Source organism: Shewanella sp. QJM3NY_23, assembly GCF_056173105.1.
Genome location: NZ_CM149657.1, coordinates 2,941,246 through 2,998,916 on the forward strand (window position 1 = coordinate 2,941,246; position 57,671 = coordinate 2,998,916).

Sequence of the window (57,671 nt, forward strand, 5' to 3'; positions counted from 1 at the left end):
CAAGGCACCAACCGATTTACCGCTGAGGTTCATAAACGTGGTTGGGATCAATAGGCGAACATCTTTACCGTATAGGGTCGCTCTCGCTGTAAGGCCGTAATATTTACTGTCTGCAACTAATGTTACGCCGCAAACGCGCGCCAGTTCATTTACATACCAAGCGCCCGCATTGTGGCGGGTTTGCTCGTACTTCTCACCTGGGTTTGCAAGCCCAACAATCAGCTTAATATTGCTCATTTAACCTATGTCCATCTCGCAAGGGCGCATAAAAACGCGGCATTTTAGCACTCTATCGCCCGAGCAACAAATTTGTTGTAGTGAAGACAGCGTAATTTAAGGAAGGTTAGCACTGCGCCATGCCCTAAGGCCCAAGCGATTAACCTCAGGCGCGAAATCAATCGCCATGTTAGGTACTGTGGCTAGTCGGTGAGCCGCTTTACCCACTAGATGATGAGTAAAGCCTGCTCGTTTGAGTTAAAGCTTAGAGGCCCATGGCGTATTTCAACACCTTATGCTTAATCGGTGAGTCTATATTGGCGATTTTAAGCGCACTGTTGCGCAGTAATTTTAGCGGTAAACTATGGTTGCTAAAGCCGGCATAAAAGAGATCCATAGTGCTCATCATCAACAGATTGTCGCCATAGCGGCGACGCTGATATTGCGCCAACACATCTTGAGTCCACCAGCTGCGCTGAGCATCGATTGCCTCTTTAACAGATGCAATTAATGCTGCCACATCTTTAAAGCCAATATTCACCCCTTGACCAGCTAAAGGATTAATCGTGTGGGCGGCGTCACCTAAAATCACCACATTATCCTGATAGTAGCGCTGCGCATGACGTCTGGTAAGCTTAAAACAGCCATGAGACACCACTTTAAATGCCCGATCGAGGCGCGCGGGGAAATGGGCGTTAATTTGATCGTACAGCGCCTCTGAGCTTAATCCACTTAACTGCGCAATGCGATTAGCATCGTCGTACCACACCAAAGACGCGTTGCGACCTGGTAGCGGCAACAAAGAGCGTGGGCCTTGGGGAGTAAACTGTTGCCAAGTGACATCTTGCTCTTCCTGCTGGGTCTCAATATTGATAAGCATCGCCGACTGGGCATAATCCCACCCTGTTAAGCCGATCCCCGCCCACTGACGGACTTGAGAGTTAGCCCCATCGGCGCCGACTAACAAGCGAGTATCTATGCTTGTGTTATTACTTAACTGCAGCCTAACTCCCTGCGCACTACGGCTAAGCTGGTCGACGTTAACCGGACAGATAAGCTGCAAATTGTCATACTGTTCAAATGCCTGCCACAAAGCTAATTGCACCACACGATTTTCGACAATGTGCCCAAGATGAGTCGCCCCAACTTGGTCGCTATGAAACTGCGTCTGGCACCCATCAAGCTCCCAGGTTTCCAGCCCTTTATAGGCCACTTGACGCATCGCGGCAATAGCCTCGAGCGCTCCTAACTGTTGCAGCAACTGCTCAGAAGCGACGCTGATGGCTGAAACACGTAAATCCAATGGTTGCTCAGGGCTGTACGCTTGAGGCGCAAAGGCTTCAACAACGGCAACCTTTAACCCTAGCTGGGCTAACCCTATTGCAGTCGCGGCTCCCACCATACCACCGCCCAGGATCACGACATCTTGCTCTAGATGTTGGCTTTGATTCTGACTCACCTTACGCTTTACTCCCTGATGGTTAACTCTCTAGTGCACGCTCATTGCGACACGTTTATTACGTTAGGTCCCTGACGGACGATTTCTGTGTCTAAATATGTCAATTAGGCCTATTCCGTATGCAAATATGACTGACACAGCAATCACTCACACTCAGTTACAAAGGCGGCCAAGCCCAAGCCCAGCTTGTTCTATAGTGGTTGAGGACGTTAGTCAGTATGGATACTCACTTATGCACCTACATTCACAATTTATTGCATTAGAGGTTCACTATGAAACGCTCAATGATTGCCAGTGTAATGATGACCAGCGTATTAATCGCCAATGTGGCGTTAGCCGATCAGACTCCCGCCATGGAAACCATGACTATAACCTATCGCGCGCCGCTCGATTATGCCCTATATCAATATACGACAGAATGGCGCAGTCAATACAGAGTTGAAATCTATGACAGCATACAAGATCAAGCCAAAAGCAGCAGCCTTGCAATGGCGCAAGCCTTCGAAAGCGCAGCCCTTGAATCGGCCTTCGACACAACGTCAATGTTAACGGCAAAAACCTTTAGCCCGGAGTAATTTCTAATATATAACGCGCAAAAGCTAGCCAGAGTGGTGCTCAAAGGGTAAAATGTCGCGCTATTTTTCCCAGTAATTGCAACCACGGCGCAAAACTGATGAGTAAGAAACTCCATATTAAAACTTGGGGCTGTCAGATGAATGAGTATGACTCATCAAAGATGGCCGACCTACTAGACGAATACCAAGGGTATACCTTAACGGATAATGCAGAAGAGGCAGACGTACTGCTGCTTAACACCTGCTCAATCCGTGAAAAAGCGCAAGAAAAGGTGTTTCACCAGCTTGGTCGCTGGAAAACCTTAAAAGATAAGAACCCAAGCCTTATCATTGGTGTTGGCGGCTGTGTCGCCTCGCAAGAAGGTAAGGCGATTAAAGACAGAGCCCAGTGTGTGGATCTGATCTTTGGGCCACAGACCTTGCACCGTTTGCCTGAAATGATTGACCAAATCCAGCAAGGCGGCAAAGCGGTTATCGATGTCAGTTTCCCTGAAATCGAAAAATTTGACCGTCTACCAGAGCCGCGTGCCGAAGGGCCGAGCGCCTTCGTGTCGATCATGGAAGGCTGTAGCAAGTACTGCTCTTTCTGCGTAGTGCCATACACTCGCGGTGAAGAGGTCAGCCGCCCGCTCGATGACGTCATTCTTGAGATTGCCCAATTGGCGGCTCAAGGGGTGCGTGAGGTCAATCTACTTGGCCAAAACGTGAATGCTTATCGTGGTGCCACCCACGACGATGACATCTGCACGTTTGCCGAACTGCTGCGTTATGTGGCAGCCATCGACGGTATCGACCGTATTCGTTTCACCACCAGCCACCCTATCGAGTTTACGCAAGACATCATAGATGTTTATGAAGATACCCCAGAATTGGTGAGCTTCCTGCACCTGCCTGTGCAGTCGGGTTCCGATCTGATTTTGACCCAAATGAAACGCGGTCATATGGCGATTGAATATAAATCTATCATTCGTCGTCTACGCAAAGCACGTCCCGATATTCAGATAAGCTCTGACTTTATTATTGGCTTTCCCGGTGAGTCGAAACAAGATTTCGCCGACACCATGAAACTGATAGAAGATGTGCAATTTGACCACAGCTTTAGCTTTATCTACAGCGCTCGTCCGGGCACGCCTGCGGCCGATTTGCCAGATGATGTATCAATGGAAGAGAAAAAAGAGCGCTTAGCCATATTGCAAGACAGGATCACCCAGCAAGCGATGCGTTACAGTCGTCAAATGCTCGGTACCGTGCAGCGTATCTTAGTCGAAGGGCCATCGGTTAAAAACCCTATGGAGCTACGTGGACGCACCGAAAATAACCGCGTGGTGAACTTCGAGGGCGATCCTAAGCACATTGGCAGCTTTGTCGATGTTGAAATTGTCGATGTTTACACTAACTCATTGCGCGGTATCTTTATCCGTGGTGAAGATGAGATGGACTTACGTCGCGACCTTCGCCCATCAGACATCTTGGCTAAGCATAAGAAAGATGATGAGCTAGGCGTCACCCAGTACATCCCTTAAACACTTGGGAAGTGACAACGTAAGTTGAATCAAAGCGACTGTGATCACAGTCGCTTTTTTATTGCTCGCTCGACTTGCCTGTACACATAGGCCACTAAACCTGTGGTTCCCTTTTGATGGAGTCGATCACTAAAATTAGCGTTAGCATTTCAACTTAATGCCTCGTAAACTGTCTGAGTTGACCCTATTTGTGGATACAGACAAACATCATTTGGAGTTATTTTTGTCAAATAAATTAACCACCCTCAATTTGTATCTCGAACCCGCTGACAGCCGCAGGCTTGCATCGCTATGCGGCCCTTTTGATGACAACATCAAACAGTTAGAACGCCGCATCGGTGTTGAGATCAATTACCGCAACAACCATTTTCAAATTGTTGGCCTGCCACGCAACTGCTTAACCGCCAACAACTTACTCAAAGAGCTGTATGTTGAAACCCAGCCTGTACGAGGCAGTACTCCTGACTTAGAGCCAGACGCTGTTCATATGGCCATTCAAGCTGCCATCGCGCTAGAGGCCGACGCCCCCCGCGATGACAAAGAGCTGTATATAAAAACCAAACGCGGTGTCATTAAGCCAAGAAACCCCAACCAAAGTGATTATGTGGCCAATATCGTCCGCCATGACATCAGCTTTGGCGTTGGCCCTGCTGGTACGGGTAAAACCTACCTTGCGGTCGCCGCCGCGGTCGATGCGCTCGAGCGCCAAGAGGTAAGACGCATCTTACTGACGCGCCCTGCGGTTGAAGCCGGTGAGAAACTGGGCTTTCTGCCAGGTGATTTAAGCCAAAAGGTCGATCCGTATCTGCGCCCGCTATACGATGCCCTCTTTGAGATGATGGGCTTTGAAAAAGTCGAACGATTAATTGAACGCAGCGTTATCGAAGTGGCGCCACTTGCCTATATGCGCGGACGAACCCTAAACGATGCCTTTATCATCTTAGACGAAAGCCAAAATACCACCGTCGAGCAGATGAAAATGTTTTTAACCCGCATCGGTTTTAATTCGCGCGCCGTGATCACCGGCGATATTACTCAGATCGATCTGCCCAAGCACCAAAAATCAGGCCTGCGTCACGCCATTGAAGTCCTTAGTGATGTCGATGAGGTGAGCTTTAACTTTTTCCAAGCCAAAGATGTGGTGCGCCACCCCGTTGTGGCCCGAATTGTCGAAGCTTATGAAGCCCATGAGCAAAAAATGGCTAGCGAAAAAGCCAAGCGCGCAAGCCAATACCAAACCCAGGAACAAGCCCAACATGATGTCTGATCACCCTACTCTTGCATTGAGTCTCGACCTGCAAATTGCAACCGACAGCCAAGCGCTTCCGACCCAGGCACAATTTGAAACCTGGGTGCGCTTAGCACTGGGCAACACTATGGCCGAAGCAGAAATGACGATTCGACTGGTTGACATAGAAGAGAGCCAACGCTTAAATCATAGCTATCGCGGTAAAGACAAGCCGACAAATGTGCTATCATTCCCGTTTGAAGCGCCTCCAGAAGTGGAATTACCACTACTTGGCGATTTAGTGATCTGCGTACCCGTTGTCGAAGCTGAAGCAAAACAACAAGATAAAGCCTTAGAAGCCCACTGGGCTCATATGGTTGTACATGGTTGTCTGCATCTGCTAGGGTATGATCACATCGATGATAGCGAAGCAGAAGAGATGGAGTCGTTAGAGACTCAACTGATTGAAAGCCTAGGCTTTCCTAATCCTTACAAGGAGCAATAATTGGCTGTAATAGCCAGGAAATTACTATGAGCGATGACATCCCACCGAGTACCAACGCCCACAAGAAGGGCTGGTTTGAAAAAGTAAGTCAGTTATTCCAGGGCGAACCACAGAGTCGCGACGAGTTAGTGGAAGTGATCCACGATGCAGAGCTAAGAGAAGTGATTAGCGAAGACACTCGCGAGATGATAAAAGGTGTTTTAGAAGTTTCCGATCTGCGCGTGCGTGACATCATGATCCCACGAGCACAAATTGTGGCGCTAAAGATTGATAGTACAGTTGAAGAACTGCTATCGACTGTCATTGGTTCTGCACACTCTCGCTTTCCTGTCGTCAACGAAGATAAAGATCATATCGAAGGCATTTTACTTGCCAAAGATCTGCTTAAGTACGGCTTTAAAAACAACGACGAACCTTTTTCTTTAGGCCAAGTGATCCGCCCGGCCGTGGTTGTACCAGAGAGCAAACGTGTCGATGTCTTATTAAAAGAGTTCCGCTCACAGCGCTACCACATGGCTATTGTCGTCGATGAATATGGTGGCGTATCAGGCTTAGTGACGATTGAAGATATTCTCGAAGAAATTGTCGGTGAAATTGAAGATGAATTTGACCACGATTCGGCCGAAGAAACGGAAATCCGTCAAGTGGGCAAACAGCTCTACATGGTAAAAGCCTTGACCCCCATTGAAGACTTTAATCAAAAATTCGGTACCCAATTTAGTGACGAAGAGTTTGATACGGTCGGTGGTTTAGTCTCCCATGCTTTTGGGCACCTGCCTGAGCGCAATGAAAAGGTGATGATCGACGATATCGAGTTTAAAGTCATTAGCGCCGATACCCGTAGACTGGTCCAGCTCAGGGTTAAACTGCCCGACAACCAAACTGACAACGATAACGACTAGTTTCGTATCCCCCTTGATGAGGCTTAAATGCTGCTACGACTTAGGGCTATAGCCCATCAACCTTGGCTAAAACTGGTGCTCGCCTATCTGGCGGGTGCCAGTACTGCCCTTGCGTTTGCTCCCTATGGCCTATGGCCCATCTATCTGGTTTCCATGGCCTTTGCCCTTGGACAAAGCCAACAATTAACCCCTAAACAGGCATTTTACTATTGGCTTAGCTTTGGCTTTGGCTGCTTCTCTATAGGCATTAGCTGGGTGCATGTGAGTATGGACACCTTCGGTGGCCTACCGCTGGCCGCCTCAATTGGATTAATGGCACTATTAGCCCTGTATTTGGCACTGTATCCTGCGCTGGCAGGCTATTTACTCGCCAAGCTGGCGCCGCAATCACATTACCTGCGCAACCTATTACTCTTCCCTGCCCTTTGGGTGCTCACCGAATGGTCTCGTGGCTGGGTATTGACGGGGTTTCCTTGGTTGTGGGCGGGATACAGCCAAACCAGCGGCCCGTTGAGTCCATTAGCCAGTGTTATTGGCGCAATCGGCCTCAGTTACCTAGTAGCGCTGTTGGCTGGCGCGCTTGCGTTGCTGTTTAGCGCTCATAAAACATCATTGGCAAAGCGTGGCGCGCCTTTCATCATCATCGTATTAGTGGCCTGCTCAGCGAGCTACATGGCCAAGGCACTGTCTCCCATCACGCCTACCGGCAAGCAGGTTAATGTCACCTTGGTGCAAGGCAATATTGCCCAAAGCATGAAATGGCAGCCCGAAGCGCTATGGCCCACCATGCTTAAATATATGGACTTGTCGCGACCAGAATTTGCCAATACCGACATTTTTATCTGGCCAGAGGCTGCAATTCCCGCTCCTGAAGATATGGTGAGTGATTTTCTCGACAATGCCAATCAGGTGGCCAATCTTAATAATAGTGCCATCATTACCGGCATTATTAGTCGTCAACAACAGCAGTTTTATAACTCGCTTATTGTCTTAGGTAATCATCAAGCACCGATACAAGCCAGCCCTGATTACCAAGCCAATGGGATCAATGAATTTAAAAAGCATCACCTATTACCCATTGGTGAATTTGTGCCTTTTGAGGCTTTACTGCGTCCGCTAGCGCCCTTTTTTAATTTACCCATGTCCTCATTTGCGCGCGGCGATTATCAGCAACCTAATCTCAATGCCCTAGGCCATCAAGTCGCGCCCGCTATTTGCTACGAAATTGCCTTTCCTGAGCAACTTCGCGCTAATGTGACCAGCGACACCGAACTACTGCTGACTGTGTCTAACGATGCGTGGTTTGGCCGCTCAAATGGCCCTTTGCAACATATGGAGATTGCCCAGATGCGGGCCATTGAACTGGGTCGGCCCTTAGTCAGGGGCACCAATAATGGCGTCACCGCAGTGGTTAATGTTGATGGCGAGATCACCGCCAGCTTACCGCAATTTGAAACCGGGGTATTACACGCAAGTATCCCACTTATGACAGGAACAACGCTGTTTAGCCGCTGGGGACAATGGCCAATATTGCTATTTAGTTGGGGCGTTTTGGGATATGTGATGGTACGCCGATGGTCGATGCGCTGAGCGATTAGCAATCACCCACAGCATCAGAATGAAAAGCGATTAAACATTAAGCTAAACAATAAGACCTAAGTTAAACACTTAGCCGTTTCGATAGTGATGGTAGCGCTAAGAACAAAGACTCATTAGCGCTACCGTGCGCCGTCAAAGAGATTGACGACACTCACAAGCTAACTCTAAGGCGTTAGCGCCTCACGAGTAAACTGCCCGCAATCACACTCAGGGCAGTCGGGGATCACTCCTGGAAACTCAATGCGCATCTCATGGCCACAGGCGGTGCACACTAACGTCCCTTGCCCGATAATTTCACCACTCTGATACAGGCCATTATGTTTAAAGTCTTGCGTGACCTCATGCCACTCCACTTGGCTACGGTCAGTAATTTCACTTAACCAATGCCATAACGTATTTTCTACCGCGATAACTGTAGGGCTATGGCTTAAGTCGGTAGCATTTTTCTCTTGCAAGTAATCAGCGATATCACGTTTTAAAAATTGTTCTACTAAAGCTAACTCTTCCGCTTTAGCTTGTTGTTTGAGAGCCAAAAAGTCCTTACTGTTAGTGACAACCTTATATAACTCCTTTACTGTCATAGAGTTATCGTCGGCAAAATCCAACTTAACCTGCGTGATCAGGGCCTGATAAAGCGATAGTAATTCGGCACTTCTTTGACTCATGTTCAATACTCCTTCATGCGAACCTTTTTAATGACTCACTTCTAGTTTATTCTATGCAGATCTCACTCGCGCACAACGTGCGCAAGATCAAATAATAGGCGACATGGCCGGGAATCATCAATGCAAGAGCAATATCTACCTTCAGAGATTGAAGCTAAGGTGCAGCAGCACTGGCAAGACACAAAAACATTTGAAGTAACCGAGGATGAAAGCAAGGAGAAGTTTTACTGCCTCTCGATGTTTCCATACCCTTCTGGCCGACTCCATATGGGCCATGTTCGCAACTACACCATAGGCGATGTAGTGGCACGTTACCAGCGTCTTCAGGGTAAAAATGTCCTACAACCTATCGGTTGGGATTCATTTGGCCTGCCAGCTGAAAATGCGGCAATCAATAACAAGACGGCGCCAGCCCCTTGGACTTACGAAAATATCGACTACATGAAAAACCAGCTGAAAATGCTGGGATTTGGCTACGACTGGAGCCGTGAAATCGCCACCTGTACCCCAGAGTACTACCGCTGGGAACAATGGTTCTTCACTAAGCTGTACGAAAAAGGCCTAGTCTATAAAAAAACCTCGGCGGTTAACTGGTGCCCCAACGATGAAACCGTACTCGCCAATGAGCAAGTACAGGACGGCTGCTGTTGGCGCTGTGACACCGAAGTGGTGCAAAAAGAGATCCCTCAGTGGTTTATTAAAATCACCGATTACGCCGAAGAGCTACTCAACGACATCGACCAACTCGATGAGTGGCCTGAGCAAGTTAAGACCATGCAGCGCAACTGGATTGGTCGCAGTGAAGGCATAGAGATGACCTTCCAAGTGGCTGATAGCGAGCAGAGTTTCGATATCTATACCACGCGTCCCGATACAGTTATGGGTGTGACTTATGTGGCGATTGCCGCCGGTCACCCACTCGCTGAGCAAGCCGCGGCCAACAACCCTACACTTAAAGACTTTATCGAAGAGTGTAAAAATGCCGACACCACCGAGGCCGCTATGGCTGCGATGGAGAAAAAAGGCGTCGATACTGGTCTTAAAGCGATTCATCCACTCACGGGTAAGTTAGTGCCTATTTGGGCAGCTAACTTTGTGTTGATGAACTACGGTACTGGCGCGGTGATGTCGGTTCCAGGTCATGACCAACGCGACTATGAATTTGCCACTAAATATGGCCTGCCAATCGAGGGCGTGATTAAGCCAGTCGATGGTGAGCTTGATATTAGTAAAGAAGCTTATACCGAAAAAGGCATTGTGTTTAACTCTGGCGACGCATTTCCAGAGCTAGATGGTCTGGACTTCCAAGCGGCATTCGATGCCATCGATGCCAAGCTATCGAGCGAAGGAAAAGGTAAGCGCCAAGTTAACTTCCGTTTGCGCGACTGGGGAGTTTCTCGTCAGCGTTACTGGGGTGCTCCTATTCCTATGGTCACACTCGCCGATGGCACTGTAATGCCAACGCCAGAAGATCAACTGCCGGTCATCTTGCCAGAAGATGTGGTGATGGATGGTATTCAAAGCCCAATCAAGGCGGACAAAGAGTGGGCCAAGACTCAAGTTAATGGCCAAGAAGCATTCAGAGAGACTGATACCTTTGACACCTTTATGGAGTCATCTTGGTACTATGCTCGTTACTGCAGCCCACACGCAGACCAGATGTTAGACCCTGCGAAAGCCAACTACTGGTTGCCTGTGGACCAATATATCGGTGGTATTGAGCACGCATGTATGCACCTGCTTTACTTCCGTTTTTTCCACAAGTTGCTGCGTGATATGGGCTTAGTCAACAGTGATGAGCCAGCCAAACGCCTACTGACTCAAGGAATGGTGTTGGCCGATGCTTTCTACTACAACGACGAGAAAGGCGCCCGCGTTTGGGTTTCACCAAATGATGCCACCGTCACTGAAACGGACGACAAAGGCCGTATCGTTAAAGCGGTAGACAGCCAAGGCCATGAATTGGTTTATACCGGCATGAGCAAGATGTCTAAATCTAAAAATAACGGTATTGACCCACAAGAGATGGTCGATAAATACGGCGCCGATACCGTACGCTTGTTTATGATGTTCGCTGCGCCACCAGAGCTAACTCTGGAATGGCAAGAGTCGAGTGTTGAAGGCGCGCATCGCTTTATCAAGCGTTTATGGAAACTGGCACACGACCATGTCTCTCAAGGGCCGACCACTAGCTTAGATCTCACTGCGCTCAATCCAGCACAGAAAGAGCTGCGCCGCGAGCTGCACAAGACCATTGCTAAAGTGGGTGATGATATTGAGCGTCGTCAGATGTTTAATACCGCCATCGCCTCGGTAATGGAGTTGATGAACCGTCTGCAAAAAGCCCCAGCAGAGAGCGAGCAAGACCGCGCCTTAATGCAACAAGCGCTTTGCGCTGTGGTACGCCTACTGTACCCAATCATTCCGCACACGTGTTTCAGCCTATGGCAAGCTTTAGGGCACGAACAAGCGATTGAAGAGGTGCTGTGGCCTGAAGTCGATCAAGCGGCGCTAGTGGAAGACAGTAAACTTATCATAGTGCAAGTTAACGGCAAGCTACGTGCTAAAATCACTGTCGCGGCCGATGCCGATAAAGACGCAGTTGAAGCTTTGGGTATGGCGCAAGAAGGCGTGATTAAACACACCGAAGGCAAAACCATACGTAAAGTGATTTATGTCCCTGGTAAGCTGCTCAATATCGTAGCAAGCTAACTGTCGCAAGCCCGGCACCTGAATAACCTTTGTGATTCAGGTGCTGCAATGCTCAGCCTATGTTGTTAGGCTGAGCATCATTACTTTAGGAAGAACAGACTCACTTATGTTTATTAAACGCCTGTGTTTCGCCCTGTTAACCCTGACCCTTTTGGCCACCAGCGGTTGCGGCTTTAAACTGCAGCGCAGTTACTCTATTCCCGATGCGCTAAAATCACTGCATCTTAGCAGTCAAGATCAATACAGCGAACTCACCCGCTTGGTACGTGAACGCTTACGTCTTAACAGCATCAATGTGGTTGACGCGAACGCGGCCTTACCCACGCTGAGCATCCTTAATGATTCACTCGACAGAACCACACTCTCCTTATATCCCACAGGGAATGTCGCCGAGTATGAGCTCAACTACCTAGTCTCATTTGCGGTGCAACTGCCTGAACGTGATGCACAGCGTTTTGAAGTGGCAATTCATCGCGACTACCTCGATGACCCGCGCACCGCACTGGCTAAAAGCCGTGAAATGGAGCTACTGGTTAAAGAGATGCGCATCCAAGCCGCAGACCAAATTATTCAAATTTTGGCTTCAATCGAGACTAATTGATGCGGATTTATCCAGATCAGTTAGCCAAACAGCTCACGCCATTAGCCCAATGCTATTTAGTCTTTGGCGATGATCCTTGGCTGTGCGAAACCAGTAAATCCTTAATCTACGCTCAAGCCAAACGCGACGGTTTCGAAGAGCGAATTCAACTCACCCAAGAAACAGGGTTTAATTGGCAAGACTTGCTCGAAGAGTGGAATACCATGAGCCTGTTCGCGAGCCGCCGTATTATTGAGTTGTCTTTACCCCAAGCCAAGCCTGGCAGTGATGGCAGTGCACAGTTGCAAGCGTTAATGCAACACGATAACCCCGATATCTTATTGCTGCTAACCGGACCCAAATTAGCCAGCGAACAGACTAAATCTAAGTGGTTTAAAAGTCTCGACGCCAAAGGCGTTTATATTCCGTGTACCACACCTGAAGGCGCGCAATTTCAGCGCTGGCTGCAAGGCAGAATCAGTCACTTCAAGTTACGGCTGACCCCAAATGCACAGCAGATGCTGTTTAACCTGTATGAAGGTAACTTGCTCGCCGCCGATCAAGCGTTGCAACTGCTGCAGTTGCTCAACCCTAACGATCTGATCGACAGCCAGCAACTTGAACAGTACTTTGAAGATCAATCTCGCTTTACCGTTTTCCAGTTAGCCGATGTGCTGCTTAATAATCAGCAAGATAAAGCGCAGCATATGTTGTCGCAACTGCAGGCCGAAGGCGTAGCCATGCCCATTTTATTGTGGAGCCAATTTAAAGAGCTGACCACGCTATTACAGCTAAAGCAAGCGCAAGAGCTGGGCGGCAATGTCAGTAGCTTATGGAGCAAACTGCGTATTTGGGATAAACGTAAAACGTTATACCAAGCGGCGCTGTCGCGTTTAAGCCTAACGCAAATCGAAGCCATGCTGGCGTTTGCATCCAAAACAGAGCTAAGACTCAAACAACAAGGCGTCGAAGATTGGACCGCTTTGAGCCACCTATGCCTGTTGTACGATCCCAGCGCTCACGAGCACTTGAGCCATATCGAATTAGCATAAAATGAATATCGGCTTGCTCGGCGGCACTTTTGACCCGATCCACTATGGTCACATCACACCGTTACTTGAGGTGCAGCAAGCACTTGGATTAGACCAAGTGTGGCTAATGCCAAATAATATTCCGCCGCACAAGCCTCAGCCTATGTGCAGCACTGCACACCGGCTGCAAATGGCGCGCTTAGTCTGCCAGCAATACCCACAAATGCAGGTATGTGATATTGAAATTAAACGTAGCAGCCCGTCATATTCAGTGGCCACGCTTAAACGTTTACGTACGGCGCACCCTAATGATCAACTGCTATTTATTATGGGCATGGACTCATTTATCAACCTCCCTAGCTGGCATCAATGGCAGCAATTACTCGAGCTGTGCCATTTGGTGGTATGCCAACGACCGGGCTGGCAACTAGCAAGCGACTCTCCCATGCAGCAGTTACTTGAACAGCGCCGCGGCGATAAAACCAGCCTAGCCATCGCCACAGAGCGGGGGCAATATGGCGGGCTTATTCTGCCAGTGGCCATTACAGAGCAACCTTACTCGTCGACGCAAATAAGAAAGCAACTGGCTAACAACACCTTGCCCGCTGACGCCATGCCCAAAGTCGTTAGCGACTATATCGCCGAGCACCAGCTGTACCGTTGATCGCGATACAGGCGTTGCTATTGGCGTTCTAATTTGCTAAAAATCCCCTGCTGATGCCGCCTATAGGCGATTACTTTGGCAAGATAACCTGTTATACTGCCCCGCTGTCAAAAATGAATGAGGAAAACCGCGTGCAAAGCGCCGAGCTAAAACAATTTGTCATCGACAAAGTCGAAGATTTAAAAGCAAGAGATATCACAGTATTAGATGTGAGTGAGCAATCAAATATCACCGATTTTATGGTGGTGTGCTCAGGAACATCTAAGACTCACGTAAAAGCAATTGCTGAAAACGTGGTACTAGAAGCTAAACGTGCCAACCTACACATCAATGGTGTTGAAGGTCGTGATAGCAGCGAATGGGTTCTCGTCGACCTAGGCGATGTTATTGTGCATGTGATGCAAGACAAGACTCGTGATTTTTACCAGCTTGAAAAGCTGTGGTCTGAAAAGCCAGAGTAATGAAGTTACAGTTAGTTGCCGTTGGCACCCGTATGCCCAGTTGGGTCACCACAGGATTTGAAGAGTATCAGCGCCGTTTTCCACGGGATATGCCTTTCGAATTAACTGAGATCCCAGCGGGTAAACGTGGAAAAAATGCCGATATAGCTCGAATTCTTCATAAAGAAGGCGAGCTGATGCTAGCGGCGATACCGAAAGGTAATCATATCGTTAGCCTCGATCTCCCCGGCAAAAACTGGACAACACCAGAACTGGCAACCCAGCTTAGCCGGTGGCAACATGATGGACGCGACGTAAGCTTACTGATTGGTGGTCCAGAAGGACTTGCCCCCGCCTGTAAGCAAGCGGCGACGCAAAGCTGGTGCCTTTCAGCACTGACATTACCTCACCCCTTGGTTAGGGTACTGGTGGCTGAGAGCCTTTATCGCGCTTGGAGCGTCAACAATAACCATCCCTATCATCGAGAATAACCCTTGCGCTCCTATGCCCGTAGGACACCACAGGATAGGCTAATGATTGCGAACACCAACTTACTGCTGGAGAGAGTATAATTGGCGCCACGTAAACGGATGGCGATGCATAACCATGCCGCCGAAGCCTCGCTGTTCAAGCGAAGAGCTATTTTTACTTTCGTATGTGTCGTGGTGTTATTGTGCATCCTGTTCACCAATCTCTATCAGTTACAGGTCCTCTCTTACACCGATTATGAAACCCGCTCCAATGACAATCGCATTCGAGTGGTTCCTGTTGCACCGAGTCGCGGCCTGATTTATGACCGCCATGGGCAACTGCTGGCAGAAAATCAACCCTTCTTCTCGCTTGAACTTATCCCCGAAAAAGTCACTGACGTAGCCTCGACCCTCGATGCGCTTAACGCGGTGATTGAGATCAGTAGCGATGAACGAGAAAATCTCCTCGAGGCCTTAAAATATCATCGCCGCTTCAAGCCTATTACGGTTAAAAACCGCCTAACAGAAGAGCAAGTCGCCGCCTTCAGTGTTAACCAACACCGATTTCCCGGTTTTTCTATCGACGCAGGCCTTAAACGTCATTACCCTTACAACGGTTTGATGACCCATGTACTTGGCTACGTCGGCCGGATTAATAACCGCGATCAAGCAGCCCTTCAAAGCGCTGGCTTATGGAAAAATTATGCCGCTACCAAAGACATTGGTAAGCAGGGAATCGAAAAGTTTTATGAAAATTTGTTGCACGGCACGCCAGGTCACCTAGAGGAAGAGGTCAATAACCGTGGTCGCACTATTAGGACTCTCAAGTCGGTCGCACCTGTACCAGGGCAAGATATCCACCTCACCTTAGATCTGCAGCTGCAAAAAAAGGCCATGGAGCTATTAGATGGCAGACGCGGCTCCATCGTGGCTATCGATCCCCGCGATGGCGGAATATTAGCCATGGTATCTAGTCCAACTTACGATCCGAACCAATTTGTACACGGCATTAGCTCTAAAGCCTATGGAGAGCTGCTTAACTCGCGCTCACGCCCCTTAATTAACCGCGCCACCCAAGGGCAATATGCGCCAGCATCAACGGTGAAACCCCATATGGCGCTATTAGGCTTAGAAGATAAAGTCGTCACCGCGAAAACCCGCGTCTGGGACCCAGGTTTTTGGCAGATCCCCAATGTCGATCATAAGTATCGCGATTGGAAACGCTGGGGCCATGGTTGGGTTGATGTCAATGATGCGCTAGTGCACTCCTGCGACACCTACTTCTATGATTTAGCATATAAAACTGGCATCGATAAGATGAGCCACTTTATGCAGCAATTTGGCTTTGGTGAACGTACCGGAGTGGATATTTTCGAGGAATCGGCCGGCATTATGCCCTCTCGCGAATGGAAACGGGCTAAGTATAATCAGCCTTGGTATATAGGTGACACCATTTCAGTGGGGATTGGCCAAGGGTATTGGACCACCACCCCGCTACAGCTTGCTAATTCAACGGCTATCTTAGCCAATAATGGCCAGCGATTTGTGCCTCACCTGCTTAAATCGGTGGAAAACGACACGACCAAGGTCGATACCTTGATCGATAAAATGCCCCCACTGGAACTGAAAGATCCCCGCAATTGGGAGATCATCAACACCGCCATGAAGGACACGGCGCATAAATCGCGCTTTGTCGACGCCGGTTACACCGCCGCGATGAAAACCGGTACGGCACAGGTATTTACCGTGGCAGAAGATGAAAAGTATGATGCCGACACCATTGATGAGCACCTGCGCGATAATGCGCTAATCATTGCTTATGCGCCCTATGAGTCACCCAAAATTGTATTAGCCGTGGTACTCGAAAATGCCGGCTGGGGTGGCGCTAACGCAGGCCCAGTAGCACGCGCCTTACTCGATGAATATATTCTCAGAGATGAGCCTGCCACCATCACCGCCGGAGCACCGCACCATGACCGCCCATAGCCACCGCCCTAACATCTGGCAACGTTTACACATAGACCTGCCCCTGCTGTTGGGGATTTTGGCACTGATGTGCTTTGGCCTATTTGTTATCTATTCTGCTGGCGGTGAAGATATTGCCCTAATGGAACGCCAGTTAGTGCGTATCGGCCTATCACTGGCCATCATGCTATTTGTGGCGCAGATCAACCCTGAAGTTCTCAGGCGCTGGGCATTTCCTATCTATATTGCCGGGATAGTACTGTTGCTGGGGGTGCATTTTTTTGGCGAGATCAACAAAGGGGCTCAGCGCTGGTTAAACTTAGGCTTTATGGAGTTTCAACCCTCAGAGCTGATTAAACTGGCCTTTCCCATCACTATGGCCTGGTATATCAGTAAGTTTCCGCTACCGCCAAAGAAACGCTACCTAGCGGGTGCTGGGGTGTTACTGCTGGTCCCAACCTTGTTGATTGCCAAACAACCTGATTTAGGCACTTCGATTTTGGTGGCCGCATCAGGGATATTTGTACTGTTTTTGTCGGGCATGAGCTGGGCGATTGTCGGCAGCTTTGTCGGCGGCGTACTCGCCATGTTACCCGTGCTGTGGTTTTTCTTAATGCACGACTACCAGCGCACACGAGTATTAACCTTACTCGATCCTGAAAAAGATCCCCTGGGCGCGGGCTACCATATTATTCAGTCGAAAATAGCTATCGGCTCAGGAGGTTTATGGGGCAAGGGCTGGCTAGAGGGGACGCAGTCACAACTAGAATTCTTACCCGAGCGCCATACCGATTTTATCTTCGCGGTCATTGGTGAAGAGTTTGGCTTAATAGGTAGCCTATTGTTATTGGCGCTCTATTTATATGTGATTGGCCGCGGCTTAGTGATAGCGGCGCGGGCACAAACCAGTTTTGCCCGTTTACTCGCAGGCAGTATTACTTTAACCTTCTTTGTGTATATTTTTGTCAACATAGGCATGGTGTCGGGTATTTTACCTGTGGTCGGTGTGCCATTACCCTTAATTAGTTACGGTGGTACCTCGATGCTGACGCTGATGACAGGCTTTGGTATCTTAATGAGCATCCATACCCATAGACGTTTTGTCGACCGATAACGGAGCACAGAGTGAAGCTAAGATTGCCCCTCATTGCCATTATGGCGGCCCTCACACTGGGCCTATCCTCACTAACGCCCCATGCCGCAACTGCGGTAGCAGCCGATGGTGATATTCGCGCCGCTAAGCAAGCCTTTATTCAAACACAACTCGATGCAGGTTTTACCCAGCAAGAAATTGAGCAGTTTCTTGCCAAGGCTAATTATAACCAAAAAGTCATTGATGCAATCACCACCCCATGGGAAGCCAAGCCCTGGCACCTTTATCAGCCTATTTTTCTCACCGAGCAACGCCTAACAAAGGGAGTAGAGTTTTGGCAGCGTTATGCCGACACCCTAACCAAGGCGGCCAATGAATTTCAGGTCGAGCCCGAGATCATTGTCGCCATTATCGGTATCGAAACCTTTTACGGGGGCTATTTGGGTAATTACCCTGTGGTTGATGCCCTTTACACTTTAGGCTTCCATTACCCACCTAGAGCGAGCTTCTTTAGTAAAGAGCTGGCTAATCTGCAAATGCTCGCCAAAGAAGAGCAGCTGGATATTACCAACCTAAAAGGCTCATATGCGGGCGCGATGGGCTTTGGTCAATTTATCCCCTCTAGTTATCGCCATTACGCGGTGGATTTTGATAATGACGGCCAGCGTGACTTAATTGGTAATCCTATCGATGCCATTGGCAGCGTTGCTAACTACTTTCATCAACATCGCTGGCGCAAAGGTGAGCCAGTGGCATTGCCATTGACCAGTCATGTGCTGCCAGAACATTTACAAGTGTGGCAAGGTGAAAAATTACATTATCGGGTGGCAGATATACTCTCGCCACAGATAGCCCTGGGCCAAAATACCGATTTAGATATCAGCCAACTGGCGATGATTGTTGAACTGGAGCAAGCTGAGCAAACCGATTATTGGTTAGGATTGCACAACTTTTATGTGATCACCCGTTATAATCGTAGTCCCTTGTATGCTATGGCTGTGTATCAATTCAGCCAACAACTTAAAGACGCCTATGCTAAATAGTTACCGCTTTTATCACAGTAGTCGCCACCTGTATCATGCCAGCCTCATGGCATTGATTTTACTACTTGCAGCGTGCTCATCAAGTAGCGATCGCCGCTATAAAATGAGTGACGATGCGGCGCCTAAACACACCCCAGATGTGACTAAGGTTGAAGACGCGCACCCTAGATTTGAGCCCTACAGCCGCGGCGGAAATCGTAAAAGCTACACGGTACGCGGTAAGACCTACAGCGTACTCGATACAGGTAAAGGCTACCAACAAGCGGGTGTGGCATCGTGGTATGGCGCCAAGTTTCATGGCCACCTCACCTCGAATGGTGAAACCTATGATATGTATTCAATGTCGGCGGCTCACAAAACCCTGCCTTTACCCAGTTACGCTAGAATCACTAACCTAGCCAACAGCAAGAGCGTTATTGTGCGTGTGAACGACCGTGGCCCGTTTCATGATGACCGCTTGATTGATTTGTCTTACGCCGCCGCCCATCGACTCGATATGCTTAAAACCGGTACAGCTAAAGTTAATGTAGAGGTCATTTACATAGAGGACCCCGAATCTGTAGCACTTGCAGAACTACAAAATACCGACTTACATTATGTGCAAGTGGTAGCCTTATCGGACAAACAACGCATCAACATGCTTGCCGACCAGTTAGCCAACCAATACAAGGTAAAGACGCGTATTCTGCAAGCGGGCAACTTGTATAAGCTTCAACTCGGGCCCATTGGCCGACAGCAAATTGCCACAGAGTTACATCAAAACTTAAGGCAAAATGGTTTTCCTCAAAGTTACTTAGTCACAGAGTAGGCGAATAATCGACTCAATTTAATGAAGATTAATGAACCTTCACTGAATTACACGGTCGACTAATGTTATACTCGACTTGATAGCTGCTTTCTTTTCGCATTCAACCAAAAGACGTGCCTTTTTAATATGAAATTGATAAATCAATACGCAAAATCACTGCTCCTTCTAAGCTCACTCTCCTTTACCGCAGCCAGCGCCGCGCCGGTGGTTACGCCAGATGCACCTAAGGTTGCTGCTAAAGCCTACATCTTAATGGATTACCATTCAGGTCAAATTATTGCTGAAGAAAATGCCTATGAAAGCTTAAACCCAGCGAGCTTGACCAAAATGATGACCAGTTACGTCATAGGCCATGAGATAAAAGTAGGTAATATCGCACCTACCGATCAGGTCACTATTAGCAAAAAAGCCTGGTCTAAAAACTTCCCAGATTCGTCTAAGATGTTTATCGAAGTAGGAAAACAGGTGTCTGTAGACGATCTTAATCGCGGGATCATTATTCAATCGGGTAACGATGCTTGTGTAGCAATGGCAGAGCATATTGCAGGTACAGAAGATGGTTTTGTGGACATGATGAATTCATGGGCCAAGCAGCTAGGCATGACCGACAGTTACTTTGAAAACTCCCACGGTCTTGACTCTGAAAATCATAAAACTACCGCTTATGACATGGCAATTCTTGGCGCAGCACTTATCCGTGATGTACCAGAAGAGTATCGAGTCTACTCAGAAAAATCCTTTACCTACAATGGTATTAAGCAATACAACCGAAACGGTTTATTGTGGGACAAAAGCTTAAATGTCGATGGCATTAAAACAGGCCACACGTCAGGTGCTGGTTATAACCTTGTCACGTCAGCGACTAAAGATGGTATGCGCCTTATTTCAGTAGTCATGGGCACCGCTAGCGAGTCGGCTCGTAAAGCGGAAAGCAAAAAGCTACTCAATTATGGTTTCCGTTTCTTCGAGACCATTACTCCATATCAAGCCGGTGACAGCTTTGTTACCCAAAAAATTTGGTACGGCGACCGAGAAACTGTTGATCTAGGCGTCACCACAGACACCCCTATCACCATTTACCGTGGCCAGGCACAAAACCTCCAAGCTAACTTTGAGCTCAATAAAGAACTTACCGCGCCACTCGCCAAAGGTGAAGTTGTCGGACGCCTCTATTTCCAGCTTGATGGTAAAGATGTAGCCCAGTTCCCACTCGTTACCTTACAAGAAGTCAATGAAGGTAGCTGGTTCAGTAAGTTAATGGATTACTTCAAGCAGATGTTTGCCAGCTGGTTCAGCTAGTTTAACCGCGCAATACTAAGGTCACCTCAGGGTGGCCTTTTTGTTTTACCTTACAGGGGTTGAATTAGGTATAATGCGCCCCATTTAATACCTCATCTATTTCGGCAAGAGATTAAAACCAATGTTAGACACTAAGTTTCACGAGCTCATGGAGTTCCCTGCAGCATTTCCGTTTAAAGTTGTTGGTGATGCAAGAGACACACTGGCCGATGATGTCGTTGCCGTTGTGCAACGCCATGTACCTGGTGACTATATTCCGACCACTAGAGCGTCGAGCAAGGGCACTTATAACTCCATCACCATCAAAGTGACGGTCAACAGCAAAGAACAAATCGAGACCCTATACGTTGAGTTAGCTGCGATTGACGGTGTTAAACGCGTACTCTAATGTAGCGTCATGCAAGAAGAAGTGTGATCTATATTACATTTCTTAATTTCGCGCGTATAATAAGCGCACAAAATGCTAAGGGGAGAGGTTGCCCTTGAAGGATAAGGTTTTACACATTCGTCATCTTGGTCGTCAAGATTACGAATCGGTATGGCATGCCATGCAGCATTATACCGATACTCGCGATGAACACAGCCAAGATGAACTTTGGATAGTAGAGCACCCAGCCGTTTTTACCCAAGGTCAAGCCGGTAAGAGTGAACACATACTTAATCCAGGTGACATCCCCGTTATTCAAGTCGATAGAGGTGGCCAAGTCACCTATCATGGACCTGGACAACTGGTAGCGTACCCTTTACTGGATATCAAGCGTCTCAAAATTGGGGTGCGCCAGCTGGTGACCGATATAGAGCAAAGCATCGTCAGCATGCTAGCCATGTACGATATCCAAGCGTATCCTAAAGCCGATGCGCCGGGTGTCTATGTCGATGAGCGTAAAATTGCCTCTCTCGGGTTACGTATCCGCAAAGGATGCTCGTTTCATGGCCTTGCACTTAATGTCGATATGGATATGTCACCATTTCAACGCATCAACCCCTGTGGATATGCCGGTTTAGAGATGGCGCAATGCAAACCGTTAAACGGACCTCAAACTGTTATAGAGGCAGGCGAAAAACTTATCCAAACCTTTAGCCAAACACTGGGCTATCATCATTTAGAACATCATCAAGGGTTAGCAAAGTCATATGAATAGGCCTGAAAGACTACAACCGGGAGTTAAGTTACGTGACGCCGATAAGGTCTCACGCATTCCTGTTAAGATCGTGCCTTCAGAGCGCGAAACAATGTTACGTAAACCCGATTGGTTAAGGGTAAAATTACCTGCTTCTAATCAGCGTATTATCGACATCAAACAAGCACTACGTAAAAACGGTTTGCACTCTGTCTGCGAAGAAGCATCTTGCCCTAACTTAGCAGAGTGCTTTAACCATGGCACAGCTACCTTCATGATTTTGGGTGCTATTTGTACTCGACGCTGTCCATTTTGTGACGTAGCCCATGGCCGACCACTAAAGCCTGATGCCGAAGAGCCCGTCAAGCTTGCACAAACGATTCGCGATATGAAGCTCAAATATGTGGTGATCACCTCTGTCGATCGTGACGATCTTAGAGACGGTGGAGCACAACATTTTGCCGACTGCATTCGTGAAATTCGGATATTAAATCCAGAGATCAAAATTGAGATTCTCGTGCCTGACTTCAGAGGCCGTATTGATGCGGCGCTGGACATATTAGCCACTGAGCCGCCTGATGTGTTTAACCACAACTTAGAAACGGCACCTAAGCACTATCGTAAGGCCCGTCCTGGCGCCAACTATCAATGGTCACTGGATCTGCTGAAGAAATTTAAAGAACGTCATCCATCAATACCAACGAAGTCTGGATTGATGATGGGACTTGGTGAAACCAACGAAGAGATCGCTGAAGTATTGCAAGATCTGCGCGCTCATAACGTCGAGATGCTCACGCTAGGGCAATATCTTCAGCCATCTAAGTTTCACCTACCTGTAGAACGTTATGTTCCGCCTGCGGAGTTTGACGAGCTAAGAGAGTTTGCCGAAAAGATAGGCTTTACCCATGCAGCATGTGGCCCAATGGTTCGTTCTAGCTACCATGCCGATCTGCAAGCGCAAGGCAAAGAAGTTAAATAAGCGCTTCTTTTAACCACAACAAGTTTTAATCTAAAAATAGCGCCGCAAGGCGCTATTTTTTTATCACAATATTTGTTGCAAGCAAGCCTATAATAATCGCTCCATCAACACCGCATCTTCCTTGCCTAGCTCATGTTGATAATAGTTAACCCGTAAACCAGTACGAACAAAACCCGCCATTTCATACAAACGGATCACCGCAGAGCTCGATGCCCTGACCTCTAACATTATCCGCTCTGCACCACCAGAGGCCGCTAAATCGACTACAGCATCTAATAACACTCTACCAAGTCCTTTGCCTTGATTTTCTGGTGACACGCAAATATCCATCAATGTGGCGTCCTCAAATAACAAATGCAAAATGGCAAATCCTGCGAGGTCGCCATCAATCTCAAGACCAATCACATGATAGAAACGCCCAAAGCAACTCTCAAGCGTTGCTATAGACATAGGAAATGGATGACAACGTTGCTCTATTTCAGCAACGTTGGCCGCATCTGCCAGCGATAAAGCCCTTAACTTATAATGCATGCTGTTGCTCGCATATCGATTGCCAAAGCGCCCGCTTAGCCTGAACGTCACGCTCAAGCTCATTCAAAGGGGCAGAGCTGATAACAGAGTTCACTTTAGGCAGCTTTAACTTACGCATATCCCAAAGAATATTTTGTTGTAATTTAGTGGTTAGTTGCACTTGTGCGGGTTCTACATCAACAAGCCTAAGCACAATTTGGATGATCGGATGACTGAGATCGAGTTGCCCCCCATGATCTAGCAGAATAATAGCCGTAGGCAAAACATTATTAGCATCGGTCCAACGGGTTATCCCCATCGCGTCCAAATAATCGTCTCTATTCAAGTTCACTCCAACCAATCCAAATACGACACAAGAATACCAGTTACACAGTTAGAATGTCACTGGAGTAACTAAAGCAAGTCGTTAAACACGAGGAAGATGGCAAACACTGTGACAGGTATTAACGCAGTAAACGTGTCAATCGACATCCACGCTTAATAAAAGCAGAAAAGCAAAAAGCCGTTCATTTCTGAACGGCTTCTTTAATTTGGCAGGGGTGGCAGGACTCGAACCCGCAACCATCGGTTTTGGAGACCGCTGTTCTACCAATTGGAACTACACCCCTGTTGACGTGTGGCATTATGCAAAAACAGCCTCCAAAGGTAAAGTACTTTTTCAAGCTAAATCACCTGACTGCCTCTTTTTCATACAAGACAACCTATATCATCGATATTATGTGCATTTTAGCATCAGGTCAGTGTCACAAAGGATCTAACCTTATACGTGACAAACACTCATACTCACCATAATGAATACCAATGTTAGACATATTTAAGCCAAGTTTAGCTTAGTTAACTCAACAACTGCCAAGTAGACTAGACCAAAGAATGCTGTATCTTGGAGGCAGTCGTCATGTGGACGAGCATCTGCCGTACCGAGATGTAAAAACCGTTTTAGATACTCTCTTACATCATCAAGTAAAGAACAGATTCCCCCACATTCGTGTTCTTAAATAAACACTTAATTGATTTGATTAAGCCCCCCCCTCTCTAATAGCTCGTATGCAGGATGAAACCAAGGTTATGTAACCCCCCCCCCTGTGTCAGGATTGTTGTCACCCCTTAAAATCATCCAATAATTAAATAAAGGGGGCGGTCAATGAGAGCTCAATGGCACGATATTCACCTGAACGTAAAGACGCTGTCTTAAAGAAATTATTACCTCCCCACAATATGACGGTCACGGAAGTGGCTCGCAGTGAGGGGATCTCCTACCAAACCCTGTATCATTGGCGAGATAAAGCCAAAAAAGAGGGTCGCCCTGTGCCAGGTAAAACATTAACCAGTAATGATTGGTCAGCTGAAGCTAAGTTTGCAGTTCTCATTGAAACAGCACCAATGTCAGAAACTGAAATCAGCCAATATTGCCGAGAAAAAGGCTTGTTTCGAGAACAAGTTCAGCAGTGGAAACAAGATTGTTTAGGTGGTTTTAAGACGAGTGAAGTTCAAGCTAAAACGATTAAGCAGCAAGCCAAATCAGACAAGGCAGAAATAAAATCCCTGCAACGAGAATTACGTTATAAGGAGAAGGCACTCGCTGAAGCTGCGGCTTTACTGGTGCTTAGAAAAAAGCTCAATGCGCTTTGGGAGGACGACAGCGAGGAGAGTTAACGCCTTTGCCTAAGCGCATAACACTGGTGGATTTAATACAAGAAGCTTATGCCCACGGTGCGCGTCTTTACAAAGCTTGCGCTGAAGCAGAGTTAAGTAAACGGACGTATCGCCGCTGGTATCGAGCAGGAAAAGTGCAGGCAGATTTAAGGCCTACGGCAGTAAGACGGGCGCCTGCTAACAAGCTTAATGATGATGAGCAAGAGCAGATATTGGCAACCTCTAATGAGGTAAGGTTTGCAAGCCTACCTCCCTCACAAATCGTGCCGACACTGCTTGATGAGGGGGTCTATATCGCTTCAGAGTCGAGTTTTTATCGAGTGTTAAAAGCCAATGAACAATTAAATCGGCGTGGGCGAAGCCAAGGCGTAACAAAAAGAAGCAAACCAGATGCTTACGTTGCAGATGGGCCAAACAAAGTATGGTCTTGGGATATTACTTATTTAGCCTCGGTCATCAAAGGGCGCTTTTATTATCTGTATATGTTTGAGGATATTTATAGCCGTAAGATAGTGGGTTATGAAGTCCATGACCGAGAATGTGGTGAGCTAGCGGCCGAGTTAATGCAGCGCAATATGCTACGTGAGCAATGCTTCAAAAAACCGTTAGTACTGCACTCTGATAACGGTGCTCCGATGAAGTCATTGACGATGAAAGCCAAGCTTGAAGAGTTAGGTGTTACCGCTTCGTTAAGTAGACCAAGCGTAAGCAATGACAATCCTTACTCCGAAGCATTATTCAGAACCTTAAAGTATCGGCCGGAATGGCCTAGCTCTGGCTTTAAAAACATCACCGAGGCACGGGAATGGGTAGAAGAGTTTGTGACTTGGTACAATACCAAACATAAGCACAGTAAGCTCAATTTTGTATCACCGAGTGAGCGACATGCGATGCAAGATAAAGCGATTTTATCTAAGCGTAAGGAGGTACTAGAAGAGGCAAGATCAAGAAACCCTAAACGCTGGCCAAACGGTATAAGGAACTGTGACGTTATCGGTGAGGTAGTGTTGAACCCAAAAAAAGAGTCTGAAACTGAAACAAGAAATGCAGCTTAAAATTTAAGTAAAGAGTGCCAACTACCTTGAAAAACACCGCCCCCCTTAAAATCAAAATGTTTTAAATAGAGTTTTCCATTTACACTAGACCAAATGGAGAATCACATGAAAAAGACACGTTTTACTGAAAGCCAAATTATCAATATCTTCAAAGAAGGCGAGTCTGGCGCACTCACGATGCCAGAGTTATATCGCAAACATCATGTAGGTCAAAGCACCTATTACAAATGGAAATCAAAATACGGTGGGATGCAAGCCTCAGATTTAACCCGTATGCGTGAATTAGAAGCCGAGAACGCCAAACTTAAAAAGATGTTTGCGGATGTCAGCTTACAAAACATGGCACTCAAAGATTTTCCTAATATCGAGTTTGAGTGATAAATATTGTCAATTTTAGGCTTTGAATGTTGTGAGTGTTATCCGAGTTAGTGGAGCGCATCGCTTCAGATGCTAGCGGAACGATAAGTCATTAATTTTTCTATTTAGTCGAGTAAGTAGCTATGTTATCCGTTTAATCTGACGTCTTCACCTAGCCCCTCTAATGAATGAATATTCACTTAATCATCAGGTGCAATTACTGATTCAGTCACAGAATTAAAATGGAGAGCGAAAGTTATTAGCCCACTATGCCATTAATGAATTTGGCCTAGGTGTTGTGTTGGCTTGTAATGCGTTAAGTATCAGTCGCTGCACATTTTATTATCAACTTAAACGTATCGATGATAATGACATCATTGAGGCTGTATCAGACATTGCTGAGAAAAATAAGGCCTATGGGTTTCGGAAGATATTTAAGCGGCTACGACTCCTAGGGCATAAATGGAACCATAAACGTGTGTACCGTATTTATTGTGGTTTGAAGCTTAACTTACGGCGTAAAGGCAAAAAGCGCTTACCTTCTCGAGAGCCTGAGCCACTAGCCGTTCCTGGAAAGGCAAATGAATGCTGGTCAATGGATTTTATGAGCGATAACTTATTTTCTGGAAAGTCGTTTAGAACATTTAATGTCATTGATGATTATCATCGTGAAGCTTTAGCTATCGAAGTGGATTCGAGTTTGCCAGCTCAGCGAGTAATACCAGTACTTGATAGGGTTGCCGCCTATCGAGGTTATCCAAAGCGGTTAAGACAAGATAATGGACCTGAGTTTACCTCACATGCAATTGAGATTTGGGCTGAACAACACGGCATTATTAATGCCAGGTAAACCTATGCAAAATGCGTATATTGAACGATTCAACCGCACTTATCGAAATGAAGTATTAGATAGTTACTTGTTCAATAGCTTGACTGAAGTTAGGGAAATCACAGATAGTTGGATTGAAGAGTATAATTATGATCGGCCACATGAATAACTGAATGATTTACCGCCCAAATTGTATGAGCGGTTAAATAAGGAAAACTCTCTTAAAATATGATCGATATAAGGGATGGTTACACATCAAGCTGCGCTTGGAGGCCGTTCAAAATTCTGTGTCAGGCTAAGTTTAAATCTCTAGCACGCTGTCTAAACGTCCTTCAAAATAAATCGCTAATTGAGATAAACAAAGGCTCCAATTGTGAATGGGCATTGTCCATTTATTCGATGCGTTCAATATGCCAGTATAAAGTAGCTTCAACAAGCTATTTTCATTAGGAAAAGCGCCTTTAGTTTTGGTTAATTTCCTAAATTGACGATGAACTGCTTCCACCGCATTGGTGGTGTAAATCACTTTTCTGATGTGCTCTGGATACTTAAAGTAGTGCGATAAATTTTGCCACTTTCGGCGCCATGATTTGATAACTAATGGGTAAGCATCCCCCCATTTAACCTCCAGCTCATCTAACGCTAACTCCGCCGCTTCCTTGCTCACAGCGCGATAAACACACTTTAAATCGGCCATGAACGCTTTCTGATTTTTCGAGGCGACATACTTCATTGAGTTGCGTATTTGATGAATAACGCACAGCTGCGTCTCTGTGTTGGGGAAGATACTGGCGATGGCTTCAGGAAACCCTGTCAGACCATCAACACAGGCGATAAGGATATCTTTTACACCGCGATTATTAAGATCGGTCAGCACAGATAACCAGTAATTAGCCCCTTCATTTTCAGATAAATGCAGGCCGAGTATTTCTTTTTTACCTTGCATATTAAGGGCTAGTAGGGTGTACACCGCCTTGCTGATATAACGCCCGTCCTCTTTGACTTTGTAATGTATCGCATCGAGCCAGACAATCGGATAATGGCTGTCTAGTGGGCGCTGTTGCCAAGCCTTAAGTTCAGGAATGAGTTTGTCTGTGATAGCGTTAATGGTCGCGTTAGAGACATTAATGCCGTACATTTCTTCGACGTGCTGATTGATGTCACGGTAGCTCATCCCCATGCTGAACATCGACAGCACTTTGCGATCGATTTCATCGGTGAGCGTGGTTTGATTCTTTTTAATCAACTGAGGCTCAAAAGAGCCATTTCTATCGCGAGGTGTGTCTAACTCAAAGCTGCCAGAGGGATGCTTAATCGTTTTAGCCATCTTACCATTCTTGCGATTAGGCTGTTCATCCTGGGCCAAATGCTGCTCAAGTTCGGCTTGCAAGGCAGCTTCGGTAAGTTGTTTAATCAATGGGCCAAGAATACTGTCTTTGCCTGTGAGGCTTTTACCGGCTTGAAGATCTTTAAGGGCTTGTTCAAAGTTAAAAGGTTGAGTCATGTGTCATTCCTGTTTTTGTACAGTTTACTGAAATGACACAGAATTATGAACACTACCTGCGCTTGATAAGCGCAGACGCTTCCCCCTACTCTACATGAGTTTGAGCCTCACTACGTTCGGACTTTTTATTTCCCCATGTTCGAGTGGTTATCTCCAGGCTAAAACGAAAAAAGCCCCAACACGCAGTGCTGGGGATTTATCGACTCTCTTTCGAGAAGTATTAGGCGTCTGTTATGGCCAGCTACGCTAAAGCTTCGCGCTCATATGCACATCGCTTACGCGATATTCACCCTACTATCACATGGGTTATACCAATTGACTTAATTAACTGACCAGGTTAATCCAATCTCTATCACATATTCTTTTTACGCGGCTTCGCTCGCTCCTAAAACGATTCCATGCTTTAGTACATTGATTCACTATATCGTCATATCCATCAAAACAACGGTTGGCTAGCTCATTTTGTCTCATCCATTGCCATACTTGCTCGACAGGATTGAGTTCTGGGGAATACGGTGGCAACTTGATAATGGTAAGGTTGTCAAACTCGTCAGCTAAAGACAGTTGGTGCCAGCCTGCTCCATCCATAATAACGACTGCATGTCGCCCTAAAGGAGTTGTTTGAGAGATCAATGACAAGTGCTCTATCATGACTTCTTTGTTACTACATGGCGTGATCAATGCCTCTGTTTTACCGTTGCTGGGACAGACTGCGCCGAACAAGTAGGCATATTCGAATTGTTGTTGCTTAATTGCTCTTGGTCTTGAGCCTTTTAGCGCCCAAACTCGAGTCGTCGTGTTTTGCTGGCCAAATCTGGCCTCATCTTGGAACCACACATCGATCCTATCAAGCGGTAAATGGCCTGGGGTGTTAAGGATCGTTTCCATGAGGAAGGTTTTTAAAAAGGCGTTGAGCCTCTTCATTTTGTTTCGGATGCTTAGAGCGGCTTGTTATCCACGAAAAGCCTAATTGATGAAGCAGCCTATAGACATTTCTGCCCTCATATTCAACACCAAATTGAGTGTGTATAAACTCACCAACGTCTTTTGCTTGAAGCCGTCCGCCATAAGTAGAAGAACTTCTTTCCTTCACAAAACCTGCGATAGATTCTAGCTGTTGCGGTGTTAATCTAGATGGCCGACCAGGATTAGGCGTATCCTTCAAACTATCAATTCCGTCCGTCAAGTAGAGGGTGACCCACTTATTTACACTGCCTCTCGCTACCCTTAGGTACCTTGCAATCTCAGTTCGTGATTTGCCTTCAAGAAAATGGCAGATGGCAAGATAGCGAACTTTAATACGACTGCGTTTTTCTTTTTTTGCTAAGTGCTCTAATTCAGCTACAGACATATAGATACCTAATTGATAATGGGCACTAATTAGATCATATATTTACTTCAATTGGTATTATAGCCTCATATTCGAATGATTATTGCAAAGCTGTTAAACGAAAAAATCCCCAACACACAGTGCTGGGGATTTATCGTTACTGTTTTGTCTTCACTTTTCTAAAAAGTGAAAACCAAAGTGGCGTCTGTCATGGTCAGCTTCGAGCTAGCTCTCCGCGTTCAGCGCCAGCATCAAGCTGCGCTTGATAAGCGCAGACGCTTCACCCTACTCTACATGGGTTTGAGCCTCACTACGTTCGGACTTTTTATTTCCCCATGTTCGAGTGGTTATCTCCAGGCTAAAACGAAAAAAGCCCGTTGCATTAGCAACGGGCTTTATCGTATTAGGCGTCTGGAAATGACCTACTCTCACATGGGGAGACCCCACACTACCATCGGCGCGATTGCGTTTCACTTCTGAGTTCGGGATGGGATCAGGTGGTACCACAATGCTATGGTTTCCAGACAAATTTGGGCTATTACTTTCAGCTTTTTAAAAGCTAAAGGTAAAAAATCTAGAAAGCTGCTCTCGGCTCTGTATTTCAAGAAGCAAGAGAGTTTAAAATTGAGTCACACTAAATCAAGTGGCGGTATTCTTTCGCTAAAGTTAACCATTAACTGAAACCCTTTTGGGTTGTATGGTTAAGCCTCACGGGTCATTAGTACAAGTTAGCTCAACGCCTCACAACGCTTACACACCTTGCCTATCAACGTAGTAGTCTCCTACGGCCCTTTAGAGGACTTAAAGTCCTAGGGATGACTCATCTTAGGGCTCGCTTCCCGCTTAGATGCTTTCAGCGGTTATCGATTCCGAACGTAGCTACCGGGCAATGCCATTGGCATGACAACCCGAACACCAGCGGTTCGTCCACTCCGGTCCTCTCGTACTAGGAGCAGCTCCCTTCAATCATCCAACGCCCACGGCAGATAGGGACCGAACTGTCTCACGACGTTCTGAACCCAGCTCGCGTACCACTTTAAATGGCGAACAGCCATACCCTTGGGACCGACTTCAGCCCCAGGATGTGATGAGCCGACATCGAGGTGCCAAACACCGCCGTCGATATGAACTCTTGGGCGGTATCAGCCTGTTATCCCCGGAGTACCTTTTATCCGTTGAGCGATGGCCCTTCCATTCAGAACCACCGGATCACTATGACCTGCTTTCGCATCTGCTCGACGTGTATGTCTCGCAGTTAAGCTGGCTTATGCCATTGCACTAACCGTACGATGTCCGACCGTACTTAGCCAACCTTCGTGCTCCTCCGTTACTCTTTGGGAGGAGACCGCCCCAGTCAAACTACCCACCAGGCACTGTCCTCAACCCCGATTCAGGGGCCAGAGTTAGAACATCAACACTACAAGGGTGGTATTTCAAGGTTGACTCCACAAGAACTGGCGTTCCTGCTTCAAAGTCTCCCACCTATCCTACACATGTAGGGTCAATGTTCAGTGCCAAGCTATAGTAAAGGTTCACGGGGTCTTTCCGTCTAGCCGCGGGTATACGGCATCTTCACCGCAATTTCAACTTCACTGAGTCTCGGCTGGAGACAGCGTGGCCATCATTACGCCATTCGTGCAGGTCGGAACTTACCCGACAAGGAATTTCGCTACCTTAGGACCGTTATAGTTACGGCCGCCGTTTACCGGGGCTTCGATCATGAGCTTCTCCGAAGATAACCCAATCAATTAACCTTCCGGCACCGGGCAGGCGTCACACCGTATACTTCCTCTTGCGAGTTTGCACAGTGCTGTGTTTTTGATAAACAGTTGCAGCCACCTGGTATCTGCGACTCCCGTCAGCTTAGAGAGCAAGTCTCATCACCAACAGGAGCGTACCTTCTCCCGAAGTTACGGTACCATTTTGCCTAGTTCCTTCAGCCGAGTTCTCTCAAGCGCCTTGGTATTCTCTACCCAACCACCTGTGTCGGTTTGGGGTACGATTCCTGCTAACCTGAAGCTTAGAAGATTTTCCTGGAAGCATGGCATCAACTACTTCAGTTCCGTAGAACCTCGTCATCAACTCTCAGTGTATGTGCACCCGGATTTGCCTAAGTGCACCACCTACAGCCTTAAACGCGGACAACCAACGCCGCGCTAGCCTAGCCTTCTCCGTCTCTCCATCGCAGTTAGCAGAAGTACAGGAATATTAACCTGTTTCCCATCGACTACGCCTTTCGGCCTCGCCTTAGGGGTCGACTCACCCTGCCCTGATTAACATTGGACAGGAACCCTTGGTCTTTCGGCGAGGGGGTTTTTCACCCCCTTTATCGTTACTCATGTCAGCATTCGCACTTCTGATACCTCCAGCGTGGGTTACCCCTTCACCTTCAACGGCTTACAGAACGCTCCTCTACCGCACTAGCGCAAGCGCTAGTACCCATAGCTTCGGTGTATTGCTTAGCCCCGTTAAATCTTCCGCGCAGGCCGACTCGACTAGTGAGCTATTACGCTTTCTTTAAATGATGGCTGCTTCTAAGCCAACATCCTAGCTGTCTAAGCCTTCCCACATCGTTTCCCACTTAGCAATAACTTTGGGACCTTAGCTGATGGTCTGGGTTGTTTCCCTTTTCACGACGGACGTTAGCACCCGCCGTGTGTCTCCCGAGTAGTACTCATTGGTATTCGGAGTTTGCAAAGGGTTGGTAAGTCGGGATGACCCCCTAGCCTTAACAGTGCTCTACCCCCAATGGTATTCGCTCGAGGCGCTACCTAAATAGCTTTCGAGGAGAACCAGATATCTCCCGGTTTGATTGGCCTTTCACCCCCAGCCACAAGTCATCACCGCATTTTTCAACATACGTGTGTTCGGTCCTCCAGTTGATGTTACTCAACCTTCAACCTGCCCATGGCTAGATCACCGGGTTTCGGGTCTACACCTTGCAACTAAACGCGCAGTTAACACTCGGTTTCCCTACGGCTCCGCTATTCGCTTAACCTCGCTACAAAATGTAAGTCGCTGACCCATTATACAAAAGGTACGCAGTCACGGTCTCAAGAACCGCTCCCACTGCTTGTACGTATACGGTTTCAGGTTCTATTTCACTCCCCTCACAGGGGTTCTTTTCGCCTTTCCCTCACGGTACTGGTTCACTATCGGTCAGTCAGGAGTATTTAGCCTTGGAGGATGGTCCCCCCATGTTCAGACAAGATGTCACGTGTCCCGTCCTACTCGTTTTCACGTAAAGTTAGTTTTCATGTACGGGGCTATCACCCTGTGCCGCTGTGCTTTCCAACACATTCCACTAACACCCTCTACGCTTAAGGGCTAATCCCCGTTCGCTCGCCGCTACTAGGGGAATCTCGGTTGATTTCTTTTCCTCCGGGTACTTAGATGTTTCAGTTCCCCGGGTTCGCCTCACAACACTATGTATTCATGTTGTGATACATGCTTATGCATGTGGGTTTCCCCATTCGGACATCGTTAGCTCAAATGCTTGTTACTAGCTCGCCAACGCTTTTCGCAAGTTACTACGTCCTTCATCGCCTCTGACTGCCAAGGCATCCACCGTATACGCTTAGTCACTTAACCATACAACCCAAATGAGTTTCACAAGGAAACAAACTTTATCAAGCGGGTAAGCTTGATGTTGTATCGCAACTAATGGTGTTTACTTTCGCCAAAAGAATACTCATGAATCATCATTACAATGACTCGGCACTTGATTTAAGTGTTTGAGAACTCAATTTTAATTTTCGCGTCAATGCTACAAACCATAACCACCTACAAAGTAAGCAATCACAGTCCCTTTCACATTAACACTATCAGCTTTCCAAATTTTTAAAGAACAAGCATCGCCGTTAAGACGTGCCACCTGCTCTAACAAGAACAAGTTATCTGTGTGAACACTCAGCAAATATTGAGTTAGTCGTATAGGTAAGGAGGTGATCCAGCCCCAGGTTCCCCTAGGGCTACCTTGTTACGACTTCACCCCAGTCATGGACCACACCGTGGTAAACGCCCTCCCCGAAAGGTTAAGCTATCTACTTCTGGTGCAGCCCACTCCCATGGTGTGACGGGCGGTGTGTACAAGGCCCGGGAACGTATTCACCGTGGCATTCTGATCCACGATTACTAGCGATTCCGACTTCATGGAGTCGAGTTGCAGACTCCAATCCGGACTACGACAAGCTTTGTGAGATTAGCTCCACCTCGCGGCTTTGCAACCCTCTGTACTTGCCATTGTAGCACGTGTGTAGCCCTACTCGTAAGGGCCATGATGACTTGACGTCGTCCCCACCTTCCTCCGGTTTATCACCGGCAGTCTCCCTAAAGTTCCCACCATTACGTGCTGGCAAATAAGGATAAGGGTTGCGCTCGTTGCGGGACTTAACCCAACATTTCACAACACGAGCTGACGACAGCCATGCAGCACCTGTCTCAGAGTTCCCGAAGGCACTAAGCTATCTCTAGCGAATTCTCTGGATGTCAAGAGTAGGTAAGGTTCTTCGCGTTGCATCGAATTAAACCACATGCTCCACCGCTTGTGCGGGCCCCCGTCAATTCATTTGAGTTTTAACCTTGCGGCCGTACTCCCCAGGCGGTCTACTTAATGCGTTAGCTTGGGAACCCAGTGTTCAAGACACCAAATTCCGAGTAGACATCGTTTACGGCGTGGACTACCAGGGTATCTAATCCTGTTTGCTCCCCACGCTTTCGTACCTGAGCGTCAGTCTTTGTCCAGGGGGCCGCCTTCGCCACCGGTATTCCTTCAGATCTCTACGCATTTCACCGCTACACCTGAAATTCTACCCCCCTCTACAAGACTCTAGTCTGCCAGTTCGAAATGCAATTCCCAGGTTGAGCCCGGGGCTTTCACATCTCGCTTAACAAACCGCCTGCGTACGCTTTACGCCCAGTAATTCCGATTAACGCTTGGACCCCTCGTATTACCGCGGCTGCTGGCACGAAGTTAGCCGGTCCTTCTTCTGCGAGTAACGTCACACCTAAACGCTATTAACGCTTAAGCTTTCCTCCTCGCTGAAAGTGCTTTACAACCCGAAGGCCTTCTTCACACACGCGGCATGGCTGCATCAGGCTTGCGCCCATTGTGCAATATTCCCCACTGCTGCCTCCCGTAGGAGTCTGGGCCGTGTCTCAGTCCCAGTGTGGCTGATCATCCTCTCAGAACAGCTAGGGATCGTCGCCTTGGTGAGCCATTACCTCACCAACTAGCTAATCCCACCTAGGTACATCCAATCGCAGAAGGCCCGAAGGTCCCCTCTTTTCCCCCGTAGGGCGTATGCGGTATTAGCAGTCGTTTCCAACTGTTATCCCCCTCGACTGGGCAGTTCCCTAGGCATTACTCACCCGTCCGCCGCTCGTCAGCAAAGAAAGCAAGCTTTCTTCCTGTTACCGCTCGACTTGCATGTGTTAGGCCTGCCGCCAGCGTTCAATCTGAGCCATGATCAAACTCTTCAATTAAAGTTTTGTTGTTTGACTTACGTCAAACGGCTCAACGAATTCTGTTCGAACTAATCTTGCGATTAATTCTTTGTACATATTGCTATGAACACTCATCACCTCTCGTGAGAGAAAGTGAAAGAATTGGTTGATTTAATTCTTTGATTGCCAACCCGAAGGTTAGGCAATTTCGATTAACTCAACACCTGTGAGTGTCCACACAGATTTCTTGTTCCATCTTGTTAAAGAGCGCTGCTAACATCAGAGCAATTAATGCGTTAAGTTAGCTGCCGTTGACGCTAGGTCGTTGGCTTAGGGATGCGTATTTTACACGTCCCGTTGTTGGCGTCAAGTGCTTATTTTAAGAAGTTTTCCAAGCGATGATTTCTTAAACAGAAGTCACCAATCGAAGCCCTTAAAAGCGCTTGTCACCTGAATTAAATCTCCGAAGAGTTTAACTCGCATCTCTTTGTTAAAAGAGATACTGACTTAGCTGCAAGTCCCGTACTACCTAGGTAGTTGGCCTGCTGTGCCGTGTCAGTGGATGCGCATTATAGGTAGTTCTCGGTTGGGCGCAAGGACTTTTTCCGGATTAAATCACGCCCGCGCATTTTTCAAACAAAAAACGATAAAACCGCTCTATAAAAGTCACTTGCCCACTCAAGATGCTCAATTATCATGCGATAAATGGCTCGGTATTTAACGAGGCATTGCTAAGCGGGAAGATAAGTCTGGCACAGATTGATTCACTTTGCAGAAAATGTGTAAAAATTTGCCAAAAATTATTTATCGAGTCGATAGATTACTGAGCGTCGATGATAGGTGCGCCATAGTTAGTCTCTCTATCGTCTACATCGTAGGTAATAGGAGCTATGCTTTAGATATCAAGCTTAGCCTAATGCGGCTTGACATTAGTATGATGTGCCCACCGCCATCTTCATCAACATGCAAAAATAAGCCTAAGCCAAACGCCCTTTTAGCTTCCGCCTCTGACTCGGCATCCCTTAGGGGCTTTTGCATACAGGCACAGAAAAAGGGAAGTGGATTTGTTCTATTGAATATGGTCCTAATAAACAATTGGACCATTTTGCACCCTATATTTTGCCCCTTATTTAAGTACTGGTTCATTTCCAGTGACTATGTTGCGTCAACGAAGCGGTCACATTTGCTGTTTAACGTAATGTTGTTTAAGTTTTGCATATCCTTGATGGCGGCGTTATCTTGACACGATAGAAGCTATTTTTGCCTCACGTTGATAATCTGCTTAACTGGCAGGTAGCGCATATTTCGTTAGGTATATAAAATCAGGTAGCACACACGCTTATCTTATTATGGACAGCAAGATGATTAAAAATCGGTACTATGCACTATTACTTACACTACTATTGTGCCCTGCGGTATTGGCGACAACAATTTATAAGTGGGTCGATGAGAATGGGGTGACTCATTACAGTCAACAGGTCCCACCAGAAAAGCCATCGGAAACATTGTACAGCGAAGAGATAGAACAACAGAAAGTGGGATTTATTGCGCCAAAAGAGAGTGAAGTTAGCCTGCCAGCTAAAAGCCCCCAACAAACCGCAGCAGAAGCAATAGTGCTACAAGATAAAGCACAAGCAAAAGCGATTTGTAGCAATGCTAAACATCAACTCAACCTACTTAACACCCACACCAGACTGACACGAAAAAATGAACAAACAGGTGATATGGAGAGAATGACGGAAGAACAAAGGCAAGCTGCCATGTCGGCGCAACAAGAGAAAATCAGCCTATTATGTGTAAAATAAACCGACTTGCTCCATGAGAACTTAGCACCAGTAATTCTATTTTAAACTGAGCGTCAATCTATGACGCTCCCACACTATACATAGAACGGCTAATGCCATCCTCACAAGCCTTAACGCCTGAACGCCAACCTTTATCAAATTCAGTTAATCCATCGAGGACGGGATCTTTCATTGACTCGACGTTAACATTATTAGTGGGGTCAATCTTCACTGTTACCGCGCTACGACAGCCTATATTGTAACCATAGTGATACAAGCTATCATATTCGACATTTCCGACACCTATATAAGTTGCACTTGTTAACGATTCAGGCGTGGTACTCGATGAGCTGCTACACCCAGTTAATGCAAGAGCTATTCCTAACAATAAGGCTAATTTGGCATTCATTCATGACTCCTTCAGTACAATGACGTTCAACACGCTGTAAGTATAGCGGTGACGATATAAGGTAAGGCATCATTAATTGGAATATCCACTCGATGATGGCTTAACTCTGTGGCAACTCAATTAAACCTATTAACAACGAGTCGATATTGAAACTACAAGGCAAAACACTATTAGCAAGGTAGTTGATGTTTATAGTGATTGCAAAATCACTAGGTTAAATCCCTCAACTCAATCATAAATTTACGGGTTAACATTTCCAGACCACTGCAGCCTTGTTAATGATGGTAAATTATTGGACGATTAACCCAATAAAAAAGCCCGAACTCAATATAATAAGTTCGGGCTTTTCGGTTGGAGAGGCTAACAAGTCAAATTAGCGATGGTACTGACTATTGATTAACACCTCTTACGCATCGTTATTGAGTAAAGGTCAACTCACCACCGGCGCTGCCAATATGGATTGGCTTACCGGGGATTAACTCACCTCGTAATAGACGCTGCGCTAATGGGTTTTCAACCTCTTGCTGCAATGCACGTTTTAATGGGCGCGCACCATAGACAGGATCGAAACCAGCCTGAGCAATTAACGCCAATGCGTCATCACTTATCTCTAATTCAAAGTCCTTATCTGCAAGACGAGCACGAAGATTATCGATTTGAATCTTAGCAATATGTGCAATGTGTTCTGACTCTAACGGATGGAACACGACACTCTCGTCAATACGGTTAAGGAACTCAGGCCTAAAACTATGGGTCACGACATTCATTACTTCAGCTTTCATTTCGGCATAAGTCGCTACACCAAAACGCTCTTGAATAATGTCTGAACCTAAGTTCGATGTCATGATGACCACAGTATTACGGAAATCAACCGTACGACCTTGTCCATCGGTCAAACGACCATCATCAAGCACCTGTAACAGGATGTTGAATACATCAGGATGCGCTTTCTCAACCTCATCGAGTAAGATAACCGAGTAAGGCTTACGTCTCACCGCTTCGGTTAAGTAGCCACCCTCTTCATAACCCACATATCCTGGAGGCGCACCCACTAAACGTGATACTGAATGCTTCTCCATAAATTCCGACATGTCGATTCGCACCATCGCCGCTTCGGTATCAAACAAAAACTTCGCTAGCGATTTGCACAGCTCTGTCTTACCCACACCCGTTGGTCCAAGGAATAAGAATGAACCAATGGGGCGGTTAGGATCCGCAAGACCTGCGCGGCTACGACGGATAGCATTAGCAACGGCATTGACGGCTTCATTTTGACCAATTACCCGTTTATGCAACGCATCTTCCATCTGTAAGAGCTTCTCTTTCTCGCCTTCGAGCATCTTAGACACAGGAATACCTGTGGCCTTTGAGAGCACCTCTGCGATCTCGACATCGGTCACTTTGTTACGCAACAAGGTCATATCTTGCATTTCAGCTTGAGAAGCTAAATCAAGTTGCTTTTCAAGCTCAGGAATACGGCCATATTGTAGCTCTGACATTCGGGTTAAATCCCCCGCACGACGCGCCACTTCCATATCCATTCTAGCCTGTTCGAGTTCGGCTTTAATATGCTGAGTACCAGCCAAGGCTGCTTTCTCGGTATGCCAAATCTCAGTAAGCTCTGCAACTTTCTCTTCGACTTCTCGTAGCTCACTGCGCAGCGTACTTAGGCGACGTAAGCTCGCTTCATCGTTCTCTTTACTCAACGCTTGCTCTTCAAGCTTAAGCTGAATCGCCCGGCGCTCAAGTTTATCTAGCGGCTCAGGTTTTGAGTCGATCTGAATACGAATACTCGATGCCGCCTCGTCAATTAAGTCGATCGCTTTATCCGGTAATTTACGATCCGAGATATAACGGTGAGACATGCTCGCCGCCGCCACAATCGCCGGATCGGTGATCTCAACATGATGATGCAACTCGTAACGCTCTTTGAGTCCACGCAAAATCGCGATAGTGTCTTCCACGCTAGGCTCATCGACCAACACTTTTTGGAAACGACGCTCAAGCGCGGCATCTTTTTCAATATATTGACGATACTCATCTAACGTTGTTGCACCGACGCAGTGTAAATCACCACGGGCTAACGCAGGTTTTAACATGTTACCGGCATCCATGGCACCATCGCCTTTACCGGCGCCGACCATGGTGTGCAACTCATCGATAAACAGAATAACCTGGCCTTCTTCTTGTGCAAGCTCGTTGAGCACCGCCTTTAAGCGCTCTTCAAACTCACCACGATATTTAGCCCCTGCAATCAATGCGCCCATATCGAGCGACAATACCCGCTTATTTTTGATCCCTTCGGGCACTTCACCGTTAATGATACGTTGTGCCAAGCCTTCGACAATCGCCGTTTTACCCACACCAGGCTCACCAATCAAGACTGGGTTGTTTTTGCTACGACGCTGCAGCACTTGGATAGTACGACGGATCTCATCATCACGGCCAATAACAGGATCCAACTTACCTTGCTCGGCGCGCTCCGTTAAATCTACAGTGAACTTTTTCAATGCCTGACGCTGATCTTCCGCATTAGGATCATCAATATTTTTACCAGAGCGAATTTGCAATATGGTTTGCTCCAACAACTCTTTGGTCGCACCAGACTTTTTAAGGCACTGTGCCAACGCATCACTGCCTTCTATGGCTGCCAACACAAAGAGTTCACTTGAAATAAATTTATCATTGCGCTTTTGCGCTAATTTATCGCATAGGTTTAACAAGCGAATTAACGCCTGCGATAACTGAATGTCTCCACCAGTACCTTCAACTTGAGGTAAACGCTCAAGCTCTTGGTTTAATGATGAGCGAAGTGTACTCACTGAGATCCCAGCTTGAGTCAGCAAAGGATGGATAGAGCCACTATCTTGATTAAGCAATGCCATCATTAAATGAATGGGTTCAATGAACTGATGGTCACGCCCCAACGCTAATGATTGAGCATCGGAGATGGCTATCTGAAATTTATTTGTCATACGATCAAGCCGCATACAACCTCCTAAACTAACGAATGAAGTCAACCTTCAGTATTTTGTTAATTTAAAGATGGGGGCATTTTTGCTTAATTCAAGTTTCAGCAGGCGTTAAAGGCCAAAAAGTTGCTACTTTTCTAACCAAATTAAGGATGCCATTCGTCCGGTAACAGACTCGCGGCGATAGGAGAAATAACGTTGCTTCAAGGTATAAGTACAATCGGGTAAGCAAAACAGGCGTGCAACACCCGCTTGCTCAATCCGATAGCGTGCGATCCCTTGTAGATCACCCATATACTTATGGCCATGAGGGCTAAAAAACAACGCTGTTTGCGGATGTTTAGCGATAAATTGCTGCCTGACGTCATCACCAACTTCAAAGGCTGTAGCACCAATACAAGGCCCTAGGTAAACCAATAGCTGATCGGCAGGCGCATCAAATTGCGCTATCGCAGCTTCAATAATGCCATCGCACAAGCCGCGCCAACCGGCATGAACAGCAGCCACTTGCGTAGCCTGTTTATCGCAAATAAGCACCGGAAGGCAATCTGCAGTCAGCACGACACAAACATGATTAGTACTTTGGCAAAAACTGCCGTCGGCAACTCGTTGTTGATCATTATCAAGATCGACCACTTTGACACCATGCACCTGCTCTAACCAAGCTGGCTCACATGGCAGTGCTAACGAGCTTCTAATAATCGCGCGATTTTGCATAACATCGGTGAACGAGTCACCCACGTGGGTACCGAGATTAAGACTATCGAAAGGCGGCTGGCTTACACCACCCTGTCTTTGGGTGAAGGCGAGCTTCACCCCTTTAGGTATAAGCCAGTCTGATGGTAGCATTAATAATCGGTCGGATGCGCTTTGGTATCTTCACGCAACGCTCGAGTCAATTGCACCATATCATCAGGCACTGGCGCCTGCCAGCTCATGATTTCACACGTGAATGGATGAGCTAGCTCAAGTCTGATCGCATGTAGCGCTTGGCGCTTAAAGCCCATGTAGATCTCGAAAAACTCAGGCGTCACCCCTTTAGGCGGACGCGGACGGCCAGCGTAAACCGGATCGCCCACTAATACGTGACCAATATGGGCCATATGCACGCGGATCTGATGCGTACGACCAGATTCAAGGCGCAATCTCAAGCGCGTATGGGCTCGAAACTTTTCTGCGACACGATAATGGGTAACCGCTGGCTTACCATTATGTACCACAGCCATATGAGTACGCTTAGTCGGATGACGATCAATAGGCTCATCCACAGTGCCACCCGAAATAAGGGTGCCCTGTACTATCGCTTCATATTCACGCACAATTTCACGTGCTTGCAATGCCGCCACTAAATGAGTTTGCGCTTCCACCGTCTTAGCCACCACCATTAATCCTGTGGTGTCTTTATCGAGACGATGCACGATACCCGCTCTTGGCACCAACTCGATTTCAGGGCAATAGTGCAATAACGCATTTAGCAAGGTACCGTCACTGTTACCTGCACCTGGATGCACCACTAAGCCAGCAGGCTTATTGATAACCAAAATATGGTCATCTTCATAGACAATGTTTAAGTCAATGGCTTGTGCTTCAGCTTTCGTTTCTTCGTGCAACGTAGCTTGCACTTCAATTTCTTGGCCTTCGAGTACTTTTTCTCGTGGCTTAGTTTGCACTACACCGTCGACATAGACAGCGCCTGCCTGTATCCACTCTTTAATGCGTGTACGCGAATAATCAGGGAACATTTCGGCCAAAGTTTGATCCAATCTTTGACCAGTTTGTGTTGCTGTTATCTCGCTTTTTAGATTAATCTCTTGTGTCATAGGAACCGTACCCGCGTTTTGGGGTCCAAAATAATGTGCTATCTGTTACAATCGGATTGTTTCTATTTTATCCTGAAATGGAAAAATTCTTAACTACAACTTAAAAAGAATCGAATTCAAGTATGCATAATTTTGCCAAAGGCGCAGCTGTCGCCTTGTTATCACTGGCCCTCGCGGCTTGCAGTAGTACTCCAGAAGATGATATCGAACTAACTAAATCATCGCCTGAAGTGCTTTATTCACAAGCTAGAACGTCAATGGAGTTAGGCAACTACAGTAAAGCTGTGCGCTCACTGGAAGCGTTGGACTCTCGTTATCCGTTCGGTTCACACAAAACTCAAGTGCAATTAGACCTGATTTACGCATACTACAAACTTGACGATCCAGCTTCTGGTATCGCCAATATCGATCGCTTTATTCGCTTAAATCCCACCCATAAAGATATAGATTACGTCTATTATATGCGTGGACTCGTCAATATGCAGTCAGATAATTACATGTTTCATGACATGTTGAATATTGACAGGACAGATAGAGACCCAAAAGCGGCGCAAGATGCCTTTAAAGATTTTGACCGTTTGATAAAGTCGTATCCTAACAGCAAATACGCTGCTGATGCGCAAAAACGTATGCAATTTTTAAAAAATCGTCTGGCAAAGTACTCAATTACCGTTGCCGAGTACTATATCAAGATGAATGCATGGAGCGCTGCGGCAGTGAGAGCGCAAACCGTGATGGAATCGTATCCTGGTACTCCTTACACTGAACGCGCCTTAGAGATCATGGCGACGGCTTATGAGGAGCTTGGACAAGAGCAACTTAAAGAGCATGTGTTATTGGTGATGCAAAGCAACTTTCCTGATAATCAATTAGTAAAATAACTACTGATATATTAACGCTCTGGCAGGCATCAACGGTGAACCGACTGATGTCAGCCTAAGTTACACATTTTGCCCCCTCCACGCATGTTGCCTTTTTTGACGCGTTAAGCCCTCTGTTTTAAATTAAGTCTTAAGTTTACGCACATCACTAAAGAGCGACCTAGCACAGTCTTGTCTGTGTCCCCACCAACTTACAACATAGCGTTGCGCCCGTGAACTTCACTCACAGGTACTATGGTCCCGACTGAGCAACTCGTTAAGTGCGACCTCCTATTTAACATATTCGCTTATCTTACCCGCCCGCTAAAACAATGTTGAATGACAATCTAAACCGCAATACTAAGCCACTGAGACCACTCTGATTCTCTAACTTACATCTGCGACTAACCATACAAGCATTCATCTTGTTGTATACCGTAATCGTATTTAACAGGCCGAACACCTCTTCATCGATTACCCCATAGGGAGCATCCCGTAAAACCTCACACTAACCTAAACACGGCTTTAAAATGATTATTGCTATAAAAAAGCACGTTTCGTGCAAAACTTATTCAAACGGAAGCTTTTGAAGCATATTTTTAATAAATGGGTTGACTCAAATCCCGAAAAGCTATTTAATGCACCCCGTCGCCCGAATAGCTCAGTCGGTAGAGCAGAGGATTGAAAATCCTCGTGTCCCTGGTTCGATTCCGGGTTCGGGCACCAAATTTAATTAGGTGCTGCGGCAACTAAACAAAAAAGCCTCGCAATGCGAGGCTTTTTTGTATCTGTAGACTTTAACGTTATCGTTAATTTAGTGGTGTAAAAGAGTCGTGATATGAACTAGTGGCGATTCACATCTCAGCCACCGCCTAAGCTACCTAAACCATAACTTAAACCATCTCAGCCACCACCAAGCTGTCTGCGTCCTCAACATTTAACTTATCCTTGTTAAGAGGATTAAAACCAACAGGGCCAAGATAAAACACCTTGGCCCTGTTGGTTTGCTGCTGGCGTAAAGATTAAATCTTAAATAAGCTTACCGCTTGATAAAGCGCTTCGGTCCGCGCACGTACTTCATCCGAAGCATTGGCATTTTCTTGCGCTGCTGTTGCTGAGTCTGCCGCAATATCGCGAATGATCACCACGTTTTGATTCACCTCTGAAGCCACAGCACTTTGCTCTTCGATAGCGGCCGCTATTTGTGTGCTCATATCCATAATATTGGTTACATCGGCATTAATTTGTTCTAGCAAAGCGCCAGCGTTTGCCGCCTCTGCCGCACTTTCACTGCCCTGCTTCTGGGTCGATTCCATTAATTCAACAATCGAGCGTGTGCGCGACTGTAAGGTTTGAATAATGTCAGAAATCTCCTCTGTCGACTCTTGGGTGCGCATGGCTAAACTTCTAACCTCATCGGCCACGACTGCAAAGCCACGGCCTTGCTCACCAGCTCTAGCGGCCTCAATGGCTGCGTTCAATGCCAGTAGGTTAGTTTGATCGGCAATCCCCCTAATAACATCAAGCACACTGCCAATAGTTTCACTGTCTTTTTCAAGATCTGCCACCACTTGCACTGAGCCATTGAGCTGCTCTGCCAATGCTTGAATTTTTTCGATAGTCTGCACCACGCCCACTTGCCCCTGCTGCGCATTATTATGGGTATTACTGGCTCGCTCTGCGGCCAACTCCGTATTATTAGCGATTTCATCAATGGTCGCGCCCATTTCGGTTATTGCGGTTGCAACCATATCGGTTTCATTCAGCTGGCGACTCACACCTTCTGATGCGCGAATGGCGTTTTCAGACAACTCTTTACACGAACGATTAACCATATCGACAGAATCTAACACCTGCTTAATTAGCTGCTGTAGTGAGTCGACCATGCTATTAAAATGCGTACCAATCTGACTAATTTCATCATCTGCAGTGGTATCACAACGTAGAGTCAGATCTTTGGTTTCTTCGATTTGCGAAATTGCATCGCTGATCTTTTTAACGGGATCCATGATGCTGCGAATAATCGCGAGGGTGAAACTGACTAGAATAATGGTGATCAGAATAAACACGGCAAGGCCGATGGTAGTCGCGCGACTTTCAGCGCTATCAATCGCCTCGAGTGACTGTTTTTTCAACACCACTAAATCGTCTTCAGCCTTAGCAATACTCTCTCTTAAAAGCTCCATTTGGCCATCTTCTTTGGTTAAACCAAGTTCAATTTCAGTATCGACTAACATCTTAAAGCTGGTTTGATAACCATTAAGTAATCGATTAAGTTGCAACTGGACACTGCCTGCAAGCGTCGAATCGGCAACCTGTTGCTTTAATTTATCGAGGTTAGTGCTGAATTTATCAACGTAACTCAAATCACGACGCAGCATAAAATCTTTTTCATTGCGTCTTAGCTGCAACATGGTCACCAGCATTTCGGCTTCATTATATTGCTCGATTAATGATTCAACGTCATGCACCGCACTGCGCAGGGTACCATACAAGCCATCTTTGGGATGTAAGCCTATTTTTTGCTGCAGACTTACAATATCAACAAACACCCGCTCATAACGCTCTACACTTTGTTTAAAACCATCTAATGTTGCAGCAGAGATACCATAGCGATCGAACGTTTCATTGAGTGCATGCAGAGTACTGTCTAACTGACTCGCGTTTGCTTTATGCTTATCTAGGTAGCTCAAATCTAAGCGCACAAAAAAAATCCTTCTCATCTTTGCGCAAGCTCAAAACTTCTTTTTCCAGTTCAATCACGCTCTGAGCAGCGTGTGAAAGATCGTCGAGCGTATCACCTGAATAAAGCTGTAAACCAAACATCGCAATAACCGAACAGATAGAAACGGCAGCACTAACAAGCAATTTGTGGCGTATGAGCATAGAGAAGGGATCCTTAGAGTATGTTGACTGTGCAATGTAGAGCTCAATAGACGATTAAGAGGCTAAAAATAGAAGCGATAACATCTTAACGATTATAGTTTATGTCGGCCGAGCCACGCCCTTTCTTAACACTAAGCCAACTAACCGCTGTAGATTTAGACAAATTACCTACAGGTAAGACCAGAAAATAAGGGTAATCCTCAAAATCGTCGGCGCAGTGGCCAACCCCCTCCCCTTTACACTTATTTAAAACATAATAGAGTAAATTGATAAAGCAACTCAAAAGCGATGCAGCCTTGTAGCACAGCATTTCGCCCGATTATCGCCCTAGCAGCTCAGCCTAAATAACCTGAACTCGGGATAAGAAATTGAACTAATAGCCCTCTTTGTGATCAGATCTCTCGACCAAGATTAATCAATCACGCAGAGGGCATATGAATAATTTAGTGGATGTATTTTGTGATGTCGATGATTTTTGTAATGCTTTTATTCCTCAATGGGAACAACAGTGCCTAACCGATGGAACTCGCAAGCGTAAGCGCGCAGGCAGAATGACGATGAGTGAAATTATGACAATTATCATCGCCTTCCATATGTCTAATCATCGTGACTTCAAGAATTTTTACACAGGATATCTGGCTCGTTTCTACAAATCTGATTTTCCAAACTTACTCAGCTACACTCGATTTCTTGAAGTCATGCCGAGTGCAGTCATTCCAATGTGCAGTTATTTTTCCTCTTTAAAAAGCGAACCGACAGGCATCGAGTTCGTTGACTCAACGAGCATTAAGGTTTGTCATAATTTACGAATTCCAAGGCATAAAACGCTAGCAGGTCTCGCCAGCCGAGGAAAAGGCACGATGGGCTGGTTCTATGGTTTTAAACTTCATCTTATTGTGAACCATCGAGGTGGCATCGTTGCAGCCAAAATAACACCTGCGAATGTTCATGACACGAAACCCGTAAAAGATATGGTCGTTGAATCAATGGATAAACTCTATGCTGATAAGGGGTATATCGGCAAAGCGTTAGCAGGCGACCTATTAGAACGTGGGGTAACTATCGTTAATAACGTGCGTAAAAATATGAAAGCAAAGGCTTTATCATTATGGGATAGAGCCATGCTTTCTAGACGATTTATTATCGAAACAATCAATGACCAGCTAAAAAACATCTCACAAATAGAGCATACACGGCACCGCAGCGTACATGGTTTCATGCTTAATGTGATAGGTGGTTTAGTGGCTTATCAACTCAAAGAGAATAAGCCACAACTCAATATTACATCAGCAGAATTCAACGTGATTTCAGTGTTACGTTAAACCGATCTGAGGTTAAATAATCAATTTCTGCAAGTCATCGCCACCATCACGATACTGATGACGCTGTGACACTTGAAAGCAGTAGATGCAAAAAACGATTTGCTGCTAAGTTATTTTGCTTTTTCAGCATCACAATACTAAAACACACATCCAAAGGCGGCATATCAATGGGTTTTAACACACACAAGGATGACTTAGTTTGCCCTTCTAATAGATTTACTTGAGGGGTTAAGGCCAGCATTTGCGAGTGTTGTAACGCAGCTTTAATCGGCTGAAAAGTGTCATAATGAAGCAAGCCAGCAAAATCAACCCGGTATGGAGAAAAAAGATCAGCAAAAGACTCCATCACTCCAGTAGGTAAATTACGCGGTATTGCCAAAGGATAATCGCGTATGTCGGCTAAAGTCAGCTCAGGTTTCACCGCCAAAGGATGGGTTTTTCGTGCGCAAAATACCGCGTGGTAAGAGGGTAAATTAAATGTCTGCAGTAATGCTTCATGACCTAACGCCTCCCCTTTGATATCGGTGACCAACAAAGACAACTTACCTTGAAGCAGTTGCTGTATATGCTCCTGCCAAGTTGCGACCTTAAGATCCACATGCACATCGGGATGCAGTTCAATAAAACGCCCTATTGCAGGGCCAATAATGGTATTGGCTGGCACAGGGCTAGCGCCTATCAATAAATGACCGCTACTTTTACCTTGTAGATAATGCAGCTCTTTACGCAAGGTATCGACACAGTCCAAAATAGCATCGCTATGACTTAGCACTAATTCGCCCGAAGCCGTCAGAGTCATCGATTGATGACCGCGATTAAGTAGTTCGGTGCCGAGTAAACTCTCCAGCCTTTGTATGCTTCTGGTCAATGACGGCTGAGCGAGGTTAAGCCGTTTGGCGGCCTTTTGATAATTTTGCTCCTTAGCAAGCACACTAAAATTTCGTAAATGTCTAAACTCAATCACAATCCACCCACCAAGCGCGCAACAAAACAACAACATACATTTGCAACAAAGTTTCAACAACAAAGTTGCTGTGACACTTTGTATCACCTCTAGCAACACGCCCGCCTAAACGCAACACATCAAGCTATTGATTATAAAAAGTTAAAATTCAGATAAATTGCTAGCAATAGCTTTTTCTCATGATGATATACGCATAATGCATTGGCATCTCAACAGCATAAATCATAACAATCGAGCGGCAGGAGTTAACACGATTGCAACAACTAGAAATAAAAACAAACAAGGAATGAAGCATGAAACTCAAGAAGATCAGCGTTATGACGCTAGCTGCGTTATATGCGACAGGACTAGGGGCGCTTGTTGCTGACCCCTTGTCCCCTGAGCTGCGCCAAGCCAATAATTTGGTCGGTGTCAACATAACGCCCGAACTGCTGGAAAAGTACAACAACAAATCTTCTCATCCAGCAACAAACAAAGTTAGCCATCCCGGACAAATCGGCCTCAACGTACATCGCGCAGCAAAAGGCAGTAATCATCAAGCGCCTTTTGTGTGGGAAGACGAGATTCAAGGTCAGCATACCTATATCATTCAGTTAATGGATGCGCCAATCGCGCTATATCAAGGCGAGCGTCCAGATTATGCTGCGACCTCTCCACGCAGCCAGCAATCCAATATGCGCAGTAGTGGCCGTGGCACTTTAGATGTCAAAAGCCCTGCGGCTAAGAGCTACAAGAAGTTCTTAACACAAGCGCAAGATCGCGCGGTGAACCAAATTAGGATGGTCGCCCCCGATGTTCAAATTAAACAGCGCTTTAATGTTGCCTTAAACGGTATGACTCTAACTCTCACACAGCAGCAAGCCGCCGATGTGGCGAAAATGGCTGGTGTCAAGGCGGTCACCCGCGCTAAAGAGTACAAACTATTTACCGACGCAGGACCAAAGCACATTGGTGCAGACATGGTTTGGCAAGGCTCAAGCGCCCCCGATGGGGTTGAGCTACGTGGTGAAGGGATTATTGCCGGTATTATCGATACCGGAATTAACTCGGACCACCCCTCATTTGCCGCCGTTGCAGGTGACGGATATAAGCACACCAACCCATTGGGCGAAGGGAATTACATAGGTGATTGTCTCGAATACCCTATGATGTGTAACAGCAAACTGATAGGGGTTCGTTCGTACGATATCATTACTGATACCTACAAAGATCCTATTTATCAACCAGACGTTCCACGTTGGGATGTCGATTATAAGCGCCCACCTAACGGCGAAGATTATAGCGGTCACGGCTCACATACTGCTAGTACGGTTGCGGGTAACCTACTGTATAATGTGAACTTCCCACTTAATGGCATGACAGAATCTTCTGATGGTGTACCAACGCCATTAGTGTTCCCTGAAATATCGGGTGTTGCACCACGTGCCAACATTATCGCTTATCAAGCCTGTTATGCCGGAGATGGCTCTTACAGTGAAACCTATGGTGGTTGCCCTGGAGATGCACTTGTGGCCGCGATAGAAGATGCCATTATCGACGGCGTTGATGTCATTAACTTCTCCATTGGTGGTTTAGAGAGTTTACCTTGGTATGATGCCATCGAGATGGCATTTCTGGCCGCGCGTGAATCAGGCATTTCTGTCGCAGCTTCTGCAGGTAACTGGGGCCAATACGGCCCATCTTATATAGACCATGTATCACCTTGGTTAACCTCGGTTGCTGCTAGCACCCATGGCCGTAAAATCGACCAAATCCCTGGTAGGCTTACCGATTTTGTTGGTGCAAACGCACCAGAAGATATCACCGGTGCCGGCATTACGGGTGAGTTCAGCGGTACTCTGGTAGATGCAGCCCATTATGGCGATGCACTCTGTCTAACCCCGTTCCCAGCCAATACCTTTAACAGCAATGAGATTGTCTTGTGTAAACGTGGCGATATCGCCCGTGTCGACAAAGGCGTCAATGTTGCTGCAGGCGGTGCAGGTGCTGTCATACTCTACAATGCGATTAATTGGGACGATGGTACCGGCGGTAATAGCTTGAACTTAAATACGTTCCCCATTCCAGGGTTACATGTTGACTACAATGCGGGTAGAAAACTCACCGAATGGGTTGCCAACACACAGGATGCACAAGCCAGTATTTATCCATCTGAGATTGTGACCACCGAACGTGAAGCCGATGTGTTAGCCAGCTTCTCATCACGCGGTCCTAGCCTGAGCAATCCTAATGTGATGGTGCCCAACGTATCTGCGCCTGGGGTGGATATTTTTGCCGCTTACGCCGATGAAATGCCCTTTAGCATGTACCCAGCGCCAAGTGATTACGTGGCAATCAGTGGTACCTCTATGTCTGGCCCACACGTGGCGGGTGCATTAGCGCTACTGACTCAAGCCTATCCACAATGGACTCCGGCGATGATCCAATCAGCCTTGATGACCACGGCTCTGCCAGGAAAGTCATATGGTAGAAGTTATCCACCCGAGCTCAAAGAAGCCACCTTCTATGAGATGGGTAGTGGTGTCATTAACGTAGCTCGCGCAATGAAAGCGGGCTTAGTCATGGATGAAACGGCTGATAACTACCGCGCAGCCAATCCAGAAGAAGGCGGTGATGTTACCGCGCTGAACGTGCCTTACTTAGTGAATGCTGAATGTAAAAGCAGCTGTACCTGGATGCGTACCTTTACCGCGACAACCGATGGTGAATGGGATATCAGCGCAACTGGACTCGAAGCCGAAGGTGCGCCTTTCCTTGAGTTAGGTGTCTATCCAAACAGTTTTAGCCTCAAGGCTGGCCAGTCGCAAAGCATTATGGTTACCGCCAAAGTGCTGGATGTGTCATCGGTTAATGCGAACTCTTCGTCTAACGAGGTGTTTGGTAAGGTTGAAATCACCCCTAAAGATAGCAACCTATCGAAACAGTACCTGCCTGTAATGGCACGTTATAGCGGTTCTAGCCTGCCAGAAATGGTATCAGGCATGATCCACCGTGACACAGGTACCATTCTGACGCCAGAGTTGATGACCAAAGAGATCAGTGAGCTGAATGTCACAGTCCATGGTTTAACCGCCGGGCAAATGACTGAGCATAAGCTCAGTGCATCAAAGCTCCCTGATTACACTCAGCCTGAAACGCTGAAGAGCAATCCAGGTATTGATATCCAATTCTTCGATGTTCCAGAAGGTACAAGTCGTATCGTATGGGAGATTACGGCTGAAGATAAAACCGCTGTAAGCAAGATTGATATCGGTATTGATCTTAATGAAAACGGGCTAGTTGACTGGTATGACGAAGCGATTTGTTTCTCATCGACCGACATCCTCGACTTCTGCAACATTAATAATCCAGTACCAGGACGCTACTGGGCTCTGGTTAGCAATAACAAGAGCCTCTATGGCGATGTTAAAGATACCCAAGACAGTATCACGACTAGCTTAGCGGTTATTCCCAATGAAAGTAATCAACAGTTAGACGTCACAGGACCACAAAGCACTAATGGTCTTGACCCTTATCAACTGCAGATGCATTGGACATTGCCTGGCGCAGAAAAAGGCGATCGTTTCTATGGCGTAATTGAAGTGGGTAGCAGCGCTGACAATGTCGGTAACATTGGTAAGATGGCTGTCCATTTGGTTCACGGCGGTGACGATGTTGCTATTGTGACCAGTCAAGAACAAGCTAAAGAAGGCGATGTTGTCGATGTCACCGTGACACTGGCCCCCAACACCCTTGGGCTAGAGCGAGATGTGAACATGCATCTTACGCTACCAGAAGGCTTGCAACTGTTGGCTGACACTGTCACAGCAATTAGCAACAACCAAAGTCTGCAAGATTCAATCAATATTGAAGGACAGCAGATCAGCTTAAGCACAGTTCAGATGGCGAGTAACGCTCAAAAACGTCAATATCACTACACCACCAGTGCTGTAGATGAGAGCTGTCGAGTCCCCATCGGCTCAAACCCATACTACTTAGATCTACTTAGCGAAGCGGGTATCACCGCAGAGCCAGCGATCCAAGGTCGTTCAAATGACACCGTGATCTTACCATTAAACATCTTTGGTATTGACCGTATCCCACTGTATAACAATAACCCTGATTATATGGAGCCAGATACGCTCGCCATTTCACCCGGTGGCTTTATTCAACTTGATAGCATGCCGCTGTTCTGGCCTGCGCACTATCCTGTTGCTGCAGATTTCTTCCCTGACACGATTATTGCCCCACTATGGCGCGGCGACGGTTTTATTCTATCTGAATACAACATGGACACCGACAGCCTAGATGGTGTGAGTATGGCAAGCACGGTAAGCGGTGATTACCTGATTGTCGAATGGGATAATATGCGCCAAGAGTTTGCATGGGGGGTTAACTTCGAGCCAGACTACGACGCACGTTATAGCTTCGAAGTGATTGCCTCGAGTAAAATAGACTTCACCCCTGGCAAGCATGAATTTGTGTTCGCTTATGACAAAATTCAAGGCGCTAAATCACACTTAGGGTCAATTGGTCTGCATGGCTACTATGGCCCACGGGGCACCTATGGCCCAACTTATGGTTATAGTGGTGATGGCTTTGCCTTTGACGATCTTGACTCAAAGATTGAAGAAGGACTTGTGGTCTGTGCTAACTATGCTGGCCCAGAGCAATCTGAAATTAAAGTGTCGTTTTCAGCTAGAGTCAGTGCCACAGCAGTTGGTCAAGCACTTAACCTAGCGGTAGACAGTGACTACACCGGCAGCGATAGCATCACAACTACCGCAGTCATTAACGTGCCATCGAATCTGTCTATTGGCGCGCTTAATGATATGTCTGTCGATGAAAATGACAGCATAAGCTTTGAGGTGCTAATACAAGATAAAGAAAACACCGCAAATGGCATTAAAGTCAGTGGCGAGCACATCAGTGCCGTTATCGAAGGAAACATGGTGACCTTAACACCAGAGCAAGATTGGCATGGCGAAACGACCGTTACGGTAACAGCCCATGACATCACCTTCCCTAACGATGCAGCGCACACCAGCTTTACGCTAGTGGTTATGTCTGACGGCGTAGAACCTACGCCTCCAGCACCAGAGCCAGAAGCGCCAGCACCAGAAACATCCGATGATGATGGTGGTAGTTTAGGTTTCTTAGCCATTGGCTTATTAGCATTGGTAGCCGGACGTCGTAGAAAGCTTCACTAATACAGAAGCTTTAACAGAGTCTACAGAAGCTTTAAAAGAGTCACTTAATACCTGAGCCTAAAACTGAATCATTCAGTCGAAGGCTCAATCTTAAGTTGACGCTGACACGATAATCACAATAAAGGGTCCTCAACGAGGGCCCTTTTTTTTGCGCATAATCCACCAAAGTGAACAGCAGTAATAGCGATGGCGAATCATATCCAGTCAATGACTGATTATTGGGCATAAACGATTCTGCAGCCGGTTATTTGGCAACAAAGATTCGGGTTCTGGCTATTTGAGATAAGGTTATTTGAGATAAGGTTATTGGATGGTATCTCGGTATGAAAAGTGCCATAAAAAAAGCCACCTTAAAAATAAGATGGCTTTTATTACAACAAGTTGACTAGCCGATAATTACTTTTCTAAACCGTGGCAATCAGCGCACTCAGTAATCGTTAATTCAGGGGTATGCATTTCCATGTCAACGGTGTGAGCATCGCTCATAGCATGACAATCATTACATGTAGCCAATGTTGCTTCGGCTTCTTGGTGTACCGTCAAATCGACTTTCTCATGGCATTCAGTGCAATCAAGTGCTGCAGCTGAACCAGCAAAGAGTAAGGCGGCAACAATAGCGAGATATTTCATAGTGGCTCCTAGAGTCAGCGGCTATGACCAAACTGACAAAATAGTGAAATAAAGGTGACGCTCAATTTAGCTTTTACAGCGAACACTCAATTTTCGCTAAGGCTAAACACCTACTAAAAAAGCAAATTGCTGCGAACCGATAAACCTAGACTTACCGATCAGTATTAACTGAAACTTAAAAGTAACAACAATCGGAGTAAAATGCTAATAGCATCAAACGTTAAAGCTCAACTTTGTGATGACTGTCAATATGATTAACACAAGGTTAATCAGCCTAAGCACATCTGCACTCAGGTTAATTGTGGGTGAGTTCTAGATGAATCTGCTGACCTAGCGTATTTACCCACCATAAAGCCTAGCGATAGCAATAAATACAGTGCAGTAAGTGGATAATGAACTGATTGAACAGCATTTATGCCATCAAGTACCGTTTAACAAGCGACATCCAATAAAAAAGCTGCCCTTGGGCAGCTTTTTCACATTACAACAAGGTTGATTAGAACGAGGTGCGCTTATAACGACGGTAATCGGCCGTCCAAAAGTTATCCTCAATCGCTTGTAACAACAATTCATCGCTACAAGGCAGTGCATGGCCTTGCTCAACAGCAACCTTAGCCACCGCAAACGCAATATGCTTACTCACCTGATGAATATTTTCCAGTTTAGGCAGCAGTGAACCGTGTCCCTGTATCGCCAGCGGTGAACATTCGGCTAACGCACGGCTCGAGGCCATAAGCATTTCATTGCTGACGCGTTTCGCGCCAGAAGCCAACACCCCAAGGCCAATACCTGGGAAGATATAACTGTTGTTGCACTGAGCAATTTCAAAGGTTTGCTCGTCAATGACCACAGGTTCAAATGGGCTGCCTGTGGCGACCAATGCTTCCCCTTTCGTCCAATGCAAAATGTCCTTTGGCGTTGCCTCAACACGGCTGGTTGGATTTGACAGCGGGAAAATGATCGGGCGCGCACAATGACTGTGCATCGCTTTGATGATCTCTTCGCTAAATAATCCCGGCGCCCCTGACACACCAATCAATACAGTCGGCTTGCCATTGTGCATCACATCTAACAATGAAATGTTTTCACTCTCGGTCGTCCAGCTATCCACCAGCGCAGACTTCTGTGCCAAGGTTTGCTGGAACGGCAATAAGTTAGGCATGTTGTCTTGCAGCAAGCCCCAACGGTCAACCATAAACACCTGCTGACGAGCCTGCTCATCAGAAATACCTTCAGAGACCATTTGCGCCACAATCGCCTCGGCGATACCGCAGCCGGCGCTGCCTGCACCTAGAAACGCAATTCGCTGCTGACTCAACTGAGTATTGGCAGCCTTACACGCAGCCAGTAATGAACCAACTGTCACTGCGGCAGTGCCTTGAATATCGTCATTAAAACAGCAGTATTGGTCTTTATAACGCTCAAGTAATGGCATGGCATTCTTTTGCGCAAAATCTTCAAACTGGATCAATGCATCTGGCCAGCGGCGATGCACGGCTTGCATAAAGGCTTCAACAAATTCGGCATATTCTTCGCCGCCAATACGCTGATTACGCCAGCCCATATACATAGGATCTTCAAGCAAGTGCGGATTATCCGTGCCCACATCCAACGTAATCGGCAAGGTATATGCTGGGCTGATCCCACCACAACTGGTATACAAGGAGAGTTTACCAATGGGGATCCCCATACCACCAATGCCTTGGTCGCCAAGACCTAAGATACGCTCGCCATCGGTGACCACAATGATCTTCACTTTTTGGCGAGTCGAGTTATTCAAAATATCATCGATACGGTCTTTATGAGGATAAGAGACAAACAGACCCCGGTTACGACGATAGTTTTTTGAAAAACGCTCACACGCCATCCCCACCGTAGGGGTGTAGATGATAGGCATCATCTCGGTAATGTGGTTTTGCACTAAACGATAAAATAGGGTTTCGTTGGTGTCTTGAATGTTTCTCAAATAGATATGTCTATCGAGATCATTACTGAAGTTTTTATATTGGTCGTAGGCACGCGACGCTTGCTCTTCAATTGTTTCGATAACATGAGGCAGGAGGCCCTCAAGGTTAAAGAAAATACGCTCTTCTTCGGTAAACGCACTGCCTTTATTAATAAGAGGCGCCTCCAAAATGGCTGGACCAGCAAAAGGAAGATATAGCGGGCGTTTATTATCGTCCATTGGTAACCTTTATTGTATGTGAAATAGTGGATTGACTGTCGTTCGAATGCGGCAAGATTACCACAAAGTGTGATCTTTGTTGTCTTTTTAGCGGTGGATTTTTGATTATTTTATCCTTGCCTTTGTTTTAAACATCCTACTTTTGCCCACAAAAAAGCACAGCCTAGGCTGTGCTTTTGATATGACTTATTGAAGATCACTTACCACGATATTTAATCGATAACCCAGTAAGGAAGTTACGCAACACCTGATCACCACACTCTTTAAAGTGCTTATGGCCCGGCTTTCTAAACAAAGCACCTAACTCTGACTTGCTCATGCTGAAGTCTGCCAAGGCAAGCGTGTTGATGATATCTTCTTCACGCATCTCAAGTGCGACTCGAAGCTTCTTGAATATCAGGTTATTGTTTAACTGCGACACGGGCTCAGGGATCTCAGCACCCTCTTTTAAACCGCGCTTCTCGATGATCAAGCCATCAAGGAACAGACAAAGGGTCTTATCGTTACACGGTTTATAGCCCTCTTCTGACTCTTTCTTAAGCATGTCGAGCAGTTCTTCTTGGGTTATCTCATGTTTTACCTTGGCAAAAATCTTAATCATTTTCGCATTTTGGTAGTCAAACACAAAACGTAAACGGCGTAATATATCGTTGTTAATCATAATCGAATGTCTTTACCTTTTGGATAGCGCGGCTGCGCGATCATCTTAGAGGCGTATTATAACTGAGTTTTACCGTTAACTAAGCGATTTTTTCACCATTTTTGGCTCATCACGCCGCGGATATTTCATCTGCGTATATACATTGGAGTCAAGCCCACAAGACAAACGATTACCCTAGCGTTTTCCAATAGATAAATAGGCCTGCAAAGCCCAGCAAATACCCCATGCCCAACCAAGATAGTAAGCGCATTTTAGTACCATAACGATCCGCCACGGCCAAGCGTTCACTGGTCATTAATCGGTAATTGAGCCACGCAAAAATAATGGTCGTCATAAACGCTAGCGTCATAACAAACTGTAATAATGGCAACAAGGCACCTTTGAAAAATAAGATGATCCCCAGCCCCA

At 46.5% G+C, this 57,671-nt stretch carries 41 protein-coding genes, 2 tRNA genes, 3 rRNA genes and 3 pseudogenes (2 of these 49 only partly in view); 28 read left to right on the forward strand and 21 right to left on the reverse strand.

Annotated features, from left to right (window positions below; translation table 11 throughout):
- Both pth and AC0VXX_RS13090 read right to left on the reverse strand, forming a co-directional pair.
- Positions 1–237: the 5' end (the start) of an aminoacyl-tRNA hydrolase gene (gene pth, locus AC0VXX_RS13085; protein ID WP_110457825.1), read on the reverse strand. The gene continues 351 nt to the left of window position 1, outside the view; the window shows 237 of its 588 coding nt (coding positions 1–237); its start codon is at positions 235–237; its stop codon lies beyond the left edge, outside the window.
- Positions 238–481: 244 nt separating this feature from the next.
- Entirely contained in the window at positions 482–1,618 is a 1,137-nt protein-coding gene (locus AC0VXX_RS13090; RefSeq protein WP_475517030.1) for an FAD-dependent monooxygenase, read from the reverse strand.
- A 329-nt stretch (positions 1,619–1,947) separates the two neighbouring features.
- On the opposite strand from AC0VXX_RS13090, the gene AC0VXX_RS13095 reads away from it, so the two are divergent.
- From AC0VXX_RS13095 to lnt, 6 genes are all read left to right on the forward strand, one after another.
- Positions 1,948–2,250 (forward strand): hypothetical protein, encoded by a 303-nt coding sequence (locus AC0VXX_RS13095; RefSeq protein ID WP_475514595.1) that lies wholly within the window; start codon positions 1,948–1,950, stop codon positions 2,248–2,250.
- Between the two features lie 98 nt (positions 2,251–2,348).
- Positions 2,349–3,773 carry a tRNA (N6-isopentenyl adenosine(37)-C2)-methylthiotransferase MiaB gene (gene miaB / locus AC0VXX_RS13100; protein WP_475514596.1) on the forward strand — a complete coding sequence of 475 codons (1,425 nt, stop codon included), beginning with the start codon at positions 2,349–2,351 and terminating at the stop codon, positions 3,771–3,773.
- A gap of 223 nt (positions 3,774–3,996) precedes the next feature.
- On the forward strand, positions 3,997–5,040 hold the full coding sequence (locus AC0VXX_RS13105; RefSeq protein ID WP_475514597.1) for a PhoH family protein: 1,044 nt from the start codon (positions 3,997–3,999) through the stop codon (positions 5,038–5,040).
- Positions 5,030–5,506: an rRNA maturation RNase YbeY gene (ybeY, locus tag AC0VXX_RS13110; protein ID WP_110457829.1), complete on the forward strand. Its 477-nt coding sequence runs from the start codon at positions 5,030–5,032 to the stop codon at positions 5,504–5,506. Before AC0VXX_RS13105 ends, ybeY begins: the two co-directional genes overlap by 11 nt.
- Before the next feature lie 26 nt (positions 5,507–5,532).
- On the forward strand, positions 5,533–6,408 hold the full coding sequence (gene corC / locus AC0VXX_RS13115) for a CNNM family magnesium/cobalt transport protein CorC (RefSeq protein ID WP_475514598.1): 876 nt from the start codon (positions 5,533–5,535) through the stop codon (positions 6,406–6,408).
- Positions 6,409–6,435: 27 nt separating this feature from the next.
- Positions 6,436–7,998, forward strand: a complete 1,563-nt coding sequence (lnt, locus tag AC0VXX_RS13120; RefSeq protein ID WP_475514599.1) for an apolipoprotein N-acyltransferase — start codon at positions 6,436–6,438, stop codon at positions 7,996–7,998.
- 173 nt (positions 7,999–8,171) lie between these two features.
- On the opposite strand, the gene AC0VXX_RS13125 is transcribed toward lnt, so the two are convergent.
- Positions 8,172–8,672: a zinc ribbon-containing protein gene (locus AC0VXX_RS13125; protein ID WP_475514600.1), complete on the reverse strand. Its 501-nt coding sequence runs from the start codon at positions 8,670–8,672 to the stop codon at positions 8,172–8,174.
- Between the two features lie 120 nt (positions 8,673–8,792).
- Between AC0VXX_RS13125 and leuS the strand changes: the two genes are divergently transcribed.
- The 14 genes from leuS (at position 8,793) to lipA (ending at position 22,877) form a co-directional block, all read left to right on the forward strand.
- Complete coding sequence (gene leuS / locus AC0VXX_RS13130; protein WP_475514601.1) at positions 8,793–11,384, forward strand: leucine--tRNA ligase; 2,592 nt, start codon at positions 8,793–8,795, stop codon at positions 11,382–11,384.
- Between the two features lie 106 nt (positions 11,385–11,490).
- Positions 11,491–11,985 (forward strand): LPS-assembly lipoprotein LptE, encoded by a 495-nt coding sequence (locus AC0VXX_RS13135; protein ID WP_475514602.1) that lies wholly within the window; start codon positions 11,491–11,493, stop codon positions 11,983–11,985.
- Entirely contained in the window at positions 11,985–13,016 is a 1,032-nt protein-coding gene (gene holA / locus AC0VXX_RS13140; RefSeq protein WP_475514603.1) for a DNA polymerase III subunit delta, read from the forward strand. The genes AC0VXX_RS13135 and holA overlap by 1 nt, the downstream gene beginning before the upstream one ends.
- A 1-nt stretch (position 13,017) precedes the next feature.
- On the forward strand, positions 13,018–13,659 hold the full coding sequence (gene nadD / locus AC0VXX_RS13145; RefSeq protein ID WP_475514604.1) for a nicotinate-nucleotide adenylyltransferase: 642 nt from the start codon (positions 13,018–13,020) through the stop codon (positions 13,657–13,659).
- 131 nt (positions 13,660–13,790) lie between these two features.
- Positions 13,791–14,120 (forward strand): ribosome silencing factor, encoded by a 330-nt coding sequence (gene rsfS, locus AC0VXX_RS13150; RefSeq protein ID WP_110457874.1) that lies wholly within the window; start codon positions 13,791–13,793, stop codon positions 14,118–14,120.
- Positions 14,120–14,590 carry a 23S rRNA (pseudouridine(1915)-N(3))-methyltransferase RlmH gene (rlmH, locus tag AC0VXX_RS13155; RefSeq protein WP_119978369.1) on the forward strand — a complete coding sequence of 157 codons (471 nt, stop codon included), beginning with the start codon at positions 14,120–14,122 and terminating at the stop codon, positions 14,588–14,590. Before rsfS ends, rlmH begins: the two co-directional genes overlap by 1 nt.
- An 81-nt stretch (positions 14,591–14,671) precedes the next feature.
- The gene (gene mrdA, locus AC0VXX_RS13160) at positions 14,672–16,555 is read left to right on the forward strand and encodes a penicillin-binding protein 2 (protein WP_475514605.1); all 1,884 of its coding nucleotides are present in this window, start codon (positions 14,672–14,674) and stop codon (positions 16,553–16,555) included.
- Positions 16,542–17,648, forward strand: coding sequence for a rod shape-determining protein RodA (rodA, locus tag AC0VXX_RS13165; protein WP_475514606.1), 1,107 nt, complete (start codon positions 16,542–16,544; stop codon positions 17,646–17,648). Before mrdA ends, rodA begins: the two co-directional genes overlap by 14 nt.
- A gap of 41 nt (positions 17,649–17,689) precedes the next feature.
- Positions 17,690–18,670 carry a lytic murein transglycosylase B gene (mltB, locus tag AC0VXX_RS13170; protein WP_475517031.1) on the forward strand — a complete coding sequence of 327 codons (981 nt, stop codon included), beginning with the start codon at positions 17,690–17,692 and terminating at the stop codon, positions 18,668–18,670.
- A 46-nt stretch (positions 18,671–18,716) separates the two neighbouring features.
- The gene (locus AC0VXX_RS13175) at positions 18,717–19,478 is read left to right on the forward strand and encodes a septal ring lytic transglycosylase RlpA family protein (protein ID WP_475517032.1); all 762 of its coding nucleotides are present in this window, start codon (positions 18,717–18,719) and stop codon (positions 19,476–19,478) included.
- 126 nt (positions 19,479–19,604) lie between these two features.
- Complete coding sequence (locus AC0VXX_RS13180) at positions 19,605–20,777, forward strand: serine hydrolase (RefSeq protein WP_475514607.1); 1,173 nt, start codon at positions 19,605–19,607, stop codon at positions 20,775–20,777.
- Between the two features lie 121 nt (positions 20,778–20,898).
- On the forward strand, positions 20,899–21,165 hold the full coding sequence (gene ybeD / locus AC0VXX_RS13185; RefSeq protein ID WP_475514608.1) for a DUF493 family protein YbeD: 267 nt from the start codon (positions 20,899–20,901) through the stop codon (positions 21,163–21,165).
- A gap of 94 nt (positions 21,166–21,259) precedes the next feature.
- Positions 21,260–21,919, forward strand: a complete 660-nt coding sequence (gene lipB, locus AC0VXX_RS13190) for a lipoyl(octanoyl) transferase LipB (RefSeq protein ID WP_475514609.1) — start codon at positions 21,260–21,262, stop codon at positions 21,917–21,919.
- On the forward strand, positions 21,912–22,877 hold the full coding sequence (gene lipA / locus AC0VXX_RS13195; RefSeq protein ID WP_110457843.1) for a lipoyl synthase: 966 nt from the start codon (positions 21,912–21,914) through the stop codon (positions 22,875–22,877). Before lipB ends, lipA begins: the two co-directional genes overlap by 8 nt.
- A gap of 87 nt (positions 22,878–22,964) precedes the next feature.
- On the opposite strand, the gene rimI is transcribed toward lipA, so the two are convergent.
- The 3 genes from rimI to AC0VXX_RS13210 form a co-directional block, all read right to left on the reverse strand.
- On the reverse strand, positions 22,965–23,408 hold the full coding sequence (gene rimI / locus AC0VXX_RS13200) for a ribosomal protein S18-alanine N-acetyltransferase (RefSeq protein WP_475514610.1): 444 nt from the start codon (positions 23,406–23,408) through the stop codon (positions 22,965–22,967).
- Positions 23,398–23,733 (reverse strand): DNA polymerase III subunit psi, encoded by a 336-nt coding sequence (locus AC0VXX_RS13205; protein WP_475514611.1) that lies wholly within the window; start codon positions 23,731–23,733, stop codon positions 23,398–23,400. The genes rimI and AC0VXX_RS13205 overlap by 11 nt, the downstream gene beginning before the upstream one ends.
- 206 nt (positions 23,734–23,939) lie before the next feature.
- Positions 23,940–24,016 (reverse strand) — tRNA-Trp (locus AC0VXX_RS13210).
- 544 nt (positions 24,017–24,560) lie between these two features.
- On the opposite strand from AC0VXX_RS13210, the gene AC0VXX_RS13215 reads away from it, so the two are divergent.
- The 3 genes and pseudogenes from AC0VXX_RS13215 to AC0VXX_RS13225 all read left to right on the forward strand — a co-directional run.
- Positions 24,561–26,116 (forward strand): IS3 family transposase gene (locus AC0VXX_RS13215; protein WP_475514016.1). Its coding sequence is split into 2 segments (ribosomal slippage): positions 24,561–25,014 and positions 25,014–26,116, totalling 1,557 coding nucleotides; the frame shifts between segments, so codons are not numbered across the junction.
- A gap of 105 nt (positions 26,117–26,221) precedes the next feature.
- Positions 26,222–26,470 (forward strand): annotated as a pseudogene (locus tag AC0VXX_RS13220) (transposase); the annotation flags it as partial.
- Positions 26,471–26,723: 253 nt separating this feature from the next.
- Positions 26,724–27,468, forward strand: a pseudogene (locus AC0VXX_RS13225) (IS3 family transposase); the annotation flags it as partial.
- 135 nt (positions 27,469–27,603) lie between these two features.
- Here the strand turns inward: AC0VXX_RS13225 and AC0VXX_RS13230 are convergent.
- From AC0VXX_RS13230 to AC0VXX_RS13250, 5 genes are all read right to left on the reverse strand, one after another.
- Positions 27,604–28,806: an IS256 family transposase gene (locus AC0VXX_RS13230; protein ID WP_475514612.1), complete on the reverse strand. Its 1,203-nt coding sequence runs from the start codon at positions 28,804–28,806 to the stop codon at positions 27,604–27,606.
- 324 nt (positions 28,807–29,130) lie between these two features.
- Positions 29,131–30,157, reverse strand: a protein-coding gene (locus AC0VXX_RS13235; protein ID WP_475514613.1) for an IS630 family transposase whose coding sequence is annotated in 2 segments (ribosomal slippage) — positions 29,131–29,700 and positions 29,702–30,157 — 1,026 coding nt in all. Because the reading frame shifts where the segments join, the coding sequence is not laid out codon by codon here.
- Positions 30,158–30,545: 388 nt separating this feature from the next.
- Positions 30,546–30,661, reverse strand: a 5S ribosomal RNA gene (rrf, locus tag AC0VXX_RS13240).
- Between the two features lie 172 nt (positions 30,662–30,833).
- Positions 30,834–33,727, reverse strand: a 23S ribosomal RNA gene (locus tag AC0VXX_RS13245).
- 346 nt (positions 33,728–34,073) lie between these two features.
- Positions 34,074–35,620, reverse strand: a 16S ribosomal RNA gene (locus tag AC0VXX_RS13250).
- Together the 16S, 23S and 5S rRNA genes form the textbook arrangement of a ribosomal RNA operon.
- A 1,322-nt stretch (positions 35,621–36,942) precedes the next feature.
- On the opposite strand from AC0VXX_RS13250, the gene AC0VXX_RS13255 reads away from it, so the two are divergent.
- Positions 36,943–37,386 carry a DUF4124 domain-containing protein gene (locus tag AC0VXX_RS13255; RefSeq protein WP_475514614.1) on the forward strand — a complete coding sequence of 148 codons (444 nt, stop codon included), beginning with the start codon at positions 36,943–36,945 and terminating at the stop codon, positions 37,384–37,386.
- A 58-nt stretch (positions 37,387–37,444) separates the two neighbouring features.
- Here AC0VXX_RS13255 and AC0VXX_RS13260 read toward each other — a convergent pair whose 3' ends face one another.
- The 4 genes from AC0VXX_RS13260 to rluD form a co-directional block, all read right to left on the reverse strand.
- Positions 37,445–37,774 (reverse strand): hypothetical protein, encoded by a 330-nt coding sequence (locus AC0VXX_RS13260; protein ID WP_475514615.1) that lies wholly within the window; start codon positions 37,772–37,774, stop codon positions 37,445–37,447.
- A 416-nt stretch (positions 37,775–38,190) separates the two neighbouring features.
- Positions 38,191–40,764, reverse strand: coding sequence for an ATP-dependent chaperone ClpB (gene clpB, locus AC0VXX_RS13265; RefSeq protein ID WP_475514616.1), 2,574 nt, complete (start codon positions 40,762–40,764; stop codon positions 38,191–38,193).
- A gap of 111 nt (positions 40,765–40,875) precedes the next feature.
- The gene (pgeF, locus tag AC0VXX_RS13270) at positions 40,876–41,595 is read right to left on the reverse strand and encodes a peptidoglycan editing factor PgeF (protein WP_475514617.1); all 720 of its coding nucleotides are present in this window, start codon (positions 41,593–41,595) and stop codon (positions 40,876–40,878) included.
- A complete protein-coding gene (gene rluD, locus AC0VXX_RS13275; RefSeq protein WP_475514618.1) occupies positions 41,595–42,566 on the reverse strand; it encodes a 23S rRNA pseudouridine(1911/1915/1917) synthase RluD in 972 nt (323 codons plus the stop codon). The genes pgeF and rluD overlap by 1 nt, the downstream gene beginning before the upstream one ends.
- A 122-nt stretch (positions 42,567–42,688) precedes the next feature.
- Here rluD and AC0VXX_RS13280 point away from each other — a divergent pair, with 122 nt between their 5' ends.
- Both AC0VXX_RS13280 and AC0VXX_RS13285 read left to right on the forward strand, forming a co-directional pair.
- A complete protein-coding gene (locus AC0VXX_RS13280) occupies positions 42,689–43,447 on the forward strand; it encodes an outer membrane protein assembly factor BamD (protein WP_475514619.1) in 759 nt (252 codons plus the stop codon).
- Between the two features lie 629 nt (positions 43,448–44,076).
- A tRNA-Phe gene (locus AC0VXX_RS13285) sits at positions 44,077–44,152 on the forward strand.
- Positions 44,153–44,448: 296 nt separating this feature from the next.
- On the opposite strand, the pseudogene AC0VXX_RS13290 reads toward AC0VXX_RS13285, so the two are convergent.
- Positions 44,449–46,312: pseudogene (locus tag AC0VXX_RS13290) on the reverse strand (methyl-accepting chemotaxis protein).
- 434 nt (positions 46,313–46,746) lie between these two features.
- Between AC0VXX_RS13290 and AC0VXX_RS13295 the strand changes: the two are divergent.
- Complete coding sequence (locus AC0VXX_RS13295; protein WP_475514308.1) at positions 46,747–47,634, forward strand: IS982 family transposase; 888 nt, start codon at positions 46,747–46,749, stop codon at positions 47,632–47,634.
- Positions 47,635–47,680: 46 nt separating this feature from the next.
- Here AC0VXX_RS13295 and AC0VXX_RS13300 read toward each other — a convergent pair whose 3' ends face one another.
- On the reverse strand, positions 47,681–48,598 hold the full coding sequence (locus AC0VXX_RS13300) for a LysR family transcriptional regulator (protein WP_475514620.1): 918 nt from the start codon (positions 48,596–48,598) through the stop codon (positions 47,681–47,683).
- A 293-nt stretch (positions 48,599–48,891) separates the two neighbouring features.
- On the opposite strand from AC0VXX_RS13300, the gene AC0VXX_RS13305 reads away from it, so the two are divergent.
- A complete protein-coding gene (locus AC0VXX_RS13305; protein ID WP_475514621.1) occupies positions 48,892–53,787 on the forward strand; it encodes a S8 family serine peptidase in 4,896 nt (1,631 codons plus the stop codon).
- 396 nt (positions 53,788–54,183) lie between these two features.
- Here the strand turns inward: AC0VXX_RS13305 and AC0VXX_RS13310 are convergent, their stop codons facing one another.
- The 4 genes from AC0VXX_RS13310 to AC0VXX_RS13325 form a co-directional block, all read right to left on the reverse strand.
- Positions 54,184–54,417 (reverse strand): cytochrome c3 family protein, encoded by a 234-nt coding sequence (locus AC0VXX_RS13310; RefSeq protein WP_475514622.1) that lies wholly within the window; start codon positions 54,415–54,417, stop codon positions 54,184–54,186.
- A gap of 496 nt (positions 54,418–54,913) precedes the next feature.
- Complete coding sequence (locus AC0VXX_RS13315) at positions 54,914–56,602, reverse strand: NAD-dependent malic enzyme (RefSeq protein ID WP_475514623.1); 1,689 nt, start codon at positions 56,600–56,602, stop codon at positions 54,914–54,916.
- Between the two features lie 196 nt (positions 56,603–56,798).
- Positions 56,799–57,263, reverse strand: a complete 465-nt coding sequence (locus tag AC0VXX_RS13320) for a YehS family protein (RefSeq protein WP_110457489.1) — start codon at positions 57,261–57,263, stop codon at positions 56,799–56,801.
- Positions 57,264–57,432: 169 nt separating this feature from the next.
- Positions 57,433–57,671: the final stretch of an Nramp family divalent metal transporter gene (locus AC0VXX_RS13325; protein WP_475514624.1), read on the reverse strand. 1,036 nt of this gene lie beyond the right edge of the window; 239 of the gene's 1,275 nt are visible here — the last part of the coding sequence; its start codon lies off the right edge, out of view; it ends in the stop codon at positions 57,433–57,435.

Bases quoted from the DNA above. Each gene is read 5' to 3' on its own strand.
- AC0VXX_RS13305 (WP_475514621.1), top strand. From the start codon at position 48,892: ATGAAACTCAAGAAGATCAGCGTTATGACGCTAGCTGCGTTATATGCG.
- ybeD (WP_475514608.1), top strand. From the start codon at position 20,899: ATGTTAGACACTAAGTTTCACGAGCTCATGGAGTTCCCTGCAGCATTT.
- AC0VXX_RS13090 (WP_475517030.1), bottom strand. From the start codon at position 1,618: ATGGTGGGAGCCGCGACTGCAATAGGGTTAGCCCAGCTAGGGTTAAAG.
- rimI (WP_475514610.1), bottom strand. From the start codon at position 23,408: ATGCATTATAAGTTAAGGGCTTTATCGCTGGCAGATGCGGCCAACGTT.
- lipA (WP_110457843.1), top strand. From the start codon at position 21,912: ATGAATAGGCCTGAAAGACTACAACCGGGAGTTAAGTTACGTGACGCC.
- ybeY (WP_110457829.1), top strand. From the start codon at position 5,030: ATGATGTCTGATCACCCTACTCTTGCATTGAGTCTCGACCTGCAAATT.
- lnt (WP_475514599.1), top strand. From the start codon at position 6,436: ATGCTGCTACGACTTAGGGCTATAGCCCATCAACCTTGGCTAAAACTG.
- AC0VXX_RS13260 (WP_475514615.1), bottom strand. From the start codon at position 37,774: ATGAATGCCAAATTAGCCTTATTGTTAGGAATAGCTCTTGCATTAACT.
- clpB (WP_475514616.1), bottom strand. From the start codon at position 40,764: ATGCGGCTTGATCGTATGACAAATAAATTTCAGATAGCCATCTCCGAT.
- corC (WP_475514598.1), top strand. From the start codon at position 5,533: ATGAGCGATGACATCCCACCGAGTACCAACGCCCACAAGAAGGGCTGG.
- leuS (WP_475514601.1), top strand. From the start codon at position 8,793: ATGCAAGAGCAATATCTACCTTCAGAGATTGAAGCTAAGGTGCAGCAG.
- AC0VXX_RS13255 (WP_475514614.1), top strand. From the start codon at position 36,943: ATGATTAAAAATCGGTACTATGCACTATTACTTACACTACTATTGTGC.
- nadD (WP_475514604.1), top strand. From the start codon at position 13,018: ATGAATATCGGCTTGCTCGGCGGCACTTTTGACCCGATCCACTATGGT.
- mltB (WP_475517031.1), top strand. From the start codon at position 17,690: ATGGCGGCCCTCACACTGGGCCTATCCTCACTAACGCCCCATGCCGCA.
- AC0VXX_RS13135 (WP_475514602.1), top strand. From the start codon at position 11,491: ATGTTTATTAAACGCCTGTGTTTCGCCCTGTTAACCCTGACCCTTTTG.
- AC0VXX_RS13180 (WP_475514607.1), top strand. From the start codon at position 19,605: ATGAAATTGATAAATCAATACGCAAAATCACTGCTCCTTCTAAGCTCA.
- pgeF (WP_475514617.1), bottom strand. From the start codon at position 41,595: ATGCTACCATCAGACTGGCTTATACCTAAAGGGGTGAAGCTCGCCTTC.
- rluD (WP_475514618.1), bottom strand. From the start codon at position 42,566: ATGACACAAGAGATTAATCTAAAAAGCGAGATAACAGCAACACAAACT.
- holA (WP_475514603.1), top strand. From the start codon at position 11,985: ATGCGGATTTATCCAGATCAGTTAGCCAAACAGCTCACGCCATTAGCC.
- AC0VXX_RS13280 (WP_475514619.1), top strand. From the start codon at position 42,689: ATGCATAATTTTGCCAAAGGCGCAGCTGTCGCCTTGTTATCACTGGCC.
- AC0VXX_RS13295 (WP_475514308.1), top strand. From the start codon at position 46,747: ATGAATAATTTAGTGGATGTATTTTGTGATGTCGATGATTTTTGTAAT.
- AC0VXX_RS13175 (WP_475517032.1), top strand. From the start codon at position 18,717: ATGGCATTGATTTTACTACTTGCAGCGTGCTCATCAAGTAGCGATCGC.
- rlmH (WP_119978369.1), top strand. From the start codon at position 14,120: ATGAAGTTACAGTTAGTTGCCGTTGGCACCCGTATGCCCAGTTGGGTC.
- rodA (WP_475514606.1), top strand. From the start codon at position 16,542: ATGACCGCCCATAGCCACCGCCCTAACATCTGGCAACGTTTACACATA.
- AC0VXX_RS13310 (WP_475514622.1), bottom strand. From the start codon at position 54,417: ATGAAATATCTCGCTATTGTTGCCGCCTTACTCTTTGCTGGTTCAGCT.
- AC0VXX_RS13230 (WP_475514612.1), bottom strand. From the start codon at position 28,806: ATGACTCAACCTTTTAACTTTGAACAAGCCCTTAAAGATCTTCAAGCC.
- miaB (WP_475514596.1), top strand. From the start codon at position 2,349: ATGAGTAAGAAACTCCATATTAAAACTTGGGGCTGTCAGATGAATGAG.
- AC0VXX_RS13125 (WP_475514600.1), bottom strand. From the start codon at position 8,672: ATGAGTCAAAGAAGTGCCGAATTACTATCGCTTTATCAGGCCCTGATC.
- AC0VXX_RS13320 (WP_110457489.1), bottom strand. From the start codon at position 57,263: ATGATTAACAACGATATATTACGCCGTTTACGTTTTGTGTTTGACTAC.
- AC0VXX_RS13315 (WP_475514623.1), bottom strand. From the start codon at position 56,602: ATGGACGATAATAAACGCCCGCTATATCTTCCTTTTGCTGGTCCAGCC.
- AC0VXX_RS13095 (WP_475514595.1), top strand. From the start codon at position 1,948: ATGAAACGCTCAATGATTGCCAGTGTAATGATGACCAGCGTATTAATC.